This is a genomic window from Muricoccus vinaceus (assembly GCF_042433125.1).
In the GTDB taxonomy this organism is placed as follows: Bacteria; Pseudomonadota; Alphaproteobacteria; order Acetobacterales; family Acetobacteraceae; genus Roseomonas; species Roseomonas vinacea.
On record NZ_JBHLVZ010000069.1, the window covers coordinates 1 to 56,402 of the forward strand.

Below are 56,402 nucleotides of genomic sequence, written 5' to 3' on the forward strand. Positions count from 1 at the left end.
TCCTGCAACGCGCCCTGGCTTACGCCATCTGCCACGCAGACTGATGGCCAAAGTCGAGCTTAGTTCTGGAAAGGCAACCCGATGCGGTGTGGAGCTCCCGACAGAGGGCTTTGTGGAAGCGGTACGGCCGCACTGGGGGTAGGGCCCTCAACGCTCCGGAGCAGCTTTCTGACCTGGGTGGTTCGAAAGCAAGCTGCAAGCTGATTAAACAGCACCTCAAAATCCGGGACTGAGATGCCGTGACATGCTTCCAAACGCGGACAGCCTGTCATGGCGGAATGCCGGGGCGCTCCTTGCCACCATGCAACTTGCGGCCGGAGGGCTGGGGCTTGGCTTCTGTCCACTGGGCCTGCTAGGCGAAGAAGTGGCCGCTTCCCTGTTCCCGAGCAGCGGCCGTCTAGTGGCGGTAGGCACCTGCCTGGTCGGACGTCCAAGCATACGGGGGTGAGGCGCCGCAGTCGCCCTGCATCACCGAGAAGTCTGCCGAGCGGCCGACCGTCAGCTATCTTATTCATGGTAGCTTTACCTAGGAGCCGTGCATGTACCTGATCATTCGAACGCATTGGCTGGTGGTTTGCTAATGCTCCAGGGATGCTCTGGAGGAGAGCCAGAGGTAGTCCATGCCTAGTGATGCACACCGCTTTTCGCAGTCCCTGTTCGGGTGCGGCGTCCGCACTCGCCCGCTGGAATGGCCACAGACATCACAGGTGCTGCTCATTGCGCGGATGTCTGGGGCGGGCACATTGTACGGCTTCGACGCGCTCGTATCTGACAGCGGACGCTGCTATTTGCTTGAGGTGTCCTCGTCGACGGACATGCTCAACGAGCGGCTCAGCGCGGCGTGGCAGTCGAGGGCAGACGCGGAGCGTCACGACGGTGAGGCCGTCATCTCCCCGAATAGAGTTCTCCTTCCCCCTCCATTCCTTGCACAGATCTCTGACGCCCTGCACCGCGCTGGAGTGGTTAGAATTCCTCGAATGGATCAGCAGGAGGATGATTTGGCAGACACTGAAGTGCCATGCGCAGTCGCTGCTTGAGGCGCCTACTTTCACGCCGCAAAAAGTCGGGTTTCCCTTCCTTCAAACTGTAGAGATCCTTGAGCATATGGCAGACGACTGGGGCAATGCGCCGCATTACCTCATGGCTCCTACGCTTGCGTTCAAGGTAATTCGGAGCGCTGGAACCCATCGTCTCGACGAACAGGCGTCGGGGCTGAGCGCCCCGGGCAGCAAGTTCAATCTGGAAGTCAGGAATACATCTGTCATTGAGGTTGTTGCCAGCCTCTCCAGGAAGGTTGAAAAGCGGCTTGTGGATGGTAAAGGCCATCGAGCTACCCTTTACTTCCTCCTGAAGTTCCCGAAGCGTTACGAGGGTCTCGCCTTCGAGGCGGCTGTCGAGGGGAAACCTAGTCCACCTCTGGTACGAGGGAATAGCGAAGCCGCGACCGAAGCCGAGATCCCCGCTGCGGGCCGTTTCAGTGTAGGTCACAAGGGCAGAATACGGGGCCGAGTTCAGCGTCACGTTCCGGGACGAAGAGCGGAGTGCATCTTGGATAGGCCACCTCGCCTCCTCACTCTCCTGAATCGCCAGGCAATCGATCGTTCGCCCTTGCATACGCGTCAGGTAAAGGAGGGAAGGCCTGCCCGCGCCGCGCCACGCTAGATTTCGGTACTCACCTGGTAGATCGGAAACCTTGTCGGGCCCGAAGCGCAGGACGTCGGAGACCTTCAGGAGATCATTGATCGCAAAACGAGAGGCTGCCCGCCGCAGTGCGTCTACATCTCTCTCAATCCCACTGATGTACCCCTTAGGGGAAATCACGTTGATCTTCGCATCGTGCAGGAGCGCACAGAGAAGCGTTCCCAGAGTTGGTCGGGCATCCCGCACGACAGCGTTACGCCTGCTGATCGGTGTCTGCTCGCCGTCACCACTCGGAACAAGGTCGTTGGCTTCAACCCAAGATGGATGAAGATTGAAGACTGTGTTCGCCCTGGGTCGGTTGAACGACCTTACGACGACCGCCTGCTCCTCCAAGGTACGCACGAATGGACAGTCCGGAGCATGCGGATCTCGCTCGCCATGGGTGAGGCGTCTAAGGCCGGTCCGTCCATCCTGCGCCATGACAGCGGTGAGGAGCGGATGGCTCTCCAAGCCCGCGCAGTCACATCGTAGCCACCTGCGATCGCCCCCCACCAGCTCATTCACGACGTCCGATGCGAGCTTTTGATCGCCTGGAAGTGGATTGGATCGAAGTCCGAAGACACGTTTAAGAGCCATTGTCTCTGCGGGTCGAATTCGCCGGACGGTTCTAAGATTGAAGGTGCGGTCGACGATTTCCAAGGGCATGGACTTCCATGGTGATGCGGACGGAAACTGATCCGAACGAAGGCTTGTCTATCCGGTGTGGAATGCGATCATGTACCAAGGCGTGTCGGTTACCGAGACTTACTAGTTCGCCTTGTGTGTCGGTGGTAGTCAGCACCCGGGTAGCCTCGCTGCCCTTATCTTCGGAACAGAGAGCCAGGCATCCTGAAGGCGGGGAGAACCTGATACCGTCCGACCTCGATCTCTCGCTGCTCAACGTTCCCAAAGAGTAAACTTGAGGTGCCAAGCATCGCAGAACTCGGCACCCCAGGCGCGAGCACCCATCCGCCACGCATCCGGCTGCTCGCCGACTTCAAAAAAGTGAGGAGCCAGTGGACTTGGCACAACAGACGAATGCCTTTAGCCGCACGGCTGCCTGACCCTCAGGGAGGGACGCCCTTCTCAAGGATGTGGTCGGCCACCACCCGGCCGCAGTGGATCTCCGATACCCGAGCAGGGACGTCGAAGCCGATAGGCCGTTGCCACACGCTCGACAATACCGATCGAGCCCGGAGATTTCGAGTTTACCGCAGCTCTATCGGCCGCTGCTCCCTCAGGGGGCGAACACGCGCGCCATAGGTTCTGCAATGCCAGAAGCTTGGGAAGTAGGCGATTCGAAGCCGATATCCCTCAAAATCCACCTCCACCATCTCCTGATCCATCTCTGAACGGGCGGCGGTGATGCCCGCGCGGAGCGTGACCTGAGCGGTCGTGCGCACGCCGCGGAGGTGGGCATGATGGACTGCGAGGGCGGGCGAGGCGAACTCCACCCTTTCGGTGTCGCTGGGGTAGCAGCGTCCGGTATCGGGTGAGATCCGGTACCATCGCTGCAGGTACGCAATCTGCAGTTCGCGCGGACTGTAGCCAAGAGGTGGCGGCGCGACCCGGTTGTCTGTGGCCGGGTTTATAGGTGGCACGTTCGCCGGGGAACCCGCCACCGGCCCGTTATCCAGAGGGCTCTGAACTAGGGGAGTAGGTTTGCCTCCAGAAGCCCTCACCCCAGCCCCAAACTCGCGGCATCGTTGGAATGTCGGATAGTAGTGGATCAGTGTTCCCAAAGCCTGGATGGCCACCCATTGGTAGTCGAGATCACGAACAGGAAGGGTACCAGGGGTTATCGGCATCCCGGGCACTGTATTGGCGATGCCCTCCGCCTCCATTTTTGCGCTGAAGTCGTAAGGATTGGCGGCGAACACGTCGTAGTCTTGATCGGTGCGCACGCAGCGCCCACTCTGGTCGGAACGATGCCACAAGGGAGCGTTTGCCGCAGCCCGCTCCGCATCCGTGTAACTGCTTGCGCTTTCGGCCAAGGTCCGCCTCTGCACCTCGGCCGCACGATCGGCCTCCTCCCTGGCCGCCTCGGCGCGGGCTCGTTCGGTCGCCGCGGCACGGACGGCGGCTTCGGCCGATCGCTGCTGCGCTTCCTCTGATCTTGCTTGCCGAAGCAGAGACTGTAGACGCTGCTCGGTTTGCGCCTGCCGCGATGCCGCCAAACGGGCTTGGGTGGCTTCGAAAAGCTGCAGGGCCTGGGCACTCTGCGGACCAGGGCGCCCGTTCGGAGACAGACGGCGTAGAAAGTCCTGGCGTGCGTCCCCGGCTCTCTCAGCGGCGTCCCACTCCTCGCGGAGGATGCTTCGTGAGATCACCATGGCGCGCTCCTCGAACTGGGCATCGCTCTCGCCCCTTCGACGAGGAAGATCCCGGTGAAGTCGTGCTGCCATAGCATCCAACTGGTTCTTGTGAGCGCCGTCAGCCGCACTCAAGTTGGCGTCATCCTCGTCTCCCATGCTGTAGTCGTCAGCCTTGGGACTGAACACGAAATCCTCGTCTTGTTCTGGCATCTGTGCAGCGACGGCAGGAGCCGCGCAGAGGAGGCATACGGCTGCGATCAGGGCTCGGTAGAGCAAGAGGACATCCCCAGCGGAACAGAGCCTGATCTTAGCTCATGCCAGCCTAGGGCGTCGAACAGGCCACAACCTTACCATCTGGCTGCATCGTTTCTCGGAACCGGCGATACCTGGAAATCTTGTGTCGCTGGAGGTCCGAAGCGGATGATCGTATGGCGCCCCAAATTGGCGGGGTGCAGGAAGAAGGCATGTTCATGTGCGACGTTGGAGGAGCTGGACAAATAGCGCAGGACGGTCGGATGGAGCATGCCGATCCGACACCTATTAAACGGCACGGGGACGGCGACCGCGTCGAGGTGGCAGAGGTCGCGCGTCAGTTCTCTCGTGTCCCGGTGGAGCCGCTCGGCCGGATTCCCTAGAGGGCGCCGTTGTGATTCTCTGACATGGACGGCCGCCTTGCTGGAGTTCCGATGCCACAGACAATCCATCACTACGCGGACGGGCAGTTCCTGTCCCGCGAACTTCCTGGCCCGGATGCCGAAGCGCTTCCGGACGTTCCTTGGGGTCGGGTAGACGCCCTGATGACGCCAGCCTACTGGCTCGGACAGTGTTGGCAGGCCGAACTCCTGGGCCTCTACGGGGACTTCCGCCTCGGTTCCAACCTCCGTGAGGAGGTGGCCGCCTGCCTGCTCGGTGGGTGGGGCATGCCCGCGGAACTGGGACTGACAGCGTTCGCCCGGCTGCGTGACCGAGGCATGCTTACATCAGCGTCGAGCGCGACAGCATTAGAGCACGCGCTGTCCGAGCCATTCCGGATCGAGGGACGGGATCGCCGCTACCGCTTTCCACGACAGAGGTCTCGACACCTCGCCTGCTGTCTGGTGGCTCTAGATGACTTGGGGGAGCCGGAGGATGACAGGGATCTCCGGGATGCCCTGCGAATGTTGCCCGGACTGGGATGGAAGACGTCTTCCTGGGTGGTCCGCAATCACAGGGCGTCCGGCGCCGTCGCCATCATCGACGTCCACCTCGTACGAGCGGGACGGGTCGCTGGGTTCTTTGAGCCGTGCTGGGACCAGGCCCGCGACTACGCGACCATGGAAGAAGCTTTTCTCCGCTTCGCCGACGCTATCGGCGTTCGTGCCTCCCTGCTTGACGCCCTGATGTGGGATCAGATGCGGCGGTTTGGCGACCTTGCCATCCAAGCCGAAAGGAGAATCGTATCGCCGATCCCGCGTCCCCGGCGGACGCGGCAACTGGAGCTCATTTAGGCGGGCGGCGTCGGTCGCCCGACTACGCAGGCACCGACGGCCACGATCCTGTTGCCGCTTGGGAAAAGCGATCGGGCCACCTCGTGCCCGAGGAGACCCAAGAGGCAGGTTCCCAATCCAAGTCCGGCAGCAGTGATCTGGAGCGTGGCCAAAAGAGCACCTGCATCCCGCCACAGAAGGCTATCCGGCGAGCGATACGCTGCGGCCGTGAGTTGGCGATCTGCCAGCAGAACCAACATCGTTCCGCGCGCCTGGGGTAGGTACTGCGGCAGCCTGGTGAGCAGACGAGCAGCCCCACCAGGCTCCCGCTCCCGCAGAAGCTGCACGTGAGCGCCAACGGGATCGACACGGAGGGCAGTGGCCCGTGCCCTTCCACCACGTAGGACGACAATGCTGACCGGGTGGAGGGCTCCCGCGGATGGTGAAACCCGGCGCGACCGCGCGAATGGGTCTCCTGCCTTGACCAAGCGATTCATGGTGACCATCCCGACGAGGGCAAGCACTTCCCGAACCGAGGGAGCGGACAGACGGCGTATGGATCTCCGTTCAAGCAGGACGCGTCCGAGCGGGGCATCTAGCCTGGCCGCCTCCGGACAAGCGCCCAGCACCCGCTGCACCGGCCACGCAATCGGGGGCGGTGGAAAGCGGACTATTGGCCGTGGCTCCTCAGTAAGGAACGTCGCCGAGTTCCTTGAGGGTGACGTAGTGCTTTTGGCACCCACGGCACATGCCGCACGCAAAGTTCGAGACGTGGCAGGAGTGCGCCCAGGACAGCACATCGCGCGGCACGTCTGACCGCCGGAGCAACTCCGCCGCAGTCAGCTCCACAGCTGGCGCCTCGAGGCGCATGCTCCCCTCCTGCATGGCAAGGAGGGCGTCCGCCGCGACAACGAAGTCCGCCCTGCCGTCAGCGTGCGCCCCATCCGTCGAGAGGCAACCTATAAGGAGCCTGCCTACCCCGAGCGGCAGGAGGCGCATCGCGGCCAGCGTCACGAGCATCTGGTTTCGGAACGGCCACCATTCAGAAACCGGAGCCACCTCGCTCCTCTCGGTTCCGGCCATGTCGCCGCTGCCGAGCACCCGCAGGTCGGCTCGGATCACCACGTGCTCGATCCCGATCTCCCCGCAGACCGCTCCGGCGGCGCGTATCTCGGCTTCGGCCGGGAGTTGCCCGTAGTCCACGGTCACTCCGTAGTCCGGGCGCAGCCACCAGGCCAAGGCCGTGGAATCCATGCCACCCGAAAGTAGAAGTGCAGTCTTCATGCGCGCCAGTGCATGTGGTGTAGCGCGGTAACCAAGTCCTCGTAGACCTGGCAGCCACTCCCAGTAACCATCTTGAGATCCTCGCCCCGGGTCGATTGTGCCAATGCGTAGACTGGCTTCCCGATGGCCCGGGCATACCCGGCCTCGAAGACCGTCCCGCTGTCGAGGCCGTCCAGCAGCGCGAAAACGAGGTCACAATCCCGCAAGGCCCTGAGGTCCTCAGGCGCCACCTGCTCCGCCGGACCGTGGCCGACGTCATGGACTGGGGAGAAGACATCCATGCCCAGCTCCCGGAGACAGCGCCGGGCTTCATCCACCAGCCACCGCTGACCCAGGTTGAAGAAGGGTGCGGCGAGGTAGACCCTGGCGCCGTGCCCCACCACCTTGCGCCTCGTCTCGGGAACGTCCGGAAGCCGAGCATTGATTGGCAAGGCCATGGACGCGACGTAGTCAGCGGTCGCGCGCGAGGCCAAGTGGGCCGCCTCGGCGGGCGGGAGGCCCTTCTCTCCCCACCATGCGGTAAAGGCCGCGGCGAAGACATCGCCAGAGCCGACGGTCCAGACCCTTTCCGTCTGGTAGGCTGGGACAAGTTCCTCGCAGCCCGCCGTGACCACCAGAGCGCCGTCCGTTCCCGACTTCATCACCACGACCTCGGCGCCTGTGTCGGCCAGCAGGCGACGCGCCGCCGTCATAGCGTCGCCGTCGCGGCCTAGGCCGCGCACCTCGGACCTGTTGGCCACGATGGCCAAGCGCTGCGCCCGGCTCCCGTTCTCGACGAAGGGCTCCGGCCGGAAGGCAGACTGCGGATCGTAGACACAGGTCTGCGCATCCACCACGACGGTGCTCTCGATCATACCGAAGCGGAGCACGATCTCACTGCTCGCCTGGAGGGTAGGCTCCTGCTTGATCCGGGCCGGGTCCGGCCAGATGCGCGGAATGGACATGCTGTGCACGTAGTCGAATAGGATCGAATCCGTGGCGGGCGTCGGTCTGAACTCGACCTTGCTGATCCTGGCCTGTGGCGCGAACTCAGTCTCCACCGCGGGTGATGCACAGCTTACCAGCGTGACCGGCAGGCCGAAATCGGCGAGAGCGCAGGCCGCGCGCCCGGCCGACCCGAAGGTCTGCTGCCAGTTGGGCCATATGCATCGCTCGCGATAGACGCCCCCGGCAACAAGTATCCCGCTCACTTGGGGCGCACCTCAACGATGCAGGTCCCACCGTGGATGGAGATGACCTCGGCCACGTACTGGCGCCCGCCCTGCAGGCACTCGGTCAGCTGCGCGAGCATGGTGGACGTGATGCTGCCCGCGGTCTGACCCTGGCCGTTGCGAGCCTCCACCACGGTCGGGGGCCCCTTTACAAGGATGATCGAGAGCAGGTCACCCACCGACAAGGAGCGGATGACCGGCGGGTTTGGAGAAGCAAGCGGGGTGCGGTCGGTGAAATCGCATAGATCGACGGCAGTCACACCGGTACCGTCGCGGACCGGCCTCGCTGGTTCGCGCCAGTCGGAACTCTGGGGGCCACCGGACATGCAGTGCCTTTCCTTGAACATCGCCGACGGCCGACCCGCAACAGCTATAGGGATGCGCCAGAGTCAGCCCGACTCAGCACCAGAATTTAGACGCTCCCAGGCCGGAGAATAGCCCGGTATCGCTCTACTCCCAATAAGGTGGTCTGCCGCAATCCGGCTTCCTGCATGCGCGGGCCACTGTCGCCAGCTCATACCACTCCGGTCCACCGCGCCTTGCCAATCTCGTTCCGATGCCTTGCCCCATGATGCCTCCAATGGTTCAGGGTTGAATGGTTGGCGCGCAGCACTGCTTGGGGTTTGGCCGCCATGGCAGAAGCAGGAATCATCCCTGGTCGTCGTCTCGGCCGGTTCCAAAAGGACCGGCCCGTGGCTGTTCCCTGGCCTAAGCCAGTGCCAGATGCCATGTGGCTGACGGTGACCTCGGACCCTTCGTCGACGAGCCCCGGGAGGAGGAGCCCGCCCTCCTCTCCTCCCGGATCTGCGCCGCAACCGACGCCGCGGGAAGCGGCAGCCTGCGCTGGATGCCACGAGCCGATGCTCGCAACGGCAAGGACGGCGTCCCGGTCTCCGCCGCTGTATGGAAGCAGTGGAGCGCTTCGTCGACGGTAGCTTCACGGAGCAGGCGGCGATGCCCGTAGGAGCGCTTATCCGCCTGGACCAGCGCGGCGGCGCCGACCTCCTCAATTACCTCGGTCGCGAACCGCGCCAGCCTTGGTGACAGCACGGCTCCCCATAGCACTGCGGAGCGGATTGTCCGGACGCAGCTGCCAACCCGATTCGGATTCGGTTCGAGGTTGATATCCAGGAGTCGATCGTCAAGGTGGGCAAGATAGTCGTCACGGCAGATGACCTGCTTCCGGGTCATAGAGTACAGGACGGCATCCCAGTTGAAGAAGGTGGTATCCAGCAGGTCATCCACCGTGGACACCTGACTGTGACCCTCGACCCGTGCCCAGGTGCGCCCGAGAAGCCAGACGTCCGCCTTCCATTTGGTTGAGAGGGCATAGCCACCGAAGCGGTTCTGCACGGCTCCGTAATTGTAAAGTAGAGCTCGGAGCGCCGGGGAATCGGGGGCGTCAACGACCAGATCGACGTCGGAGGTAAAGCCCGCATACTCATCGTTAAGCAGCAGGTCGCGCAGCATCCCGCCGACGATGGCAACCTCGCCGTGATCTCCCAGACGCCTGGCTAGTTCTCCGACGGAGCTCCGCCCCTGGCGCGCATCGCTCATGAAGCAGCTGAGGCGCCGCCTCAGGAGGTCAAACCTGTCGCTGGCTGGCGCCGACATGGAACTCCCCTAGCCTGCGGTGGAGATAGACAGCATACGAGTCTGTCATGCCAGACACCATGTCCGTCAACAGCTGAAGTTCCCGGTAACGGATCGGGAGGGAGGAGCCGCCCTCGGGCGGCTGTTCAAACGCCTGCCGGTAGTTCTGCGAAATGTGGCTGTAAGCAAGGTCGGCGAACGGCGACGTGCGCTTGGAGGCGGGTTTGTCGTAGCTCTCGCGCTCGACGATGCCGCGCCACAGCATGGACATGAGCTCGTTCAATTTGTTGAAGCCGTCCACCTCAAGGCCAAGAACACTCGTGTGTCGGAACGCGTGCTCCTTGTCGAACCTCTTCAGGACTTCCACGAGCTTGGCTGCCGGGCCGACATCCAAAAGCGACTCATCCTGGTCGCCAGACACGATAGCATCGTAGCGGGCGCCCCAGGTCTGGATGAGGGCGGACACCAGGACATTGATGGCATGGACGCGGAACTTCTGCATGGAGACGTCGTTCAGCTCGCTTGGCGCAAGCTTGCCTTTGCGGGCCAAGACATGGTCCTCGGACGAGCGCTTGGCGACATACTGGACAGCCTCGTCCGCCGGGGCGGCCGCTTCGAGATAGGCTATGAGGTCGGGGAAGGACACCAAGCCTTTCTTCACCGTGTCCTCGGTGTCCAGGACCGAGTAGGCGATATCGTCGCAGGCTTCGAGGACATGGGCGAGCGGATGCCTCACACCAGAACCGAGGCCCACCTCCTCGCGTGCCTTGGAGATCAAGTCCGCTTCTGACGCGAAGTAGCCGACTTTTCTGGAGGCAACCGGCCCGCTCTTTTTCGCGGCGTCCGAGGGAACAACGTACTTCATCAAGGAGGCGAGCGTGCCACAGGTTAGGTTAAGCCCAAACCCATTAGACGACGACTGCAGGCGCATAACCAGGCGCATGGTTTGAGCGTTGCCCTCAAAGCGGAGAAAATCCTCCTTCAGAGCAGGGTTGGCTCGGCATGCCCTGCCCATGTCCAGCGCCCCTTCGAGTTCCACGCCTCCCAGCCCCCTAGGGGGCTTGCCTTCCCTGAAGTTGCCAAAGCAGAGCGCTTCGCGCTGCCGGAACCAGTGGCGTATCGCCTCCTCGCCCTGGTGTCCAAAGGGCGGGTTCCCGAGATCATGTGCTAGGCCGACCGCAGCCAGCATGGCGGGCAGCCTCCGCTCGTGGCCCTTGATGCCGCGCGCCGGGTGAAAGCTGTGTGCGATATGGGTTCCCACCGACCGGGCAATGGCCGAGACCTCTTCCGAGTGGGTAAGCCTGTTGCGGACGCTGTCGTTGCGCTCCAAGGGAAAAACCTGCGTTTTGTCAGCAAGGCGTCGGACCGGCGCAGCAAACCGGACCCTGTCATAGTCGCGCTCCGCCGCGGATCGGGTCTTCGCAAGCCAGGATGGCTCGGCAACCGCCGACGTCAGCCCCGGCGGAACTCCCACGATGTCGTCCAAGCGCTTCTCGCTGAGCAGTTTGTCCCAGTTCAGCAAAACGCGCTCCGTCTCTTCGGTTTCCGGTTAGGAATACCGGCTCCCGCAGCCGATTCCTAGACGGCCTCCCAGGGAGGGCGGGGCGACAATAGGCGAGACGCGTTTGGCGAGCCTACTGGGCGGTAATGCTGGCAACTCTGAGGGTCAGAGCAGAATCCGCCATAAAGTGTGATGAGCTCAACATCTGATTGTTCAGGCCGCCAGCACGCGCCCGGGTCCAAAAGCTCGTCCCGAAACTCCCTACCGATGAGATCAGAACGCAGCCCCACTCAGGTCCTACCCTGGATCATCCCGACGTCCGCCTTCTGCCCCCAGCGGGAGATAGGCATTGAGAAAGCGGGGCAAGAACTGGCGTACCTCTCAGGGCGTCCTCTCTGGTGGAGACTGTCGGCGATGGTGTGCGGCTTTGCACGTGGCCAGCCGTTCTCGGTCGCTTCCGCCGGTGACGGCCGAACTGTACCGGAATGCCGTCTCTAGAGAATCGGGTCTGAACAACCTCCAGAATATTGATCTGCTTGGGAGAGTTGCTGGTCTGGGCGCTCTGGAGTTGCAGGGTTCATTTGGAACCATGCGGTAATCCTGCGATTCTGCGGGCATGAAGCATCGTCCCCGCCCTCCAGAACAGGCCGACCTGCTACGGCCACGCCTGGTCGACATGATCGATGGACGGCACGAGCTGGTCCGGCTGGCCGCGTTGATCGACTGGCCGTGGTTCGAGCGGGAGTGGGCAGGCTTCTTCCCTGCCGGTGAGAGGCGACCCGCCACCCATCCGCGCCTGGTGGCGGGGCTGATGTACCTGCAGCACGCCCACGGCCTCTCCGACGAGGCGGTGCTCGCCCGCTGGGTGGAGAACCCGTACTTCCAGCACTTCAGCGGCGAGACCGTCTTCCAGCACCGCCCGCCCATTCACCCGTCCTCGCTCAGCCGTTGGCGCGGCCGCATCGGTGAGGAGGGGGTGGAGTGGCTGCTGACCAAGACCGTCGAGGCGGGGCGTGCCTGCGGGGCCGTGACGCCGCGCAGCCTGTCCGAGATCGCGGTGGACACCACCGTGATGGAGAAGGCCATCGCGCATCCGACCGATAGCAAGCTCTACGAGAGGGCTCGTTGCTCCCTGGTGGCGCTGGCTGGAAAGGCTGGGATCCGACTGCGGCAGAACTACAACCGCAAGGCTCCGCGCCTGGCAGCCCAGGCAGGGCGGCACGCCCATGCCCGGCAGTTCCGCCGCATGCGCAAGGCGCTGCGCACGCTCAAGGGCTACACGGGACGCGTCATGCGCGACATCGGCCGCAAGCTCGGCACCATCTCCGAGGGAGCGCTGGGGATGCGGATCGAGCAACGCATGACCCTCGTCACCCGTCTGCTGCGGCAGACACCCAAGAGCGCGGGCAAGCTCTACGCCCTACACGAGCCGGAGGTGGATTGCATCTCCAAGGGCAAGGCACGGGTGCGCTACGAGTTCGGCTGCAAGGTCAGCGTTGCCACCACGCTCACTGGTGGCTTCGTCGTCGGCATGCGCTCCATGCCCGGCAACCCCTACGACGGGCACACCCTCTCCGACACCCTCCAGCAGGTGAAAACCCTCACCGGGCAACTCCCCAGCCTTGCCGTGGTTGATCGCGGCTACCGTGGCCATGGCGCCCACGGCACGACGGTGCTCGTCAGCGGCACACGTCGCGGCCTCACGCCACGGCTGCGCAAGCTCCTGCGCCGCCGCAGCGCCATCGAGCCCGAGATCGGCCACATGAAATCCGATGGACGCCTCGCCCGATGCGCCCTCAAGGGCACCATCGGTGACGCCCTCTACACCGTGCTCTGCGGTTGCGGCCACAACATCCGCAAGATCCTCGCCTACCTCAGAGCCCTTTTGCTCGCCCTCCTTGGCGCCCTCATTCAGGAAATGGGTCAGCCGGACTACCAGCCGGTTACGATCCAGACGGCCTGAGGAGGTTATTCAAGGCCGACTAACCAGTTGGTGTCCGCCGCTGCCGAGTGGAAGCTGCTTTTTTGGTCACCGTACGCCTGGCGCGGCCTGGGCCTCCCGGATGGGCGGGATGAGACGCCATGACTCTGAGTATCGAGGCCGCCAATTCACGCCTGTGTGGTTCCATCGCCTTGAGCGCTGCTATGGCGCTGCTGAGGACCAAGTCTTCGGTAGGTTGATCCTCAGCCATGCCCAGGAGCGCGTCCGGTGTCGTCCGCAACACCCCGCAAATGCGCCGCAGGGTGGCAAGGTCAGGCTCCCGCTTGCCGTTCACGTATGCAGAATAGCGGGACTGCGACAGGCCTAGGCGGCGTGCCACCTCGGCGTCTGTAAGGCCTAACTCCCGAGCGCGCGCCTTCATGCGCGCTCCCCAACCCTCGTCTTCCATGAGCCCAAGGTCACAGCGTAGCGCTGTTTCGCATAACGACTAATTGCGCTTACTAAAAACAACGATATGTGCTTTTGCAGTTAACGAGGGCGGGCTTCGGAATAGCAGCCCTGCCACAAAAGTTTCGATAGGTGCGGCTTGTAACCTCGATACGTTGTTTGTATTAAGGTCGAAAGGTTGATGGCAGGAGCGATCTGATCTCAATGCCCGACGTCGTTGGTCTCGCCGGAAGATCCCACCAGATCGTACGTCACTGCACTTGATTGAACGACTTCCTCAACGCCGACTCTAGCAAGTCCGCGCGCGCGATCGAGAAATCAGATGCAAATCCTCCTACTCCTCATGTTTCTCGTGAACACCGCCGTCCTGGTAACGGTGACGCCGAGCAAATCCTCGGCTCAGCAACACCACACCGCGTCCGCGCCGCTGAAAGATCGGCTCGCGTCTCCTGCCGGGGAGGTCCGAGTGACTGAGCGGGTGCTGACGGTTGGAGGACGCACGGTTTTAGCCGCCGATGGCGGCTTCTGGGGGCCGGTTCCTAACCTCCAGGCTGCCGTACCCGCCGGGTCACCCGCCGTCGTGCTCGTTCAGTTTCCGGGTGGAACGGCTTGTGAAGCGACCTACCGCCTCCTCGATCTCACGAGTTCGCCCCCCACTGTAACCGCCGAGTTCGGCACCTGCTCTGATTTGGCCTCTCTCGCATGGACCGGACGCTTCGCAACAGTCTCGATGCCTGGTCGCCGCGGCCCGGGGCGCTGGACCTACCAACCGGGCACCAACGGTCGCCCGGGGTCTCTCACCGAGGAGCGCCGTCGATGACTCGCCACCGTCTGCTCTTGCCATTCGTGGCGGCATTCCTCGTCTCCCTCAGTGGTTATCCCACTCTGGCACAGGCTCAGCAGCGGCCCGCTGCCCCGGGCGTTCCTACTGGCCCAGGCGGAGCGGACCCAGCAATCTTCCGCTCACCGCCGCTCAGCCCCGTCGAGTTCGTGATGGCGTACCACCGCTTGACCGGGACCACGATCGACTTCGCGCCCTTTGCTCAGAACAGCACTGCTGTTCGCAACGCGACGACGTTCGACCGGCCCGATGTGCTGGCGCGTGAGATCGCTCGCCTTGAAGGTCAGTTTGCCGCTCTCGACCTCGGTCGCGTCTACCTCATGCGGGTCGGAACGCAACTCAGGCAGTACGATGGCCAACGCGGTGGCTATCCGATCAGCTTGAATCCCGAGGCGTACATCTCGATTAGCGATCCGGTGACCTCCCGCCCCTTCGGCCTCCAGTTCAGGAACGTCGAGGATATCGCCGTCGTGCCCGTTGGCGACACAACTGCCGCACGCAACTTCGCGCAACGCCATGGGCTCAACACGCAGTACGAGATCGCGGGGGACGTCGTGTTGGAGCTTGCCATCCGCCTGATCGAGGCGCCTCCCGCAATCGCCAGTGGCATCACCATCGTTCGTGCTGACATCGCCGCTGCCCGAATTTCGACCCGTAACAATCAGCCGATGTGGGATTTCGGTCTGACCTCGGCCGGTCGTGCCCCTGCTCCGACAGCTGCAGCCCCTGGTTCGATGCCGATTTTAAAGGCGGCCGACATTCAAGGTGTTCGGGTTGGCATGCCAGCCGCGGAGGCAGCGGGCATCGCATCACGCGCCTACCCAACCGAGCGCTATCGCAGCGACCAGGGTGGACGTTGGTACCGGAACATCACGCCCGGCGCAGACCGGGGAGGGTTCAACAACACGGATATCCGGTGTGGCCTTGATGCCGTTTCCGCCTATGACGCAGCGATGTCGTTTGCCCAGGGTGGCAGCCTCTCCGACATCCCTGTAGCCGATGTGTCCGAGGCATGCTTCGGCTACGATGCAGCCATGGGTGACGGCATTGTTCCTCGTGGCATGATTGCCCGTATCAGTTCCGGACAGCGTCTTCCCGGTGCGACGTTTGAGGTGGTTCGTCAGGCGCTCACCGAAAAATATGGCACTCCAACATACACGCGACAGGAAGGCCGCACCTTGCAGTGGATCGGGCGAGATCCGGGCCGTCAGGACGGCAGCCTGGTGGCGATCACCGCCCGCATTGAGGCCCGCCAAGGTGGTGGTGTCGTGCTCGGTGTTGATGCCGCGGCCTATGTCGATCCCATCCAGCGGCGAGCTCCCGTTCCTGCGTCTGCGCCGTCAGCCCCCCGCCTGTGAGCACGTCGCCGGGGCCAGGACCCGTTAACAGGCCTAGACCAGATGTCCGTCAGAGGCGGGGGTGGCCCGCCTCTGACGGACATCTGGTCTAGGTCGAGGCGGTCCACGCCGAGGATGGAGAGCTCGGGACGCAGCCCCGTCGCCACCACCATCTCGTAGACCTCCGCCAAGCTGCCCTCCGCGCTCGTGACCCGCAGGGAGCCGTCGGCACCGCACCGGATTTGGTCGGCAGAGAAGAGTGCGAGCAGCTCCACCGTGCGGGTCTCGACGAGGCGGCGCAGGCGCTGGGCGAGGGCGCCACGCTCGGGGAGCTGGTCGGCCGCGCCGCCGCCGTAGGCGTGGGTCAGGTCGGCGCTCCACGCCGCCCACAGGACGGAGGTGCCTGGCACCCGTTCGGCGAGGGAGGCGAGGTCGAGGAGGGTGCCGACGGCCGAGTGGCCGGAGCCGAAACCATGGTTCGGCGACCGGCGTAGCGGTCCCGGTCGTCCCCGAGGACGTTTGGCGTGCTGTGCCGGATCCGGTCGGCGGCCTCGCGCTCCCCGACGGCGGGCAAGCCCACGGCCTTCGAACACGACGAACTCCGAATCGTCCTGAACAACAAGGTATCAGTGCCGGTCAGATGACAGGTTTGGCGGGGGCAGTCCGCCCGGGCCCGTCTCTTCCTGCACGACGACAGCCCGCGCAGCCTCGGCAGGTTCGGACAGGACAAGTACGGAGGCGGCGAGCCGCTCGGCGCTTATCTGGTCCTCCTTATCCATCTTCAGCACCTGCTTCACGCAGTTGGCCGCGTCGTCCCGGAAGCCCGGAACTTCGGGCAGGAGCCCGTACCGTGCCAAGGTACCACCGCGACTAGATGATCCCTTCGTACTGGCTTCAACACCGTATCCCGGATACTATATCGGCGTGGCCGGGAGGGTTCTGTGACGCAGCGGGAGCGGACCGAGAGATACCGGACGGTTGGCGCGGGTTCCGGCATGGTTCGGGTCGAGGTGCTAGTACCGCGGGATGGCCGCGCGGCGATCCTGAAGGAGGCGTCCCGCCTTCGGCGGCGGGCGCGGGACGAAGCGGGGACGGAACTAGAGCAACTCTACGACGAGGCAGTCCGCCGCTTCGGGCCTCAATGCCTCTGGAACGCCTCCCCCTCCAGGACCCGCGATGGACTGCGCGTCGTGGCCGACCGGCTGCGGCGATACGGCGGGATGGACGCGTGGAAGCTGGCGGCGCGCATCCGGGAGGAGCTTGCCCGTGCCCCTTGACGACTTCCAGAAGTCGGTCCTCCGCACGCTGATGCCGTTGCGTTCTCCCGGAAGTGTCTTCGCTGGCGGAACGGTCATCCAGCAACACGGGTTCCGCCTTTCCGACGACCAGGACATCTTCCACGACGCTGGCGAGGACGTCATCGCCATCGCCGAGCGAGACGTCGCAGAGCTCAGGAAGCGGGGCTTCGATGTTTCCGTCGGGCGTGCCCACGAGGGGCTCGTGGAGGCGGTCGTCGCGCGCGGGAACGAAGGGCGCACGAAGCTCCAGTGGGTCGAGGCAGGCTCATGGCACTTCTTCTCGCCCGTTCCCGACCCGGAGTTCGGCTGGCGCCTGCACATGGCGGATCTCGCCGTGAACAAAGCGCTCGCAGCCGGTGGGCGCAAGCAGGTCCGGGACTACGTCGATCTCTTCATGATCCACCGGCATGTCATGCCCTTGTGGTCTGTCCTGTGGGCCGCCCCGGGCAAGGACGATGCTTGGTCGCCCTTGTCGCTGGCCGAGAAGATCGCGATGACGAACGGCTTCCGGCAGGCCGACATCGACGAGGCCGTACTGGCGACCGTCGACATCTCGGCAGCGGAGGTCGGAAGGACCGTGCGGGCGGCCATCGAGGAGGCCATGGAGGTCTTTCAGCGCCTGCCGGACGACACGGCAGGATGCCTGTTCGTCGACGAGGAGGGCGGCGTCGTCACCGACGCGACCGCTGTCTTGTCCGGAGTGCCCGGCATCCGCGGAATGGGCGCCGCGAAGGGTGGAGCCTGGCCTTCGGGCCCGGGCATCGACTACGCCCTCATCCAGCGGGTGATCGAAGCCTTCGGCTGGGAAGGATCCAATCCAAGACCCGGCCACGACCCTGGATCGCCAAGCGAACCGGGGCGCCGCTGACGGCCCGGCATGCACCGTTCTCATGTTCATGTCTTCCGAGGAGGCACCGGGCGGCTCCGCCGCTCAGGCCGTCGCCCAGCGGGCACCAGCGCAGTGAGGCTGCCGGGAAGATCTCCATCCACTCGGACGCAGGTGCCAAGACCTTTTCAGGCAAGCGGCCACGCACCTAGGGGAACTGTGGCGTGTTCGGGTCCAGACAATCGAGGCTGAGCTGGGATACCCCGACCACGCACGACCACGCAGTTCGAGCTGTCCCAGGTCTCATGCCGGATCGGGAAGCCAAGATGCACAGCGGCCGCGATGTTGGCCCCGTTGGCTACGTATCCGTTGACGCCGGTAGCCGCATCCCGCTCGGCATCCCACCACCGCTCGACCTGATGCTTCTGCCCGTAGCTCGTGGACCGGGAGTGCAGCCCCCTGATGCGGTTCGCTCGGGACAGTAACTCCAGGCACCTGACGAACTCCGCGAGGCCGCCCTTGTCCAGCAGCCTCAGACGGGCATCCCGCAGCTGCTCGATGCCCTCCGGGCTGGCGAGGATCTCGGCCTTTCGCCGCGGCGACCAGTGGCCCGTTTTCCAGACGCCGAACCTGGAGAGCAACATCCGTTCCGGTTCAGGTCAGGATACTTGGCGATGACGGCGCGCATCGAACGAGCGAGGATCGCGATCTCCAGTTCGGACAGGGCGCTGGTCCAGCGGACATCCTGCCGGAAGAGGTGACCTCGTTTAGACAGAGACTCCTCGAACCTCGCGCTGTCCGTGCGGACGTGGCGGCCCCCGGAGGCGAATGCCTCGCGTAGGGCGGCGTTGGAGCCGAAGCCCAGCCCCCGGGCGACTGCCTCGGCACGGTGGGAAGACTTCACGACAGGTAGGAAGCGCACGACCTCGCGCTTGATAGCCTCGACTTCGGCCTGGTCGATCTCGACGAACATGCTCGCCCTCTGATGGCTAAAGGACCGCGGTTCGCCGATTACGCCAGCGGCCCCGCCCATCGGGAGCAGTTGCCGAGAGGAAGCCTTTTCATAGCTGGATGCCGAGCGTCTGACCCGGCGACAGGTCGGTGGTGCCAGTAACCAAACGACAGGCCGCCCCGGCGAGCGGCAGGCACCAAGGGCGTTGTAGCATCAGTGACAGGTCGGGGGGCCTGCGGCTCGGCCAGTGACACTTACGGGTCCGTCGATGACGGATCACGGCGGGCCAGTTGGCGGCCCTGCCCCAGGCGCCGCTCGCGCGCCGCTTCGGGACGGACCTCCTTGCTCACGTGGACGCCGCCTCGGCCGTCGCTCCGAAGCGCCGGAGCCCCGGTTCCCGCCCGAGGTCACCCAGCGCAGGGTCGCCTCCGTCGAGCCGCTGCTGACAGCGACCGCGCTTGGCATCGCTGTCGACCACCTGCTCACCGTCGGCTGCCCCTCGATGGAGGCTGTGGAGATGGGTGGGCAACTCATATGCAAAAACCAGCCCTGCACCTCTCCAACTTATAGTATACCCCCCTATGTTATCGACGCAGGCGGAGAGCACAGCGTGGCGCACACCACTCGTGACAAGGCGAAGCTGACGGCGCGGGTAAAGCGCCTGCGTGGGCAGGTCGAGGCCATCGAACGCGGACTCGAGAACGAGGTCGGGTGCGCGGAGATCCTCCAGCTGGTGGCCTCGGTCCGGGGCGCCATCAACGGTCTCATGGGCGAGCTCATCGAGGCTCACATCCGCGAGCACGTCATCGATCCGGCGCGCGAGCCTGACCAAGCCAAGGCCGAGGGTACCCGTGAGCTGATCGAGGTCCTGCGGGCCTACCTGAAGTGAGAAAGCCATGAACACCCAGAACGATCGCGGCGGGACCCTGGCCGACCAGGCCCAGGACCGGACAACCGTCCCGGCAGCCGAAGTCAGACACGCCCACGTCGGCGGCGGACGCCAAGAGGGCCATGACCACGACGAAGAGCATAGCCAGGACCATGGTCTGGACTGGATCGAGGGTGGGCGCATCGCCCTGGTCGCCTTGGCGGCGGCTGCGGAGTGGTTCCAGGTCTGGAATCCGCTATCCCAGGTCAGCGTCATCGGCGTGATTGGCCTTCTGGTCGGCGGCTATCCCATCTTCAAGGAGGCCTTCGAAAACCTTCTCGAGCGCCGGATGACGATGGAGCTTTCGATGACGATCGCCATCGTCGCGGCGGCCGCCATCGGCGAGTTCTTCACATCGCTGGTCATCACCCTGTTCGTCCTCGTCGCGGAGGTGCTGGAGGGCCTGACGGTTGGACGGGGCCGCAAGGCCATCCGCGACCTCCTGGAGTTCCTGCCGCGCGAGGTCGCCGTGCGGCGCACCGGCTCCATCCAGACGGTCTCCGCCGAAGAGTTGTCCGTCGGCGACGTTATCCTCGTCTCGCCGGGCGGCCGCATCCCGGTGGACGGCGTGGTGGTGTCCGGCCATTCCTTCGCTGACGAATCCCGTATCACGGGCGAATCGCTACCCGTCGAGAAGGGCGAGGGTGCACGGGTCTTCGCGGGCGCCATCAACCAGTCAGGGGCGCTGGAGATCCGGGCCGAGCGCATCGGGCGCGACACGAGCTACGGCAAGATCATCGAGGCGGTGGAGCGCGCCGAACGGTCACGGGCGCCCGTCCAGCGGCTCGCCGACCAGCTCGCAGGGTACCTCGTGTACTTCGCCCTGGGCGCCGCGGCCCTGACCTACCTCATCACCCGGGATATCCGCGCGACCATCTCCGTCGTCATCGTCGTGGGTGCATGCGGCATCGCCGCGGGCACGCCCCTGGCCATCCTGGGCGGCATCGGGCGGTCCGCACGGCTCGGGGCCATCATCAAAGGTGGCGTGCATCTGGAGATGCTGGGCAAGGTCGACACAGTGGTGCTGGACAAGACCGGCACCCTGACCTTCGGCCGACCTGAGGTCCAGGCCGTCATCCCGGAGCCTGGCGTGACGGCGGAGGAATTGCTGGATGCGGCGGCCACGGCCGAGCTGCGCTCCGAGCACCCTCTGGGCAAGTCGATCCTGGTCCATGCGCGCTCGCTTGGCCGCACGGTGCAGGAGCCGCAGAGCTTCGAGTACACACCTGGGCGGGGCATCTCGGCCCGCGGCGCCGACGGCAACATCCTCGTCGGCAACTGGGCCTGGATGCGCGACAACGGTCTGGCCGCTCCCGAGGCAGGTGCGCAGGGGGCAGCTTCCGAGGTCCTCGTGGCCAGGGATGGCCGCCTGCTCGGCTCCATCGCGGTCGCCGACACCGTGAGGCCGGAGGCGAAGCGGGCTATTGCGGCGCTCCAAGCCATGGGCATCCGGACCATCCTGCTGACAGGCGACAACCACGCGGTCGCCAGCGCCGTCGGCCGGGAGCTCGGATTGCGCGAGATCGAGGCGGGGCTGCTGCCCGAGGAAAAGCTGTCCCGCATCCAGGCCCTTGTGGGACAGGGGCGCGTGGTCGCCATGGTGGGCGACGGCGTGAACGACGCGCCCGCCCTGGCCGAGGCGAACGTCGGCGTCGCGATGGGCTCCGGCACGGACGTCGCTCAGGAGAGCGCCGATATGGTGCTGCTGGGCAACGACCTGGAGCGCTTCGTCGAGACCGTGAGGGTGGCCCGCCGCACGCGGGGCATCATCTGGCAGAACTTCGCGGGCACCCTGGTGGTCGATCTGCTCGGCATCGGGCTCGCGGCCTTCGGCCTGCTCGGCCCGCTGCTCGCGGCCTTCATCCATGTAGCCTCGGAACTAGCCTTCATCCTGAACTCGGCACGTCTCCTGCCGCAGGCCAGCGGCAAGGCACTGCCTGTGCCTGCACCCACGGTGGCGCCGGGCGTCGTAACCGCATCCCGGTGAGGGTGCGACACGGAGCAGGGCTATCCCTGCTCCCCGTGCCCACCCCGACGCCGTTCCGCTGCCGCTCACCTGCCGAACACACGTCCCAGGTTCCCCAGCCTGCTCCGGCCCGTCGGCCGGGGCATCCCACCCGGAGTAGCCGCCATGGCCGTGAAGTCGCGCTGCATCGACATCTGCCGCTTCGATCCCGCGACAGGCTGGTGCGAGGGCTGCGGCCGCACCCGCGAGGAAACGGCGCAGTGGAGGAAGCTGACGCCATTCCGTCAGGGCGCTGCCGAGCGCGACCTGCCGCGGCGGATGCGGCAACTCGCCAGGAAGGCAGCGGTCGCACCGACCGCAGACGAACCCCGCCGATAGGGCAGCCCCGATGTTCCTGCATACGGCTGCAAGCACGCTGGCCCTCTTCGCCGCGGCGGACGCGTCCCCGTGGCGCTTCCACGCCGACCACGTCCTCGGGACGTCCCTCGACATGGAGGTGGTAGCCCGGCAGCCCTTGGCCGCCAGGCTTGCGCGGCAGGTCGTCCTAGCCGAGATCGGCAGGCTCGACGGCCTCCTCAGCGGCTGGCGCCGGGATAGCGGCCTGGCAGCCCTCAACGACGCCGACGGGCCGCTCACGGTGTCGCCAGAACTGTACGATGTCCTGGCGATGGCCACCCGTTTCCGGGCCGTCACCAAGGGCGCCTTCGACGAGCGCCTTGGGGAAGTAGTCCGCCTCTGGCAGGAACTGGGCAGCACCGCCGAACAGGGACCGGATCCCGCGACCCTGCAGGCGGCCCTCGTCCTGGCGCGACAGCCGGTGGCGCTGGACGGTGCGACGCGGCGTGTAACGAGACTGGCTGGCCTGACCTTCGCCCTGGATGGCTTGGCCAAGGGGTACGTCATCGATGCCGCGATGGCTGCCGCCCGCAGGGCAGTTCCCGGACTGCATGGATTGATGCTGGACATCGGGGGCGACCTGCGCTGCTGGGGGCAGGCGCCGACCGAGGCCGGGTGGCGGGTCGGCGTCAGCGATCCGGCCCGCCTACGGGAAGGCGGCGGCCTGCTCGACGTGGTTCGCGTGACTGACGGCGCCGTCGCGACCAGCGGCACCGGCGAGCGTGATCTGCCGGTCAGCGGGCGGAAGCTCTCCCACCTCCTGTCCCCCTTTACCGGCATTCCCTTGGAAGGTGTTTCGAGTGCCACCGTGGTTGCGGGAACCGCCGCCGAGGCGGACGCCCTCGCAACGGCCCTGGCCGTCATGCCCCCTACCCTGGGCATCGCGCTGGCCGACGGGCTGCCTCGGGTCGAGGCCAGCATCGTTGCCGCCCCCGGCGAGCGGCACGTTTCGACAGGCTGGAGGGGGATGGCGGTCCCGGGCCCGGATGGTGGCGGCGTAACCCTGGTCCAAGGTCGGGCTGCTCAGACAGGCCCGGGCTGGCCCAGCGGATTCGAACTGGAGATCCAGTACGAGGTTCCGGCAATCCGCGCCGCCCGCTACCGCAAGCCATACGTCGCAATCTGGATCGGGGACGAGCAGGGCCGCCTCGTGCGAACGCTCCTCCTTCTCGGTGGGCGTCCCTACTGGCAGGACAGCAACTACGTCTGGTGGCGGCGTCAGGGCGGTGATGCGGCCGCGACGGTGGAGGCGATTTCCCGCCCCACCCGGGCGCCTGGACGGTACACGGTGACCTGGGACGGCAAGGACGACGGCGACCGCCCGGTCAGGCCGGGCCGCTACACGGTGAACGTCGAGGCCGTGCGCCAGTTCGGCGGGCACGACCACGCCAGCACGCCCTTGATCCTGGGGGCCGAACCGACGGAGGCCTCCATACCCGCAGAGGGCGAGATCGGGGCCACTCGCCTTCGCTACGGGAGGCCACGTTGACTGACGATTCCAAGAACGCTGGCGTGGCGCCGCGGCGCCCGGGTGGGAACACGCGCGCCGAGTTCTACCGTCAGTGCCGCCGATGGCACGGCTACCTCTCGGCCTTCGCCTTCATCGCACTCATGTTCTTCTCGGCCACGGGTATCATGCTCAACCACCCCGAATGGTTCGAGGGGGTTCCGGGCGAGGCACGGCGCTCGGTCGTCACCTTGTCGCCTGAACGCCTCGCGACCGCGATGCAGGGCGAGGACGTCCCAGGCAGCTTGGCCGCCGCGGTGGCGGAACTGGCCGATGTCATCGGCGTCTTCTCGAGTGGCGAGGTGTCGGAGGACACCGCGACGCTGCGGCTGGAAGGGGTCCGGGGCAGCACCGACATCTCCGTCGACCTGCGCGGCGGCCAGTCCGAGGTCGAGGTCGTTCCCGCCTCCGCCAGCTCGGTGCTACAAGAGCTGCACCGAGGGACCGGCGCCGGGGCCGCGTGGCGACTACTCCTCGACGTCACGGCGGCTCTGGTCCTCGGCCTTTCGTTGGTGGGCTACGTGCTGTTCTTCAGCCTCCGCTTCCGGCTGCGGACGAGCTTGGCCCTCACGGTGGGGAGCCTCGTCTCCATACTGGCCGTCTTCGTGGCACTGGTGCCATGAGACAGCCATAGCCTTGGCTTCGGCCCACCCACTGCCACGGCGACGAGGCGGTGCTGCTGGGCGACCTGCTGGGATGGCTGTCGCACTTCGGCCTGACGGTCCGGGCCGCCACCGCCGAGACGACCGGGGCTGCCCACGCGATGGCTTGGCATGGAAAGGGCGACCGGGATGTCGTCGCGCCTCGGGGCGGGAGGCGTCCCGGCTCGTGGGCCTGCCCCTGACCGCGCTCCGGATCCCGCCGGACGCGTCCGCGGACTGGCCGTGCTCGGCCTGGAGACGGTGGCCAGCTGGCCACCGTCGCCAGGGCACCGCTCGCCTGCCGCTTCGGGACGGAGGTCCTCGCGCGCCTGGACGCCTCCCTCGGTTACCGCTTTCGAGCCGCGCAGAGCCCTAGTTCCGCCTGCTTGCCGTCGTCTACCCCACGATGGAGGCCGCAGGCATGGGAGCCCGCACGCTGGACGTCCTGTTCGAGCGGGTGGACGCCACCGTGCAGGGGTGACGCTGTTCCCGAACACGAGCAGGCCACATAGACGCGGCGTGGCGAGGTAAATGCGGATGCCACGGGTCGTGCGGTCGTAGATGCCGCGCGGCTCGGCAGGCTTGAGACCGAGCAAGACTACCGACACCACGAGGGCTGCGGAGACGAGGAAGCCGACCACGGTGGCAGCAAACAGCACGTAGAAGCCGATCACGGTCAGCAGCGCGGCCGCGAGCATCGGGCTGATCACGCTTTCCTTGTCATAGGCCAGCTGGGAAAGGGAGAGGGCACGGGTGTACTCGGCCTCGTCCGGAAGGATATCGGGGATCGTGGCCTGGAAGGTCGGCGTGAAGGCGGCCGGGGCTGACTGCAGCACGAAGATCAGCACGTAGACGTGCCAGATCTCGGAGACGAACGGCAGGAGCAAGGCGACGGCGGCACGCACCAGGTCGAGAGCCACCAGCATCGTCCGGCGGGGCAGCCGATGGGCGAAGGCGCTGGCGACCGGGGCGACGGCCACGTACGCGACCATCTTGATGGCAAGCGCGGTCCCGAGCACCAGCCCGGCATCCGCTTCGGCCAGATCGTAGGCAAGCAGGCCCAGCGCGACCGTCGCGAGGCCTGTACCGACCAGTCGACGACCTGCGCGAGGAACAGGTGCCTGTAAGTCCGGTGCGCGACGATGGCCAGCATGGTCGAGCGGTTCCTTCGCGGCGCGCCCCGGCGACCGCACTCCATGGCGGTGGACAGGAATGCTACTGGCTCAGGCATTTCCCCCCTTGGAGGATAGGATCAACCCGGCGCAGCGAGACCTGTCCCCTCGTCGGGCGGCTGTCGTTCTTTCTCAAGCCAGGTGCAGGGTCGCCACTGTCAGAACGATGTACCGCCCCGCTTTGCCGAGGAAGACGAGCAGCAGGAACTGGCCGAGAGGGACACGCAACATGCCTGCTGCGAGCGTAATGGGATCCCCCACGAAAGGGAGCCAGGAGAGGAGGAGCGACCAGACGCCGAACCGCCGGAACCGGTCCTGTGCCCGCGAAAGGGCCTTAGGCGAGACCGGAAACCACCATCGGTCGCGCAACCGTTCCACAGACCGTCCGATGAGCCAGTTCAGTGCGGAGCCACCCACGTTGCCCACCGTCGCGACCGCCACCAGCAGGGAGGCGGACTGCTTGCCCCCGAGGACCAGCCCAAGGAGGACGGCTTCGGACTGGGCAGGCAGCAGCGTCGCGGCGAGGAAGGAGGCCGCGAGCAGGCCAGCGTAGGCGGCGAGGTCGTTCATTGGGGCTGTTGCATCCCCGGCGAGACCCGGAAGGACCACCGGTAGGGGGAGGATGCGGACATCGGACATGGCCCGACATCCGTCGCCTGCGTTAGAGGTACTTGGTAATGGCCTTGAACTCGTCGATGGGGCCGCGCTCGGCCTGCGGCACCGCTCCCACGACATGGTCGAGACAGTGGTCGAGATGGTCGTGGATCAGGGTCCGCTTGGCGTTGGCGATGGCCGTCTCCACCGCCTGGAGCTGCTGGGCGATGTCGAGGCAGGGGCGCCCGCCCTCGATCATCTCTATGACGGCGCGGAGGTGCCCCTCGGCCCTGCGGAGGCGCTTGATCACGTCTGGATGCGAGCCGTGGACATGCGGTTTGGACATGCAGCGTGCTATCCCCCTGGTAGGGATACGGTCAAGGTGGTAGATGGCCGGGGGGCGGCATGCCAGGGAGGCGTGCCTTCTGGGGAGAGCAGGGTTGCGACCGTGGTCGGGCATCCTCGTGGTCACACGCTTCCTGGCCGCGATCCTCCTCGTCCTGAACCTGCTTGTGCCCGTGGTCGGTATTCCATCGACGCCCGACGGTGCGGTCATGGTCGCCCACGGTTCCCTGGGATGGGCATCCACGACACCCGACCATCATGCCGGTCATGACCACAACGACCCGGACACCGACCATGCGCAGGGCGACCACGTCCATGAGGCTGTGCTGATCTCGCGCGTGCTCCGGGTGCCTCCATACGGCTCCGGCGTCCGCCGGGCGGTACGCGAGCGGGATGCCCTGCCTCCGGGACGCCTGACAGAGATCGAGAAGCCGCCGAGAGCCTGAGGCGTCCCCGACGAGGCCCGACTTCTCCCACTTCGATCAATCCTGATAGGTAGCATCATGACATCGACCACGCATGCTGCGGGACGGACGTCCCGGGCGGCATGGCTGCTTGCCGCGTTCCTCGCGGTGCTGGCGGCCACGGCCTTCGACGCATCTGCCCACGCCGTTGCCGAGGGCGACAAGGGATACATCCAGGAGGTCACGGGCATTCAGTTGCTGCCCTTCGTGTATCTCGGCGCCAAGCACATGGTCACCGGCTACGACCACATCCTCTTCCTCTTCGGCGTCATCTTCTTCCTGTACCGGCTGAAGGACATCGGCATCTACGTCAGCCTCTTCGCCCTCGGCCACTCCACGACCATGCTGCTAGGCGTCTACTTCGGCATCGGGATGAACGCCTTCGTCATCGACGCCATCATCGGGTTGTCCGTGGTCTACAAGGCGCTCGACAACCTCGGTGCTTTCCAGAGCTGGTTCGGCGTCCAGCCGAATACCAAGACCGCCACGCTGGTCTTCGGGTTTTTCCATGGCTTCGGGTTATCTACGAAGATCCTGGAATACAACATCTCGCCCGAAGGTCTGGTGCCGAACCTCCTTGCCTTCAATGTCGGGGTGGAGGTCGGACAGCTGCTGGCCCTCGCCGCCATCCTAATCGCCATGGGCTTTTGGCGCCGCAGCCCGAGCTTCGTGCGCCACGCGTACACCGCCAACGTAGCCATAATGACCGCCGGGTTCGTGCTGATTGGTTACCAGCTCACCGGCCTCTTCGTCTCCTGAAAGGTTCAGCCATGTACAACACCGATCTTCCAACTCGCGCCGAGCTGCCTACCTCCAAGCAGCTCCTCCGTTCGACGGCAGTTGCCGCCACTGTGGCGGTGGGTCTGCTGGTAGCCGTGGTGCTACCTTCCGAGTACGGCATCGATCCCACCGGGATCGGAAGTGTGCTCAATCTAACCGAAATGGGCCAGATCAAGGCCCAGCTCGCGGCCGAAGCCGAAGCGGACGCCCGGGCCACAGCGCCTGCCGCTCCTCCTCCAGCGAGCGCTGACCAGCGTTCGGGGTTAGTTGGGGCGTTCGGCAGCTTCGCTACGCGCCTGCTTGTCAGTCCAGCCATGGCGCAACCCACCCTCCAGGCCGGACGCAGCGACACCACCGCCGTGACCCTACGACCTAACCAGGGCGTTGAGGTCAAGCTTACTATGCAAGAAGGAGCACGGGCAGCTTATGAGTGGAGTTCCACCGGACCGGTAAACTACGATCTGCACGGCGAGCCACCAGGCGGAACTGGGCGGAGCTACAAGACCGGTCGTTCAGTGATGGGAGACCGAGGCGATTTGGTCGCAAGCTTCACAGGCTCGCACGGCTGGTTCTGGCGCAACCGCTCAAGCGGCGATGTAACCGTCACGCTGCGGACTAACGGCGCTTACACCGCCATGACCCGCCCATAGCGACGGGATCGTCGAGGGCATGCGGAGGAGCATGATGGACAGCTCCTTTGGCCTGCCCTCGACGTACACAATCGACAAGGAAACAGGCTTACCGGGTTCTTTGCTTTTGGCCTTGTCGCGCTCCTCAACCTCGTCGTCGGGGAGTTGCTCGCCGAGGCGCACGAGGGTGGGCCAGAACTGCCCTGGGTAACTACCACCTTCTTTGCCGGATTTCTCCTGCTTCTCCTCTTGGAGGAGAGCACGGGGTAGTGGCCATGAGCTTGCCAAAGGGCGTCCCATGCCAGTCGCATCGTCGGAGAATGACTGGGATTACCCGGGCCTCACCAGTTCCATGCCTTTCTAGAGCCCGTTTCTTCTCCTAATCGTAGCAGTAATCCGAGTTGATGAAATTCGCGCTGATCAGCAGCAAGATGATGTCCGCGGCTTCTAACTCGCGGCTGATCGTGTGGTCCACATGGCTCCCTGCTTCGATGCGTCGGTCATGCCAGGTTTCAATGATGCCCTGGCGCTTCAAACCTGAGAGCTGGACTTCGAGCTTGTCCCGGAGGGCCTCGTCAGCATGAGCGTAGGAAAAGAAGACACTGGCCACTGTTTGCGCGCCCCAGCAGCAAAATCTAGCACTAGATATCGATGCGAGTCCCGACAGTCTCAAGTTCGTAGGGGAAGGGAGGTTTCAAGGGTGAGCCATTACCATGGATTTGGGGCTGCCAGCTCCTTGGCCTGGGAATGCTCGCTGGCAGAGGGCGCATATCGGCCGCTCGGTGGTATTGTCCGGTATCCTATGGAGGAGAAGCAGCTGTCCAGCATGTTGAAGGAGTATCAATCCGGCTCCCCCTCCTTCAGCAGGATTGCCCCGTCATCCCTCGACAGGGCATGTCACCTAGGCCCCGGAACGCACCTTCGCGACGACCTCTCGCATCCCGGCGAAGTCCATTCCGCCCGGGACGAGGTATCGGCCAATGACAAAGCCCGGCGTGCCCTGGAGCCGAAGCCGACGGGCTTGCACGAGGGCCTCGCCGAGCGCGACATCGATCTCCTCCGAACGTTGCCGCTGATCACGTTCGATTGCGACCAGGTCGATACCCGATCCTTCTGCCGCTGTCCGGACACGGTTATCGTCCAGTCTCCCCGGCAGCCGCATCAGGGCTTCGTGCAGGGGTTCGTAGCGTCCCTCCTGCCAACGTGCGGCCAGCGCCATCCGCGCCGCATAGGTGGACGTCGGCGTCAGCATCGGCCAGTGCTTATGGACAAGTCGGACCTTAGAATCCTCCTCCAGCAACGCGCGTACGTTCGGTTGGACTTGGCGGCAGACCGGACACTGGTAGTCGAAGAACTCGACCATCGTGACGTCACCCATAGGGTTTCCCAGGATGACCGCGCTCGGACCGCGAGCCAGCTCCTCCAAGAGGCCGCCACCATTACCCTGGCTAGCTGAGGCCGCTCCGGCCGACGACGGTGCGCTCCGGCCGATTGTCCAAAGGGCAGTGGCGCCGAGTGCGGCAGCCCCTCCGAGAGCCGTGGTGGCGATCGTGCGACGCTTCATGGACTACTCCTATCAATTGGGAAAAGAGGCTGGCTCAGGACACGCGCCCCAGTGCTGCATCAAGCGCCTGGAGAACCCTATCCCTGGTCAGCAGCTCGGGCAGGACGATGCCGTCCAGCGCGGCGGGACCGTAGACAACATTGAAGGGGATGCCGTAGCGGCCGAACGCCTGCAGGTAGGTCGATATAGCAGGGTCGGGTCGGGTCCAGTCCGCGAGCATCGGCGTAACGCCTGGCCTGTTCAGCCTACGGGTCACATCGGGATCGGCGAGCACCATGCGCTCGTTGACCTTGCAGGTAATGCACCAGTCGGCGGTAACGTCAACGAACACCACCTCGCCAGCCCTCACGCGTTCCGCGATCTCCGAGGCCTGGAAGTGGGACCAGTTCACCTCAGTTGCCGTGCGCGCGGGCGCGTCGCTAACCGTCTGTGGGACGGTCACGGCCAGTGGGGCCAGGACGGCCGCGGCAACAAGTGACAGGGCTGCCACTGCCGCCGTAGTCGAGCGCCGGGAGCTACCCTGGTCGATCCCGGAGAGGACCGATCCGAGAGCGACCATCAGCAGGGTGATGAGCGCGGCGACGATGACGCCGGTTTGGATGGACAGGATGGAAAGAAGCCAGACAGCGGTCAGGACGAGCGGTACGGCAAGAAGGCGCCGCAGGGTCAGCATCCATCGCCCCGGCCGGGGCAACCGCGCGGCGATCGAGGGCAGCGCGGCCACCAGCAGGTAGGGCAGCGCAAGGCCGAGGCCGAGGGCGGCGAAGACCAGGTAGATCTCAAGCGCTCCGCGGGCCAGGGCGAAGCCGACTGCTGTGCCGAGGAATGGCGCCGAGCAGGGTGTCGCCAGCAGCGTCGCAAAGGCGCCAGTCGCGAAGTGCCCGGCCAGCGATCCTTCCTTCCCGCCGCTTCCCCCGAACTTGTCTGCCAGCAGGCGCGGCAACGGGATCTCGAACAGGCCGAGCAGGTTGGCAGAGAAGAGCGTCAGGAGGACGACCAGCAGGACAAGGAAGAGTGGCTGCTGGAACTGGATGCCCCAGCCGATAGTGGCTCCTGCCAGCTTGAGGCCGACCATCGCCGTGGCGAGCACCAGGAAGGAGAAGAGGATGCCTGCCGCCGAAGCCAGGAAGCCTGCGCGCACGGACCGGGGGGTGCCACCGCCGTGCCGGGCGGCCGAGAGGAGCTTCAGGGACAAGACCGGAAGCACACAGGGCATGAGGTTCAGGATCAGGCCGCCGAGCAACGCGGTGGCAAGGATTCCCATGAGCCGCACGACGTCTCCATGGCCGTCGACCTGCCAGTCCTCCCCCACTCCGCCAGGGGGTGGCGCAGCCGTGGCCTGGACATGCGCCTCAACGGCCCTAGAGCCGTCGAGCAGGGTCAGCCTGAGCGGCGTCGCTGTCCCGTCCGTCCCCTCAGGAAGGGGCAGCGTGAGGGGAGCGGTGATCTCGACCCGGCGGCGGTCATCGGCGAAGCGCAGGCGCGGCGTGCCGAATGCCAGCGGAGCGTCGGCCTCTACGAGAAGATCCGGTTCCCCGAACGGGGTCCTCGCGGTCGCGACGACACGCAATTCCGGTCCGCCGGATGCCTGTATGATCTCGGCTCCACCAAGGGTGATACCTTCCTGCTCGGCCGTCCTGGGTACCAGGGCGCGGAAGGTCTCGATCCGTGCTGCATCGGCATCGCGACCGACGATCCCGGGACCGATATCGGCAGCAAAGGCGATCTCCACCCGGGTGCAGATGTCGCTGCAGACGTAGACCGCTCCCCTTACGTCGATACGGGCGGGGGCGCCGGGATCGGTCAGGCGGACATCAAGGGGGAAAACGACATCACCGTCGTAGCCGATCGTCTCGAGGCCCATGAAGGCTTGGCGGTGGGGGGCGGGCCATCCTACCCCGACCTCCGCCACGTTCGACGACGCTGATGTGTCGATCTCGGGCGGGAAGCCGCCATCGCCAGGCGAGCGCCAGTATGTCTTCCAACCCGGCCGCAGATCGATCTCGAGACCGAGCCTGGCCTGGCCGGAGATGTCCGTTCCTCCTTGCAGGAGGCGGACCGTTGCTCCGGGGGAAACGATGTCAGCGGAAAAGGTAGGACCAGCCGGAGGGACCCCCACGCAGAGAGCCATGGCAAGCGACGTCGCCAATCTGGTCGAGAACAGAGACCGTGCCGCAGCGGTAAGCCTCGTTCGAATGGGGTGACGATCCCGCATATGTCTGAAGCGCATCATGATCCTTGCCGACCATCTTTCCTTGTCGCCGCCGCCGGTACTGTCGCAACGTGGCGTACCCCCGCTGCCGGGACGACAACCCCGGCACGCAGGCCGCCTTGCGGGCGGTTGACGAGACTGAGTTCGGCGTCACAGCGTCGAAGGGCTAGTTCCGCGATGGACAGGCCAAGACCGGTTCCGGTCCCGCTACGGTAGCGTCCGCGGAAGAAGCGGCGGGTGACGACGTCGATCTCGTCCACCGGGATACCTGGTCCCTCGTCGTCGATCGCGATGACGTCCCGCTCGCCCGAGGTGTCGCACCAGACGAGCACCTCTCCGCCGGAGCGGGAGTGCTGGACCGCATTCTCAACCAGGTTTCTCAGGGCGGTGAAGAGGAGCCGCTCCGGCATATGGACACGGACCTTCTCCAGCCCGTCCCCCGCCCTGAGGACTACGTCGCGCGCCCGGCAGAGAGGTGCGAGTTCCTGTTCGAGGAGGGCGAACATGGCTCGGAGCTCAATAGTCTCAGACCGCAGTGCCTCGCCGTCCGCTTCCAACTGGGACAGATCCAGCAGCTGACGGACCAGCCGGGACGTTCGGTCGACCGAGACGAGGATCTGTCGGAGAGCCTGGTGGCGCATTGCCTCGTCCCGAGCCGCCAGCGCGACCTGCGCCTGGGTACGCAGACCCGCCAGCGGCGTACGCAGCTCATGAGAGGCGAAGGACGTAAACTGCCGCTCGCGCTCGCGGGCATCCGCGACACGTGCCAGGAGGCCGTTCAGGGCCTCGGCCACGGGCCGGATCTCCGAAGCTCCCTGGTCGATCAGGACGGGCGCTACGTCGTCGGCCCGGCGGCGTCCCAGCACCGACGCCAGACGGCTCAAGGGCGCCAGGCCACGGCCCACGCAGAGCCAAATCAGGACGGCCAGCAGCGGGAGAACCAGCGCCACAGGCACGATCAGCCCTAGGATCACGTCCCGCACCAAGCGGTCTCGGACCTTGACGTTGTCCCCGACCAGGATCCTGACCTGGCGCACAGGGTCCTCGACGGCGTAGACGCGCCAGTGCTCCCCGTCGACGACCGTCTCGGAGATGCCTCCGCCGCTGTCCGCGAGCGCCACGCTCGGTGCCCCGGACGACCGTCCTAGGAGGCGCCCGTCGAGAGACCAGATCTGGCACGAGAGCTGGCGCCCGTAACCTACCTCGGGAAGAACTGGAACAGGGAGCGTTCCCCCACCATTGATGGGTTGCCCCGCGATGAGCGAGGATACCATGCGTCCGGCTTCGACCAGGCGCGCGTCCAGCGCCCGTCCTAGCTCTCGTTGGGTGCTGATCCAGATCCAGCCCGCCGCCAGCAGCCAGATCAGCGCGGTGGCCCCGGTAAGGAGCAGGAAGAGGCGGGTTCGGATGGAGTTCATCAGGTGGCCGCATCGAGGCGGTACCCCGATCCCCGGACGGTCTGGATGACGTCCCGCCCGATCTTGGTGCGGAGGTTGTGGATATGGACCTCGACCGCGTTGCTCTCCACCTCCTCCTGCCAGCCATAGAGCCGCTCCTGAAGGCTGTCCTTGGAGAGGACGATCCCGGGGCGCTCCATCAGGGCTTCAAGGATGGCGAACTCCCGGCGAGAGAGTGGGACGGGATGGCCGTCGCGCATGAGGGAACGGCGAGCTTGGTCCAGGATCAATCCGCGGCATTCGAGGAGAGGTGACGACCGCCCCTGTGCGCGGCGGACGATGGCTCTCAGGCGTGCGGCAACCTCTTCAAGGTCGAAAGGCTTGCCCAGATAGTCGTCCGCCCCGCCATCCAGGCCCGCTACTCGATCCTCCACCGCATCCCTGGCAGTCAGCAGGAGGACCGGCGTCCGATCGCCACGGCCCCGAAGCTCCTTCAAGACGGAAAGACCAGAACCGTCCGGCAGCATGAGGTCGAGGACCACTGCACCGAAGGAATTTGCACGTAGAGCGGCGTGCGCATCCTCGCAGGTTCCCACGGCATCGGCATGGATGCCGTGCAGCGACAACCCGGCCTTGATGCCGTCCAGCAGTACCTCGTCGTCCTCAACCAGCAGGATTCGCACGGTCACTCTCTCTCGGGGATGCCCGCATGAAGGGCGATCCTTAAAGCTACCTTAATGTTCTCTTCGTACCCGCCCGGTCACCGAAGAAAGCCGGTGCAGTCCGGCCGCGAACCAGGTGCAGCACATGCCTTATGTCCATCCGACGAACCAAAGCCCTGCATGGGAAGTCACGAGTTGTCCTCGCTTGAGCGACTTCGCTAACCCGATCGGACGTTAATTCATGGGTGCGGTGTCTCTTGGACCTCTCGTCATGGCCACTGATCGGCTGTCCGCAATTCTCGGCATCGGTGCGTTCTGGCTCGCTGCCTCGATGTTATCCGATCGGAAGGATGCCCGGATCGCGCCATGGGCCGCGATCGTCATTCCGATCGGCGTCGTGGCCGCCAGGCTAGGGCACGTGATCGAGCACGCCGGGACCTTCGCGCAGGAGCCCCTCAGAGCCGTCGCGTTCTGGCAGGGCGGCTTCTCCTTCCTATGGGCGATCCCCCCTGTCCTCCTCATCACATTGTACCGTCTGCGGGGCACCAGGGTGCTCCTATGGTCGGCCACTCCGGCGGCCATCGGCCTACTCGTCTGGGCTGGCACGTTCCAGCTTGCCGCACTCGCCGACGTTGATTCTAGGCCGCTGCCGTCGATCACCCTGCAGCAGGTCCGTGGCAATCCTGTTGATCTTGCCGCCACGAACGGCCGCCCGCGGGTTCTTAACCTCTGGGCCACCTGGTGTCCGCCTTGCCGTCGGGAGATGCCTCTCCTAGCGGAGGTGGCGCGGGCTACCCCGGAAATCGACTTTCTATTCGTCAATCAGGGGGAGGGAGGCGCTAGAATTGTGGATTACCTTTCGAAGGAACGACTGGAACTGACGCACGTCCTGCTCGACTCCACGTCAGAGGTCACCAAGCACTTCGGCATTAGAGGTATCCCGGTGACACTCTTCTTCGGCGCGGATGGAAGGATGCGGCACCTTCATGTCGGCGAGGTATCCCGCGAAGCGCTCGCTGAATACCTTGGCTCCATTCGAGAAGGTTCCTGAGAACTCCGTCGAAGTGAACGACGCCAACCAGCTTCAGGAACAAGCGCCTTGCCGCTTGTTCCTGACTGAAACGGTGTCGACGAGGAGCGGGGATGTCTGGCCATTCTCCCCTCCAGGCCAGACTGGATTCCCTGGATCAGCGCTCCGCGGGCAGTCTGGCGTGCTGCCATGCCGTCCAGGAGCCGGGGGTATTGTAGACCTGCGCGAACCTCGCTGCGGCCAGCACGGATGCTCCAATGGAGGCGCGGTAGCCCGTGCCGCAGTAGGTAACGACGGGACGATCGGGATCGAGTTCGCCCGACCGCTCGGGCAGGTGAGGTACGTAGATGTTTCGTGCCCCGGGAACGTGTCCTGCTTCGAACTCTTCTAGGCTGCGAACGTCGAGGATCTGCAGATCGGGATCGGTCCGGCGGTCATCCAGCGCCTGGACCGTCCACTGATCTACGTGCCGCAGGGGTCTAGCGGCGTTCTGCCAGGCCGTCATGCCCCGACCAAGCCACCCGAGCACCGTGTCGTAGCCCAAGCGGAAGGCATGGGTCGCAGCCTCCAGGGCCTGCTCCGGTCCCTCGGCGACGAGCACGATCGACGTCCCATGCTCGACCATCCATCCCAGCCAGGCCGGGAACTCCTTCCCGATCCCGATGTTGAGGGCGCCTGGGACATGCCCACCGCCGAAGGCCAACATGGGCCGGGTGTCGATTGCCACCGCTCCCTCCCGCATGGCCTTCTCGAATGCGTCGGGGCTCATGGGCGGCGGAACCGGGACCGCACCCCGCACGGGTGCCCCGACCGCGTTGATCCGCTTCAGGCGGGCGTAATGGCGGGGCAGCTCCGGCATCCCCTCGAGCAGCCATGACGTGAATGCCTCACGTCCACGGGGCTCCAGGGCCGTATTGACGGCTCGCTCATGCCCGACGGTAGTAGACAGCAGGTCGCCAAGCGACTTGCCACAGGCTGACCCAGCGCCGTGTCCTGGCCAGACGGCGGTGCCGTCTCCTAACGGCAGGACCTTCTCGAACAAGCTGTTGTGCAACTCCCGGCCAAGCGCTGCTCGAGGTCGTTCCCAAGGAGATCCGGACGCCCGACGTCAAGGTTGAACAACGTGTCCCCGGTAAAGTCGCCGAAGGGTGCCGCTCCCTGCTTCCCGGCTGACAGGGCTAGGGTGACATGCTCGGGCGTGTGGCCCGGCGTGTGGATGGCGTGCAGGGTCAGCTCCCCAGGGCGGAGCTCCTCCCCGTCCCGCAGGCGTCGCAGGGCGAAGCCGTAGTCGCCTTCCCCACCCACGATCTCGGCACCAGTCCGGGCAGCAAGCTCATGGCTGCCAGAGGCGAAGTCTGCATGGATGTGGGTCTCGATCGCATAGACGAGGCGCAGGCCGCGCGCTGCGGCTTCCTCGACATAGATATCGATGTCCCGTCGAGGATCGATGACGGCCGCCATTCCAGCCGCATCGTCACCGACAAGGTAGGAGAGTTGGGCAATGCCGTCCGTGTAGAAGCTCTTGAAGACCATGGCCATGAGAGTGCTTCCTGAGCTGAGTGTGGAAGTCGATCGGCCGCTACCCGGCGCCACCGACGTGGCGTTTGAAGCCATACCGCTCGAAGATCCGCAGTCCTTGATCGGAGGTGATGAAATCCAGCCACAGGCGTGCGGCCTCGGGATTGGCGGCGTCCTTGCGGATTGCTCCCGCGTAGGTGCCCGTCGTGTTCACCTCGTCCGGGATGTCCACATGTCCAATGGGATTGCCGACCTGCTCCTGGAACACAGCCTCTGACTGCCAGATCACCCCGGCTTGGGCACGCCCCTGCATCAGGAAGACGGGCGTCTGCCGATGGTGCATGGTGGTGAGCACGCACGTGCCATCCCGAACCTTCGAGCCGTATACGGCTTCAGCCAATGCCTCGCCGCCTGCCTTTACGAGGGATGCCCGGATTTGCTCAGCCACTCCCTCAAACTCAGGGTTCGGCATCGCGAGGCGAATGTCCGCACGACCCAGATCGGCCAGGGTCCGGACACCAGCCGGGTTGTCCCTGGGAATCATGATGGTCAGGGTATTCGTGACGTAGGAGACCGCTGGCGGGATCAGGAGGCCGCGGTCGATCAAGCGACGCACGGCACCCAGCCCCGCGAAGTAGGCGTCCGCCTGGACTGTCCAGGTCATGTTGCCCACCGTGACGGTGCCACCCGCCTCCATCTGCCGCACCAGCAGCCCCGGCGGGATCGTCTCCCAATAAATCTTACCCTTGTACGCCGGGTGGGCAGCCGCAAAGGCCTGGACCAGCGGGGCCATAGCGAAGAAGTAGTTGCCCCCGACATACAGGGTGAGCAGTGGGTTCATGGGGTTGCCGTGAAAGTCGGCGAGGTTGTCGGCCTCTGGCACCGTGAACTCGAGGCCGCGGTGCTCGACGTCGTTGTTGGCACCGCCTTGCCAGGGCGGGAACACGCCAGGGCTGCTTTGGGCCTTTGCGCTGCTGGAGGCCATGGCCACGCCTGCTCCTAGAATGACACGGCGGGTGGTGGACGGCATGGCGTCCCTCACTTCGCGTACTGGAACCCGGCCTGCTGCAGTTCAGGCAGCGTGCCGACGGCGCCAGGTGTCAGGACGACGCCCGGCGCCAGATGGTTCGTGAGATCGGCGGTCAGGGTCGGCGCATCCGCGTTGTCGGGGTTTACCCCTGCTGCAATCAGCTTCTCCGCCGTCTCCCAGAGCGCGTTATGACAAGCCAAGAACACAACACCACGCCGTTGGAGCGTAGGGACGGAGTTGTAGTGGCTGGAGAATGGACCCAGCGCATCCTGGGGGTTGTGGGCGTCCGGGGTAGTTGCCTGACGCTCAACGAGGAGCGTGTTTGTCCGGAACCGCTCTCCCGCGAGCTTTGCCAACTGGTATTTGTCCCACACTGCCTGATCAAGGAGGGCAAGGTTCGCTGTCCCGTGGGTCGCGGACGCAGCCAGGAAGTCGGGATGCTGGAAGGACCAGATCTGCGCGTTGAGAGAATTCCGCATCAGGTTCAACCAAGTGCCGCCGATATCGGTGTTGTCCCAGACCTGCTTGGGCCCACCCTGGTAAGACAAGACGGCTTGAAGGGCTGCTTGGTCCCACTGGGAGGGGGCGTTCAGCACCATGGGAACGGTCTTGAAGTCGCGGCGCCGCGGTGCAGCCGCAAGGCTGTTCATCAGCGAGTGGAGCTTGTCCGCTCCCCCCGGAAGCCAATCCTGCACGGCCGCTTGAGCGCGGGTTCCGAACGGTCTCCCCGCAGCAAAGAGGCCGGTGCTCGCCAGAACGTTGCGCCGTGTCTGCTCGATGTTCATCGCGATCCTCCTACAGAAGCCCGGCGGGCCTCCACTGCCTTCAAACAGGGACGACGCTCTGCGGGGAGCTCTGGGAGATGACCATGCGGGTGGCGATGTAGCGGCGCAGTGCCTCTACGGCCCGCATGCTCACGTCGTGTCGTCCCCGCCCGTACTTCTCCGGTACGCCCTGGGCCGTCACATAGGCCGCCTGATAGGTCCGGGTGGGATCAACCTCCTCCCTACCGACGAAGAGGTGTTCCACCCGCTGCCCGGCAGGGTTCTCCAGCTTGGCGTGGAGACGCAGGCCACGGGAGCGCTTTACGTAACCACCCATCTGCTCGTAGGGGTCCGATGCAAAGGTTCGCTGAAGACTCTCCTCCATCATCGAGAGGAGCTCTGCGCCCGTCAGCTCCACAACGGAGACAAGAGGATTGGGCGGGATAATGTTCCAGAGATCTCCAACCGTCACGGCCCCTGGCGGAACAGGCGCGCCGTAGCGCCAACCGTTTGAGAACGCCAGGGTTGTACCCGTTGCTTCAGCAATGGCATCGAGTAGTAAATCGTCCATGGGCGTTTGCAACATCGTGTTGCGATGAAGCGCCCGCTCTGTCTGACCAACTACCTCCCCCAGCATCGCCCGATGCGGCGCCAGCGCGGCGTCCACGAGCGCCTTCATTTCTGAATCCTCTGGATAGCTATCGTCCAAGGCGATCAACTGATGTTCGACACCCACGACTCTCCGATCGACGACATCGAGATCCAGACGCCCGACGAATGCGCCATGACATCCGGATTGGATGATCGGCGTCCCGTTCACCCATGCTGGACGTTCCATACGGTTATGGGTGTGGCCGCTCAGTAGGACGTCGATCCCTGGCACCGCGGCGGTCAGTTTCATGTCTTGTGGGAAGCCAAGGTGTGACAGGACAACAACGAGGTCCACGCCCTCCTGTTGACGCAGATGGGCGATGTGACCCGGCAGTTCGTCTTGACCCAAGGTGAGGCGGACGTCGGTGCTGAAGTGCGGCGGCATAGTCTTGTCGATGATGGTTGCCGCGATGCCGATGATGCCGACTTTTAACCCACCGCGCTCGACCATGCGCGTTGGTGGGAACGCCAGTTCACCGGTCGTCTTGTCGAAGCAGTTGATTGCGAGCAGGGGATAGGAAAGCTGCTCCGAGAGCGATCGAAGGTGTGCCGGGCCATAAGCAAAATCCCAGTGGCCAGTCATCCCATCGAGCTCGAGGGCATTCAGGATAGGGATGAGAGCCTGCCCCTTGCTGCTGACAACAGGATAGGTGCCATGGAAGGTATCGCCGTTATCAAGAGCAATCACGGCCCCTCCCCGTTCCCGGCGCAAGCGCTTCAGCAGGGTCGCAATGCGGGCATAGCCCCCGAGACGGGGAAAGGTCGCTTCCTCTCCGCGCCAGACCAGTTCGGGATGCGGCTCCAGGTAACCGTGGACGTCGTTGATTTGAAGAAGAGTGATTCGTTTGGGTGACATAGTCTTCTCTACGATCATGCTCGTTCGGGTTCAGTCCCAGGGTGCGTTCCCGAGAGCATCCAGTGGGATCTTCAGATAGCGGCGGCCATCACCTTCCGCCTCCGGCAGCCTGCCTCCAGCGATGTTCACCTGGAGAGAGGGTAGAATGAGCTTGGGCATTGGCAGCGCCCGGTCACGCTCGGTCCGGAGCTTTACAAAGCTCTCCTCATCCTGCCCTTTTACGTGCGCGTTCTCGGCCTTCTGGCGCGCGACGGTGCTTTCCCATTCCACCTTCCGGCCTCCCGGCTGGTAATCATGTCCTGTGAACAGACGCGTCCCATCAGGCAGGGCAAGAATTCGCTGGATGCTGCGCCAAAGAGCGTGGGCGTCGCCACCAGGGAAATCGGCCCGCGCACTGCCGCTGTCCGGCATGAACAGGGTGTCATGGATGAAGGCAGCATCCCCCACAACGAAGGTAATGGAAGTCATCGTATGCCCGGGACAGAAGATGACTGAGGCATCCAGGTTCCCGATGCGGAACCGATCGCCATCCGCAAACAGGCGGTCCCACTGAGACCCATCGGTCCGGAAGTTATCAGGGAGGTTGTAGAGGCCCTTCCAGAGCTTCTGAACCCTGGTGATGTTCTCGCCAGTCGCCTTGGGCGCGCCCGTCCTGTCCTGGAGGTACCCCGCAGCCGAGAAGTGGTCGGCATGAGGGTGGGTGTCGAGGATCCAATCCAGCGACAGTTGGCGCTTTTCAATGAAGGCCAGGATCGCATCCGCCGAACGGGTTGCAGTCGCCCCCGATTTCTCGTCGAAGTCGAGGACTGGATCAATGACAGCACATGCCCCAGTCAGGGGATCCCAAACGACGTATTGCAGGCTGGAGGTCCGTTTGTCGAAAAACGCCTCTACCTCCGGGGATCCGGTCATCGACAGCGCAGTCGAGCCAGTAGAATTGGTCAGGACGTCGTTCATGTCTGATAGTCCTGGGCGAACTCTCGCTCCCGATGCGCGACATCGAACTCACTGCCGCGGAGCATCATCTTCCAATACATGAAGGGCAGGATCTTTGTCTTTAGGAACCAGGCGCTACGGCGTGGCTTGCGAGGGTCCAACGGAAAGGTCGGTGTGACCTTGCCTCCATAGGTAAACTCCGCCAGCACCACCTTGCCGTAGGCGGTGGTGAGCGGGCACGATCCGTAGCCGTCGTAGGTCGCGTCGAGCGGCTTGCCGTCTATGGTCGAGAGGAGATTCCTTACCACCACTGGAGCCTGCAGCCGTACGGCAGCGGCTGTCTTCGCATTGGTTGTTCCGGCCACGTCACCGAGCGAGAACACGTTGGCGTACCCCGTGTGCTGAAGTGTTGAGGGATCGACCTCGATCCATCCCGCTGCATTGGCCAGAGGGCTGCTCCGCACGAAATCTGGCGCGATCTGCGGCGGCGTGACGTGCATCAAGTCAAAGCGCCTCTCGACCTCCGACATCCTGCCCTCCTCGTCGGCGACCGTGAAGAATGCGGTGCGGCTGGCTCCGTGTACCGCCTTGAGGTTGTGCTTATAGCGCAGCGTTATGCCGTAATCGTCGACGGCCTGCTGTAAGGGAGGAACGAAGAAGGGAACGCCGAACAGGGTGTCGCCCGCTAAGCAGAACTCCACATCCGCTGGCTGCTCCAGGCCCCGTTTCCGCCAGTGATCGGCGGCCAGATACATGATCTTCTGCGGTGCGCCCGCGCACTTGATGGGCATCGCTGGCTGGGTGAACAGCGCCTTTCCACCAACAAATTCCTGCAGACACTGCCAAGTGTACTCCGCGGTCTCGGCCGAGTAGTTGCTACACACCCCGTTGCTACCCAGTGCTTCCCGCAAGCCTGCGACCCTGTCCCAGTCGAGCTTCAGACCGGGGCAGATAACGAGATGACGGTAGCGAACACGGCGGCCATCCGTCAGCTCCACCAAGTTCTCGTCGGGCAGGAGGGTGCTCACCGCCTCTTTGATCCAGGTGACACCCCCAGGGAGCAACGTCTCCATGGGTCGTACCGTCTCGGAAAGGGTGAAGACGCCCGCACCGACAAGCGTCCATCCCGGTTGATAGGAATGGGTATCCGACGGCTCGATGATGGTAACCGGCAAGTCGGGACGATGGCGTCGCAGTTCTGCGGCGACCGTGATCCCGGCGGCACCGCCGCCGATCACGAGCACTGAGGCACGCTCATCCGGCATCATGGTGCGACATGCACTGACATCGGGAGCGGCGCCTCGTCCGGGATTGGTGTCCATCGTCACCTCTTAAAGTTCAGGCTGGCCCTCCGGGTCAGCCCCTCACCTCAATAGTTAAGAACTTACTACTTGCGATCTAGGTTAAGTAACGTAATATCAGGTCTCCGACGATCCCATTCCCGTGAGGCATCGAGATGCTGGAACTCGCAAGTGCTGGGACTGCGGCCTGCTGCGAGCTTCTGGATGTCGCCATCCCTCCTGATGCTTGGGATAGATGGCGCAGGGTGATCAGGGGGCGGGCGTCCGCCCTGACTGGCCCGCTCCATGGCACTGCAAGGATGGGATATGAGCGACACAAACACGCGGCACGTTGGACCGCCGCTGCTTCACGACCCAGCGCCAGACTTCCAGGCTCGCACGACGATGGGCGACCGCTCGTTAGCGGACTACCGAGGGCGATGGCTGCTCCTCTTCTCCCACCCAGCCGACTTCACTCCGGTTTGCACCAGCGAGTTCATCGCCTTCTCCAAAACGGCAGACCGGTTCGAGGAGCTGGGTTGCTCACTGCTGGCTCTCTCGGTCGACAGCCTGTTCTCGCACTTTGCCTGGATCCGGAGCATCTACTCCCAATTTGGGGTCAAGGTGACCTTCCCGATCATCGAGGATCCGTCGATGGCGATCGCGGCGGCCTACGGCATGATTGCGCCTCACGCGCCCGACGCCTCCATGGTCCGGGCGGCATTTGTGATCGATCCCGAGGGAATGATCCGAGCAATCAGCTGGTACCCCATGACGACTGGCCGCAACGTCGAGGAACTCCTACGCCTCGTGACGGCGCTCCAAACAGCAGACGCTCACGACGTGTCCACACCAGAGGGCTGGCGTCCAGGGGACGACGTGATCCTTCCGCCTCCTCTGACCACAGAGGCGGCTTACGCGGAGCACGGACAAGGTGCCGACTGGTACTTCCGGACTGGTCCCCTGCCGAAGAAGCCAAAGGGGCGAGGGCGTTGAGGCTCGATTCGGTCGAGGTAGCCGAGGGGGCAGCTCTTCTACGGGTTCTCGCCAATCCTGCGCGACTGGGGATTGCCCTCCATCTGCTCAATGGCGAGTGCTCCGTCGGGCAGATCGAGGAGGAGCTTGGCGTCAAACAGCCAAATCTGTCTCAGCACCTCGCCGAGATGCGGGATGCGGGCCTGCTCGTCTCCCGGCGAGAATCCAGGATGGTGTTCTACCGGGTTACACCTGGAAAGGCCGAGCAGCTGCTCCTGTGCCTGCGTCAAGGCCTCGGCGGTGAAGTGCCCGCGGCTCTCCCTGCTGTGCAACGCAAGCCAGTCCGCAACGCGCCTGCGTCCACCTTCGCCGTGGTCAGGAAGGGATAGCTGTGCTGCTGCAATCCGCCATGGCCGTCCTGTCCGGAGGGTTGGTCGGCTTTACCCTGGGCCTCATCGGCGGAGGTGGGTCTATCCTGGCCACGCCGCTGCTCCTCTACGTGGTGGGATTGCAGCCGCACGTCGCCATTGGAACGGGTGCGCTCGCCGTGTCCGCCAATGCTTTCGCGAACTTCGCGGGGCATGCTCGCGTCGGGAACGTCAAGTGGCTCGACGCCACGATCTTCGCCGCAGTGGGAACGGCAGGAGCAGCGATCGGATCCTGGTTCGGCAAGAGCTTCGACGGCCAGCGTCTGCTGTTCTTATTCGCCATCCTGATGGTCGCTGTGGGCGTTCTGATGCTCCGGCGCAAGGACGCCAAGGCACGCGTTGCCCCTGAAGAAGACCGTCGATCGAACGGCCGTCTGATCCTGGTCGCCGCTTGCGCTCTCGGCGTCGGTCTTCTCTCCGGTTTCTTCGGGATCGGAGGAGGATTTCTGATCGTGCCTGGGCTGCTGTTCTCGACAGGCATGCCGATGATCTTCGCCGTGGGCTCCTCTCTCCTTGCGGTAGGCGCCTTTGGCCTGACGACGGCTGTCAGCTACGCGGCATCCGGCCTTGTCGATTGGGTTGTGGCCATCGAGTACATCGTCGGCGGTCTGGCCGGGGGGTACGTCGGCATGCAACTCGCCTGCCGCCTCGGCCATCACAAGGCCGCTCTCAACCAGATCTTCGCGGGCCTCGTCTTCATCGTTGCCTTCTACATGCTCTACCAGAACGCGGCTGCCTTCGGCTTCGGTGGCTGACACTCAACTTCCCGATCACTGGGAACCAGGAACGAGAACATGCTGAACAAGTGCCTTTCCGTCCTGGTTCTATGCCTTGCCATAGGCGGAACAGCTTCGGCTGAGACCCTTAGAGTGTACGGCCCGGGTGGGCCGTTGCCCGCCATGCGGGAAGCCGCCGAGGCATTCAGGCGCATTCGAGGCGTGGAGGTCCAGGTCACCGGCGGGCCCACGGGAAGCTGGATCGAGCGCGCCAGGAGCGACGCCGACGTGGTCTTCAGCGGATCGGAAACCATGATGACGGACTTCATCGCTGCCATGGGTGACAGCGTCGAGCCATCCAGTGTCCGTCCGCTCTACCTCAGGCCTTCGGCCATCCTCGTGCGGCCCGGGAATCCAGGCCGCATCGCAGGCCTGCAGGATGTGATGCGGCCTGGTCGTCGTGTCCTCGTGGTCAATGGGGCCGGGCAGAACGGCCTGTGGGAGGATATGGCAGGTCGGACCGGAGACATCGGCAAAGTCCGCGCATTGCGATCCAACATCGTCCGCTTCGCGGCGAACAGCGCCGAGGCTCGTCAGGCCTGGATCGACGATCCATCAATTGAGGCCTGGATCATCTGGTCGATCTGGGGGGTGGCAAATCCCACTCTCGCGGACATCGTGGAGGTCGAGCCGGAGTTCCGGATCTACCGGGATACAGGGGTGGCACTGACCAGGTTGGGTTCCACGAAGGAAGCTGCGCGGGGATTCATGGACTTCCTTTCATCGGAAGCGGGAGCCGCGATTTTCGGCAAATGGGGCTGGTCGACACCTTCTCCCTGACTTCCAAAGAAGGAGCAGCCGAGAAAAATAGCACAGGAGGAACACAAGATGCGTATGCCTTCCCTGATGACGACTGCCTACGGTGCTGTCGCGGCTAGTGCACTCGTGCTGTTCCTTTCTCCAAGACGACCGGAACAGGCGGCCTCCAGACCTCCGGCTCCTCGGCAGCAGGCTGCTTCAGCAACGGCCCCTCTTCCAACACCCGCCAGTTCTGCGTCGGCAGCGCCCGCAGCACCGCAGACGGGTGCAGGACAGGCGGGTGCGCCACCGATCAGGCTTGCATCGGCCTGGGACATCCCCGACCCCGACACGCTGCCCGCCGGAGACATCTTCGCCGAGACGGTGCGTCGAGGCCGTGACCTGATCTCCAAGACCTCCTCTCTCATTGGGCCCGACGCCCACGATCCGGCGATGCGCTTCGCCGGGAATGGGCTCACCTGCCAGTCCTGCCATCTGCAGGCAGGCACCCAGCGCTATGGCCTGCCCCTGGCAGGGATCTGGGGCGTCTTCCCGCAGTACATCGGACGCGAGAACGAAGTCCGCACGCTAGAGGAGCGCGTCAACGGCTGCATGGAGCGCAGCATGAATGGCCAGGCGTTACCCGTGGACGGGGACGAAATGAAGGCCATCCTTGCCTACATTCGCTACATCAGTGGCCCCCAACAGGTCGGCAAGTCGCTAGAGGGACGCGGGGCGCCGCCGATCCCACTGCCGACCCGTGCGGCCGACCCGGAACGCGGGCGTCAGGTCTATGCATCTGCCTGCTCAACATGCCATGGGGCAGATGGGCAAGGGCAACGACTGGAAGCAGCCGAAGCGGCGGAGCAGGGCAAGCGGTACCAGTTTCCGCCGCTCTGGGGGCCGGACAGCTACAACAATGGGGCTGGCATGGCGCGGACCATCACGGCTGCTCGGTTCGTCCACGCTAACATGCCGCTCGGCACCACCTTCGAGGAGCCGCAGATCTCCGCGGATGACGCTTACGACGTCATGGCCTTTGTAAACTCGCAACCCAGGCCGCAGCGCGCAAATCTGGACGCGGATTACCCTGACCTCTCCAAGAAGCCAGTCGATGCCGGTTACGGACCGTTCGTCGGTCCATTCTCACCCGAGCAGCACCGTTATGGTCCATGGCAGCCGATCCAAGATTGGCTACGGTCCAACTCAGCCGAAGTTCGTGCCTCCCAGCGTTGAAGCCAGTCAAGGGGCGACCCAGTAAGCCTAACTGCGTTGGAAGACGATCGGTTCTGAACCGAATTGGTCGTCCACCAAGGCGTTTCACAAAACCAAATTCTGTTAGGAGGCGCCGTAAGGCCGGAGTGAGTACGGCCCCTTTAAGCTTGGTTACCTCGCTAGACCGCCGTCGCCTGCTTTGCTTTCGCGCACAGCTCCAAGCTGTTCGGGGCATCCTGATCCGGTTCGCAATCATTCGCCCCGACCAGCTGCAATCCATCCAGATGCTACGGTTGTCCTCACGCCGGTTTGGACTGGCTGGGTAGGTGATGGTCGACTACCGAGAAGGCAGCCATGCCGATCAGCATGGTCACCAAAAACACGACCACGGGGGTGCCAGCCAGTAGGAACGAGGCCAGCACCGGTCCTGGACAGAAGCCAGCCAAGCCCCACCCAGCGCCGAACATGATTGAACCCACAACCAAGCGGCCATCAACACCTGTTTTGGTCGGTCCAGAATATGACGCAGCGTAGAAGGGGGTTTTCCGGCGCTTTGCCAGTGCGAACCCCAGAGCCGCGACAGGGATCGCAGCCCCCATAACGTAGGCAAGGCTAGGATCCCAGTTTCCCATGATGTCGAGGAAGGCGAGAACCTTCTGCGGATTCACCATCTGCGAGATGACGAGACCGAGTCCAAAGAGGATACCTGAGACAAGGGAGGTGATTGTGCGGGTCATGGCGATCAGCCTCCGGCGGCGTGACGTACGAGGAAGACAGTCACGGCCGCGGCAAGCATGAATGCTCCAGTGGCCGTGATCGAGCGCCGCGACAGCCGTGCAAGCCCAGACACGCCGTGACCACTGGTACAGCCGCCACCCAGGCGCGTGCCGAAGCCGACCAATAGACCAGCGACAACAAGCGTGGTGTAGTCAGCCTCAACGGAGATCGCTGGTGCACCCTGAACAACCGAATAGGCAAGGGGGGTACCGATCAGCCCTGTGAGGAATGCCAAGCGCCAAGCTACTTCCCCACCCTTTGGCTTGATGATGCCGCCGATAATGCCGCTTATTCCGGCAACGCGACCGTTGGCTATCCACAGCAAGGCAGTGGATAGACCAATCAGTGCACCACCGAGTGCAGATGAAACAGGGGTGAAGTTCTCCATGGGAAAGCTCAGTTCTTGGGCTTGCGAATGACCGCACAGCCGGTCTCGTGAAAATAGTTGAGGGGAACCTTTAGATAGGAGACACCGTTGGCCTCTGGCTCTGGAAGGCGGCCACCTCGGATGTTTACCTGAAGTGCATCCAGCAGCAGGTCAGGGAAGGACAACGTCCGGTCACGGTCTTCACGCGCCTGGACAAAGGCATCCTCTGTCACGCCGCTTCGCAGGTGCGTGTTGTTCTCTTGCTGTTCGGCGACTGTGGACTCCCATTTCGGATCTCGCCCACCCGGCTGGTAATCGTGGCCGGTGAAGACGCGGGTCCCTGGCGGGAGTTCCAGGATGCGCTGAATGCTGCGGTAGAGCGCACGGGCATCGCCGCCAGGGAAGTCGGCCCGCGCCGTCCCGCCGTCTGGCATGAACAGGGTATCGTGGACGAACGCCGCGTCACCGATGACGTAGGTGATCGAGGCCGCGGTGTGGCCGGGAGAGAAGATAACGTCCACATCCAGATCGCCAACTTGGAAGCGCTCTCCGTCCTTGAACAAGCGGTCCCACTGCGAACCGTCGGTTGGAAAGTCTGCGAGGTTGTAGATCTTCTTCCAGATTTCCTGGACGCGGATGACCCTTTCGCCAATGGCAGTCGGAGCGCTGAACACCTCCTTGAGGTAGGGGGCGGCAGAGAAGTGGTCGGCATGCGGGTGAGTGTCGAGGATCCATCGGACCGTGAGGCCCTGCTCTCGAACGAAGTTCACCATGCGGTCGGCAAACGTCGTGTGAGTACCACGACAGGCACGGTCAAAGTCGAGAACGGGGTCAATGATGGCGCAGCTCTTGGTTGCTGGATCGGCAGCCACGTAAGCGATGCTGTTGGTGTCGTCGTGGTAGAAGCCCGTCACGACCGGCTGTTTGTTCGACATCTGGTTTCCCTCCATAGGACAAAGCGATGGGGACCATGGGTGATGCGGCCCGCCCTATCAGCCCTCTCGTGCAGCAGGCTCAGGCGGGGATGCGGCTGCGCCCCCAGCGCAGAACAGTTCATAGAGAAGGCCAATCACCCGCTGGGCGGGCTCGCTGCCCAGACGGTAGTAGATGGTCCGGGAGACACGGCGGGTCTTGACCAGACCATCCTCCCGAAGTCGGGTCAGGTGCTGGGATAGGTGGGGCTGCCGCATCTCGAGCAGCGCCTCCAGTTCACCAACCGATTTCTCTCCCTGGGTGAGTGAGCAGAGGATCAGTAGCCGGTGCTCGTTCCCCAGAGACTTCAAGAAGCGTTCCGCCTCGCCAGCCCTGTCGCGCATCTCCGTCATATTCATGGTTGATAATCTAAGAAGAAGGAATACATCTTCAACCCTATCGCGGCGAGGAAAATTCATATGGCCCACAAGATCAGGATCAACGATCGGCTTAGTGTTGCCCCGGCTCCGCCTACCCGAGCCGAACTTGCGGAGATCGCCAGGGAGGGCTTCCGGTCTGTTGTGAACCTGCGGACGTCAGGCGAGCCGAACCAGCCTCTCCTGCCCGATGCGGAGGGTGCGGCCGCCCGCGAGGTGGGGCTGGGCTATGCTCACATCCCTGTCTCCCCCACTGGTCCTCAACCCGAGCAGGTGGACCAGTTCTGCCAGAGGCTGTCGGAGTTGCCAGGCCCAGTTCTCATCCACTGCGCCTCTGGGAAACGGGCAAGCATCTTCGGCATCTTGGGATCAGCCAAAGAGGAAGGCTTGTCCGGTGAGGATGCCCTTTCTCGGGCGCGGGATCTTGGCTTCGACTGGGGCAGCCCGGAACTCGAGGTGTTCGTCAGGCGGTACCTGGATCAGAGCGCGTAAATAGAGGCTACCGAACAGCCGCTGGAACCTAGTGTCCTAGGGAGCGGCTGTTCATGCGAGACCGGGATCCATACCGTCGGACAAGGTTGCAGCTCTCAAGTGAGCAGCAAGGTGCGCAGCATTGGAATGCCCATCCGGTCCCGATGGAAACTCGTGGTGTGGCCTGGGGCATGGTCACGGGATCGGTCCTGCCCAGAGAAGGCAGACTGAGCCTCGCTGTCAGGTAGTCGCTTCGCAATGATGAACGAGTGGTCCAGAGATCCGTCATGGCTATCTCAGCAGGGAGAGATGGCAGAACGCATCCGCACCCATGATTGGGCAGCCACCCCGGTGGGCTCCATCGAGGGTTGGCCGCAAAGTATGCACGTCGCAGTTCGCCTGATTCTCGGCAGCCGTCAGCCCATGTTTTTGTGGTGGGGTCCGGCTTGGACGCGCATCTATAACGACGCTTGCATTGCCATCCTTGGGCCTGAACGACACCCGCATGTTCTCGGGTCAAGTGCTCAGGGTGAGAAGAGCACCCTTTGGGCTGTTATCGGCCCGCAGATTGAGCAGGTTCTCGCGGGTGGGAAGGCGACTTGGCATGAGAACGGGATAGTACCCGTATTCCGGGATGGTCGTTGGCAGGATGCGCGCTGGGACTACGGCTTCAGCCCAATCGATGAACCTACGGCACCGAACGGAGTGGGTGGCGTGCTGGCCATCTGCCGAGAAGTCACCCAGGAGCACGCGCAGAGGGAAGCATTAAGAGAAAGCCAAGCCTGCCTACAGGCTGCTGTCGAACTGGTGGGCCTCTGCCCCTACTCTGTGGACATGGCGACCGGCACCCGCATCTGGGACAACAGGCTCAGGAAAATCTGGGGCCTTCCACCCGGTGCCCATGTGGACCGACAGGTGTTTCTGTCTGCCATCCACCCCAGCGATCGGCCGCGTGTGGAGGCCGCCTTGGAGGCGGGAAGCAACCCAAGGAGCGACGGTGTCTACCACCTTGAATACCGAGTGATTGGGATTGGAGATGGTGTCGAGCGATGGGTGTCGGCCCATGGTCAAACCGCTTTCAAGGAAGGGCGGCCGGTTACCTTCGTCGGCGCTGCGTTGGATATCACTGATCGCAAGAGGGCGGACGCACGGCTTCGCGCGAGCGAGGAGCGCCTTACCTTGCTGGTGGCCGAGTTGCAGCACCGCACCCGGAACCTGCTTGCGGTCGTGAAATCCCTGTCAAGCCGATCGCTCTCGCAGAGCAAATCACTCGACGACTTCGCGGAGCGCTTTGAGGCAAGGCTGGACGCGTTAAGCCGGGCAAATGGGCTACTCTCCCGCCTGCACAAAGACGATCGTATTACCTTTGATGCATTGGTCCGGATGGAGCTCTCTGCACATGGTGCGTTTGACGCCGAGGGACTCTGCCATCAGATACAACTGTCAGGGCCGGAAGGGGTGCAGCTAAGATCCTCCACGGTGCAAACCCTTGCTCTGGGCCTGCATGAGCTTGCCACCAATGCTCTGAAGCATGGTGCCTTGTCTCAACCGCAAGGACGGCTTCGAGTGGATTGGCGGCTGCTGAACAGGGAAGGTCGTGAGCCCCTCCTCGTGATCGAATGGGAAGAGAGCGGTGTTTCCATTAAGACGGGTCCGGGCTCGCAACCAGATCGCCGCGGATATGGACGAGAACTGATTGAATGCGCGCTGCCATATCAACTCCAGGCTGAGGTCTCCTACAACCTTCGTCCCGGGGGTTTGCGTTGCGCCATCACCTTGCCTGCTACATCAGGCGCCGATTAGACAGGTCGGCTCGACGCTCCATGGATCACGCGCTGGTCGATCGTCTTCGTAGGCATTCTCCCGGAGGGCGATCTACCGTTCACCCGTTCTTATTACAACCAGAGCATCAATTTCGAAGAGGGCAGGTCTCCATGGCTGCCGCTCCCGGCTGTGGCCGTCGCGCCCTGGGGCCCTTTGTCAACGGCAAGGCCTAATAACGCCGTGCCCGGCAGGACAATCTCTCATGCTCAAGGGTGAACCTCCTCAAGCGGGGCGACTATACTGTCGAGGGTCGTATTTCCATTGTGGTCAGCTGCGCCCGGACTGCGGGTTCGACGTGCGAGAGCCAACAAGGCGAGCAGCGAGAGCGCTGTCAGGGTGCCAGATAGGAAGAGTGCGGCGTGCGGTCCGAGCGCGTCTAGCACCAGGGCAAAGAGGAGCGGCGCCCCGGCCTGGAGCAGGCGTGCCGGTGCCGCTAGCAACCCTGTCCGCAGGCCATAGCCCGCAGGCCCGAACAGAGCGAGCGGCAGAGTCCCCCTCGCAATGGTCAGCAATCCGTTCCCGGCGCCGTGCAGCAGCACGAAAGGTATGGCCACTACTGGCCCTAGGAAGGCCAGCAGCGCCGCCCCGACAGGGTGCAGGCCCGTGGCGAGCTGGGCCGTGAGCAGAGGCGACGCCTTCCGGAGCAGAGCGAACTCCGCCACCCGGGCGGCCACCTGTGCCGGACCCACCAGTGACGCTGCGAAGATTGCGGCGGCGGGCGCCGCGCCTAGGGCCTCGATGATGCGCGGCAGGTGGGTGGCCAGGGCGGTGGAGACGAAGGCCGTGGCGGCGAAGACGGCGGCCAGGATGACCATGGTCCAGGGCACGCCGCTCGGCGCCGCATCGGCCGGGGCCGCAGCAGGCGCGGGCGGAGGTGCCTGGGCGACGAGAAAGCGGTTCAGCGAGCAGTGCCACGACCAGATGGAGGACGGCCCAGGCGAGGCAGGCGCCGCGCCATCCCAGGGCGTCGATCATGAGAGCGCTGGCTGGCCATCCGACCGTGCTGGCAAATCCTGCGAACAGGGTAATCCCTGTAATCGCGTTGCGGGCCTCACGCCCATAGAGGCCAGTCACCGTGGCGAAGGCGGCCTCGTACAGCCCGAACCCCATACCGATTCCAATCGCCGCCCAGGCCAGTGCCAGCGTGACCGGTCCGGACGCCCAGGCCAGCAGCGCCAGCCCGACCGCGAAGACCAGGTTGGAGGCGGCAAGGACGTCGCGGCCGCCATAGGTGTCGATGAGCCGTCCCGCATGACCGTGAGGTGGACGGCGGCGTACGCCAGGCAGGCACCCCGCCAGCCATAGTAATCGGCGAGGAGGGCCGTCAGCGGCCAGCACACCGTGCTGGCAAGACCACCGAACAAGGTCACGCCAGTGATCCCTGAGCGCGCTTCGTCGCCGTAGAGCCGTCCCCGGGCGGAGAATGCCGGACCATAGAGACCGGCTCCCATGCCGAGGCCGATGACCACCCAGGCCACGATGAACACTGGCAGGGTGGGAGCGATGCCGAGGCCAAGCAGGCCGATGGACATCAGGATGGCACTGGTCGCCAGCACGGGGCGGCCACCATGGCGTTCGATCAGGCTGCCAATCCGAGGTGAGACCAAGCCCGAGACCAAGAGCCCTACCGACAAGGCACCTACCACCCAGGACAGCGGCCATCCGGTGTCGGTCGCGATAGACCCGGCCAGGACTGCAGGCAGGTAGTAGGTGGACCCCCAGGCAAAAACCTGCGCCACCCCAACCGCGGACACCACAACGAGCTTGGAGTGCTCGGCGGCCGGGTCCACCGACGTTGTGACTTCAGTGGCGGTGACTTGGCTCATTCCACCGGCTCGACCTGGGCGATCTCCGGGTTGGCAGGGCAGCAGGGTGCATGCTCCACCAGATCCGCTTTGGGCGGACAACAGGGGCCCTGGGACGTCTCGGGGGTGCAGCACGGCCCAGCCGCCGCCACTGCCTCTGGCAGCACCCTGGAGGCGCTACAGACGCCGGTCTGCGGCAGATCCAGCTCCACCCGCCGCGCGGCCTCGACGTCGCCTGCCAGGAAGGCGGCGATGGAGCGCACCTGCTCATAGCCCGTCGCGAGCAGGAAGGTCGGCGCCCGGCCATAGCTGGCCATCCCGGCCATGAAGAGGCCCGGGTCGGTCTGCGCCAACTCCTCGGCACCGTGCGGACGGACAGTGCCGCAGGAGTGTAGGTTGGGATCGATCAGGGGTGCCAGCACACGTGGGCATTCGAGGGCGGGATCCAGGTCGAGGCGCACCTCGCCAAGGATGCTGAGGTCCGGACGAAGGCCCGTGGCGACCACCATCTCGTCGGCATCAACCGCCCCGCCCTCGGCGCTCAGCACCCTCAGGGATGCCGCGGCCTCCCTGCGGACCTCATCGACGGAGAAGGGCGCCAGGAGCTCGATGGCGCCGCTCTCGACGAGGTGGCGAAGGCGCTGCCCCAGGGCACCGCGCTCGACCAGCTGATCGGCTGCTCCGCCGCCGTAGGCGCGTGTGAGGTCCGTGCTGCGGGTGGCCCAGAGGATCGTCGTGCCCGGAGCCTGTTCAGCGAGGTCGTGGAGCGCGATCAGGGTGCCAATGGCCGAATGGCCAGAGCCGACAACCAGAACCCTTCTTCCCGCATAGCGGTCCCGATCGGCACCAAGGACATCGGGCATGCCGTAGCGGATCCGATCGGCAGCCTCGCTTTCCCCGATCGCTGGGAGGCCGGACGCCCCCGCTGGGCTGGGATTGCCCCATGTGCCGGTGGCGACGATGACGGCACGGGCGAGAAGGCGGCCCTGCGTTCCCTGGGCGTCCTGGAACCGCAGTTCAAAGGGCTGCTGCTCACGTCCGGCGGTCCGGACCTTGCCCAATCGCAGGCGTGCAACACCGGTGACCCGCGTGTTTAGGCGTAGGTGATCAGCAAGCTCGGGCGTGGCGGCGAGGGGCGCCAAGTAGGCCTCTACGAGCTCGCTACCGGTGGGGAAGATCTCGGGGTCAGGTGGGGTCCAGCCGTGCCGCTGGAGAAGCGCCCGTGCAGCCCGGTCGATGTTGTAGCGCCAGGGCGAGAACATGGGGACGTGCCCCCAATTCAGGGTCGCTGCACCGACGGTTGGCCCAGCCTCGAGGATGACGGGCCGGAGTCCGCGTTCGAGCAGGTGGGCTGCAGCGGCGAGGCCGACCGGGCCGCCACCAATGATGGCCACCGGCAGGGAGGCAGTGTCCAGGTGAGCAGCGGCCGTGATGTCGGGGCGCTGAGTAGTGGAGCAGCACGATGCCATTGTCGTCATCTTTCTCGATGCATCGATCGGCGATGTATTATGGCAAACAAGGACTCAGCACTTGCAGTCCTCCCCTACGCCACTGCGCACCTTTGCGGCGCGGCCGGTTTCGGTCAGGGCTGTAGTGGCGTCCATCCAAGCGCCCAGGCCGACCTGGAAGGCTTCGCGGCCCTTGTCGGTTAGGGTGTAAACGCGGCGCTCGCGGCCAGAGACCACCTCCGTTTCCGAGATGACGTATCCCCCCTGCTCGAAGTCCCGGAGCGTGGGGTAGAGAGCGCCTTCGGAAGGGGAGCAGCACCCATTGGTGGTGCGCTCAACCGCTCGAGCGATGTCATAGCCATGGGCTGGGCCATCATGCAGGACCTGGAGCACGAAGAATCGGGAAAGGGCCATTTTTATGGTTCCTGCCCAATAGGCGCGGTCCGTGAAGTCCGGCGTAGGCCGGGAAACTGCACGGAGGGGCTGAGACTTCGACATATCGATATGCTATGCCTCGGCATCCGATGCGTAAACGGGAATCGTGTTTGCGCCTGGGTTTGTGGCAGGCCACGTTGCGCCTCACCTTACGTCGCGGCTCAAGGTTCTAAGCATATCTGGGGTGACTGCGGGGGTAGATCTCCTGACAAGCTCACCTGCGACCCTATGTTCCTGTTTGGTTCTGCAGGATGGCGATGTGGCGCGGCACACGGTTCGGCTGGCTATGCCGCCAAAGATAGCGGATCACGACCGTCGGGTGCTCGCAGAGGTGCTGCGCGAGGCATGGAACGATCGTGGGCACTATCCGCCTGGGTCAGTTGAACGCCTGCACGTCCATACCGTGGTCCGTGACATTGTCGATTGGCTCCGTCGCCTGCCCGGTGGGAAGGTCGACGGTAGAGGCTGACATCCTCTAGGCCTGGACCGCTGGCACTCGGGCCTTCCTGCAGGTGGCACCGCGCGGGCAAGGGATGCCGACTAGAGAAGGAGGCTCCCTGCGGCAAGAACCCAACACCGAGGCGATGTCCGGAGCAATTCGGCAGCCTACGAGCGACATACGGTTTACACAACCGCAAGTAGAAATGACCACAACTCAAAGTAGAAATTTCTGCCTGCTTTTTGGGCGTTTACCTGTGGATGAAATCAGACTTGTAGTGAACTTCGAACAAAGTGTAGTTGAAATACTCGTTTTTTCGTTTTTTTTCAATGGCCTGCAAGCCCCGAATCTATTGAATAATAGTAGGGAAAAAGAGCCTTCGGCTGCCTGCGGCGAAAAAGGGGGGGCTGGAACGGGTCATCTGCCCTCCAAAAGCAGCTGTGGAGGGTGGGTTCTGGTGGGAGGCTCGTGGCAAGATCTGAGCGCTCGACCCCTGGGCTGCTCTGCTACAATCACTTCTCCCTCGGCTCCGCCTGACCTGTCCTCAGCAAGCGCTCAGCAGGCAAACTCCTACCCCTAAACGCCGCAATGAGGTTCAGCCTTTTCACCAGATCGTCTGGAGAACTCGCCATCTCCACATCCACCCGCTCGGCCCACATGACCCAGTCGCCAGAGTTTGAGGCGGGTTGAGCCGGAACTTCCAAGGACATGCTCAGTGCGGCAGCACGTCCATGCTTCCCCGGGGATGAACGGGATCACTGCAGTGGCCGTGCTCGAAGTCGGCCAGGGTCTCGATGATGCGGCACTGCCCCACCACTCCACCGGCGCACGTGGTGGCCATCCGTTCCAGCTCTGCCCGAAGCACCTCGAGACGGCGCATGCGGGTGTCCACCTCGGCGATCTGGGCCGTGGCAATGGCATGTGCGGTTGAGCAGTCATCGCCGGGACGATCGGCCAAGTCGAGCAACGACCGAATGGAGTTCATGGGAAAGCCGAGTTCGCGGGCGTGGCGAATAAAGCCGAGGCGCCGGACATGTCCCTGGTTATAGGACCGATGCCCACCCTCCGTCCTGGCCGGTGCAGGGAGCCATCCTTCCGCCTCGTACCAGCGGATTGTTGTGGCCTTAACGCCCGTGATCCGCGACAGGTCGCCGATGGTCATCTGCTGGTTTGGCCGTTCCATCCCTTCAACATAGGCGCAGGACGGCCAATTCCATACCACACCGGCCGAAACGGAGGGGCCCCGACCGGCGCCACAACTCCAGGCCAGAGCCGCAATCGTCCGGCGCCGTTGGGCAGATCTCACAGCGGAAATCCTCGCTTGCTTCTGGTGGAGCCAG

The 56,402-nt window shown here is 64.4% G+C and carries 54 protein-coding genes and 2 pseudogenes; 21 read left to right on the top strand and 35 right to left on the bottom strand.

Features of this window, described 5'->3' with window-relative positions:
- Positions 1-963: 963 nt before the first annotated feature.
- Entirely contained in the window at positions 964-2,340 is a 1,377-nt protein-coding gene (locus ACFFIC_RS19045) for a hypothetical protein (RefSeq protein WP_377053252.1), read from the bottom strand.
- A 548-nt stretch (positions 2,341-2,888) separates the two neighbouring features.
- On the bottom strand, positions 2,889-4,271 hold the full coding sequence (locus tag ACFFIC_RS19050; protein ID WP_377053254.1) for a hypothetical protein: 1,383 nt from the start codon (positions 4,269-4,271) through the stop codon (positions 2,889-2,891).
- A gap of 410 nt (positions 4,272-4,681) precedes the next feature.
- Here ACFFIC_RS19050 and ACFFIC_RS19055 point away from each other — a divergent pair, with 410 nt between their 5' ends.
- A complete protein-coding gene (locus tag ACFFIC_RS19055; protein WP_377053256.1) occupies positions 4,682-5,482 on the top strand; it encodes an 8-oxoguanine DNA glycosylase in 801 nt (266 codons plus the stop codon).
- Here ACFFIC_RS19055 and ACFFIC_RS19060 read toward each other — a convergent pair.
- The 6 genes from ACFFIC_RS19060 to dgt all read right to left on the bottom strand — a co-directional run bounded on the left by ACFFIC_RS19060 (position 5,479) and on the right by dgt (position 11,071).
- Positions 5,479-6,261 carry a nitroreductase family protein gene (locus ACFFIC_RS19060; protein WP_377053258.1) on the bottom strand — a complete coding sequence of 261 codons (783 nt, stop codon included), beginning with the start codon at positions 6,259-6,261 and terminating at the stop codon, positions 5,479-5,481. The genes ACFFIC_RS19055 and ACFFIC_RS19060 overlap by 4 nt on opposite strands.
- Positions 6,149-6,745, bottom strand: a complete 597-nt coding sequence (locus ACFFIC_RS19065; protein ID WP_377053260.1) for a 7-cyano-7-deazaguanine synthase — start codon at positions 6,743-6,745, stop codon at positions 6,149-6,151. The genes ACFFIC_RS19060 and ACFFIC_RS19065 overlap by 113 nt, the downstream gene beginning before the upstream one ends.
- Positions 6,742-7,935 carry a PfkB family carbohydrate kinase gene (locus ACFFIC_RS19070; protein WP_377053262.1) on the bottom strand — a complete coding sequence of 398 codons (1,194 nt, stop codon included), beginning with the start codon at positions 7,933-7,935 and terminating at the stop codon, positions 6,742-6,744. The genes ACFFIC_RS19065 and ACFFIC_RS19070 overlap by 4 nt, the downstream gene beginning before the upstream one ends.
- Positions 7,932-8,282: a hypothetical protein gene (locus tag ACFFIC_RS19075; protein ID WP_377053264.1), complete on the bottom strand. Its 351-nt coding sequence runs from the start codon at positions 8,280-8,282 to the stop codon at positions 7,932-7,934. The genes ACFFIC_RS19070 and ACFFIC_RS19075 overlap by 4 nt, the downstream gene beginning before the upstream one ends.
- Positions 8,283-8,664: 382 nt before the next feature.
- The gene (locus ACFFIC_RS19080) at positions 8,665-9,513 is read right to left on the bottom strand and encodes a nucleotidyltransferase family protein (RefSeq protein WP_377053266.1); all 849 of its coding nucleotides are present in this window, start codon (positions 9,511-9,513) and stop codon (positions 8,665-8,667) included.
- 28 nt (positions 9,514-9,541) lie between these two features.
- Positions 9,542-11,071 carry a dGTP triphosphohydrolase gene (dgt, locus tag ACFFIC_RS19085; RefSeq protein ID WP_377053268.1) on the bottom strand — a complete coding sequence of 510 codons (1,530 nt, stop codon included), beginning with the start codon at positions 11,069-11,071 and terminating at the stop codon, positions 9,542-9,544.
- A gap of 595 nt (positions 11,072-11,666) precedes the next feature.
- On the opposite strand from dgt, the gene ACFFIC_RS19090 reads away from it, so the two are divergent.
- Positions 11,667-13,013 (top strand): IS5 family transposase, encoded by a 1,347-nt coding sequence (locus ACFFIC_RS19090; RefSeq protein ID WP_377053270.1) that lies wholly within the window; start codon positions 11,667-11,669, stop codon positions 13,011-13,013.
- A 19-nt stretch (positions 13,014-13,032) separates the two neighbouring features.
- Here ACFFIC_RS19090 and ACFFIC_RS19095 read toward each other — a convergent pair whose 3' ends face one another.
- Positions 13,033-13,440: a helix-turn-helix domain-containing protein gene (locus ACFFIC_RS19095; protein WP_377053272.1), complete on the bottom strand. Its 408-nt coding sequence runs from the start codon at positions 13,438-13,440 to the stop codon at positions 13,033-13,035.
- A gap of 1,007 nt (positions 13,441-14,447) precedes the next feature.
- Here ACFFIC_RS19095 and ACFFIC_RS19100 point away from each other — a divergent pair.
- The 3 genes from ACFFIC_RS19100 to ACFFIC_RS19110 all read left to right on the top strand — a co-directional run bounded on the left by ACFFIC_RS19100 (position 14,448) and on the right by ACFFIC_RS19110 (position 17,783).
- Positions 14,448-15,638, top strand: a complete 1,191-nt coding sequence (locus tag ACFFIC_RS19100) for a hypothetical protein (protein ID WP_377053274.1) — start codon at positions 14,448-14,450, stop codon at positions 15,636-15,638.
- A 974-nt stretch (positions 15,639-16,612) separates the two neighbouring features.
- On the top strand, positions 16,613-16,894 hold the full coding sequence (locus ACFFIC_RS19105; protein ID WP_377053276.1) for a hypothetical protein: 282 nt from the start codon (positions 16,613-16,615) through the stop codon (positions 16,892-16,894).
- Positions 16,884-17,783: a hypothetical protein gene (locus tag ACFFIC_RS19110; RefSeq protein ID WP_377053278.1), complete on the top strand. Its 900-nt coding sequence runs from the start codon at positions 16,884-16,886 to the stop codon at positions 17,781-17,783. The genes ACFFIC_RS19105 and ACFFIC_RS19110 overlap by 11 nt, the downstream gene beginning before the upstream one ends.
- A gap of 490 nt (positions 17,784-18,273) precedes the next feature.
- Here ACFFIC_RS19110 and ACFFIC_RS19115 read toward each other — a convergent pair whose 3' ends face one another.
- Complete coding sequence (locus tag ACFFIC_RS19115) at positions 18,274-18,714, bottom strand: hypothetical protein (RefSeq protein WP_377053280.1); 441 nt, start codon at positions 18,712-18,714, stop codon at positions 18,274-18,276.
- Between the two features lie 589 nt (positions 18,715-19,303).
- Here ACFFIC_RS19115 and ACFFIC_RS19120 point away from each other — a divergent pair.
- From ACFFIC_RS19120 to ACFFIC_RS19140, 5 genes are all read left to right on the top strand, one after another.
- On the top strand, positions 19,304-19,582 hold the full coding sequence (locus ACFFIC_RS19120) for a metal/formaldehyde-sensitive transcriptional repressor (protein ID WP_377053282.1): 279 nt from the start codon (positions 19,304-19,306) through the stop codon (positions 19,580-19,582).
- 7 nt (positions 19,583-19,589) lie between these two features.
- The gene (locus ACFFIC_RS19125; protein ID WP_377053284.1) at positions 19,590-21,608 is read left to right on the top strand and encodes a heavy metal translocating P-type ATPase; all 2,019 of its coding nucleotides are present in this window, start codon (positions 19,590-19,592) and stop codon (positions 21,606-21,608) included.
- Between the two features lie 144 nt (positions 21,609-21,752).
- Positions 21,753-21,965 carry a DUF1289 domain-containing protein gene (locus ACFFIC_RS19130; RefSeq protein WP_377053286.1) on the top strand — a complete coding sequence of 71 codons (213 nt, stop codon included), beginning with the start codon at positions 21,753-21,755 and terminating at the stop codon, positions 21,963-21,965.
- 10 nt (positions 21,966-21,975) lie between these two features.
- Entirely contained in the window at positions 21,976-23,472 is a 1,497-nt protein-coding gene (locus ACFFIC_RS19135) for a DUF2271 domain-containing protein (RefSeq protein WP_377053288.1), read from the top strand.
- Positions 23,469-24,113, top strand: coding sequence for a PepSY-associated TM helix domain-containing protein (locus ACFFIC_RS19140; protein WP_377053290.1), 645 nt, complete (start codon positions 23,469-23,471; stop codon positions 24,111-24,113). Before ACFFIC_RS19135 ends, ACFFIC_RS19140 begins: the two co-directional genes overlap by 4 nt.
- On the opposite strand, the gene ACFFIC_RS30085 is transcribed toward ACFFIC_RS19140, so the two are convergent.
- From ACFFIC_RS30085 to ACFFIC_RS19155, 3 genes are all read right to left on the bottom strand, one after another.
- Positions 24,008-25,324 carry an MFS transporter gene (locus ACFFIC_RS30085; protein ID WP_456306949.1) on the bottom strand — a complete coding sequence of 439 codons (1,317 nt, stop codon included), beginning with the start codon at positions 25,322-25,324 and terminating at the stop codon, positions 24,008-24,010. The genes ACFFIC_RS19140 and ACFFIC_RS30085 overlap by 106 nt on opposite strands.
- A 111-nt stretch (positions 25,325-25,435) precedes the next feature.
- Entirely contained in the window at positions 25,436-25,873 is a 438-nt protein-coding gene (locus ACFFIC_RS19150; RefSeq protein ID WP_377053292.1) for a YqaA family protein, read from the bottom strand.
- A gap of 91 nt (positions 25,874-25,964) precedes the next feature.
- Complete coding sequence (locus tag ACFFIC_RS19155; RefSeq protein WP_377053294.1) at positions 25,965-26,243, bottom strand: metal-sensing transcriptional repressor; 279 nt, start codon at positions 26,241-26,243, stop codon at positions 25,965-25,967.
- A 94-nt stretch (positions 26,244-26,337) separates the two neighbouring features.
- Here ACFFIC_RS19155 and ACFFIC_RS19160 point away from each other — a divergent pair, with 94 nt between their 5' ends.
- The 3 genes from ACFFIC_RS19160 to ACFFIC_RS19170 are packed head-to-tail and all read left to right on the top strand — an operon-like array spanning position 26,338 to position 28,136.
- Positions 26,338-26,688 (top strand): hypothetical protein, encoded by a 351-nt coding sequence (locus ACFFIC_RS19160; protein ID WP_377053296.1) that lies wholly within the window; start codon positions 26,338-26,340, stop codon positions 26,686-26,688.
- Positions 26,689-26,745: 57 nt separating this feature from the next.
- The gene (locus tag ACFFIC_RS19165) at positions 26,746-27,465 is read left to right on the top strand and encodes a HupE/UreJ family protein (protein WP_377053298.1); all 720 of its coding nucleotides are present in this window, start codon (positions 26,746-26,748) and stop codon (positions 27,463-27,465) included.
- 11 nt (positions 27,466-27,476) lie between these two features.
- Positions 27,477-28,136, top strand: coding sequence for a hypothetical protein (locus tag ACFFIC_RS19170; protein ID WP_377053300.1), 660 nt, complete (start codon positions 27,477-27,479; stop codon positions 28,134-28,136).
- Between the two features lie 358 nt (positions 28,137-28,494).
- Here ACFFIC_RS19170 and ACFFIC_RS19175 read toward each other — a convergent pair whose 3' ends face one another.
- The 5 genes from ACFFIC_RS19175 to ACFFIC_RS19195 all read right to left on the bottom strand — a co-directional run bounded on the left by ACFFIC_RS19175 (position 28,495) and on the right by ACFFIC_RS19195 (position 33,977).
- Complete coding sequence (locus ACFFIC_RS19175) at positions 28,495-28,725, bottom strand: toll/interleukin-1 receptor domain-containing protein (RefSeq protein WP_377053302.1); 231 nt, start codon at positions 28,723-28,725, stop codon at positions 28,495-28,497.
- A gap of 291 nt (positions 28,726-29,016) precedes the next feature.
- On the bottom strand, positions 29,017-29,679 hold the full coding sequence (locus ACFFIC_RS19180) for a DsbA family protein (protein WP_377053304.1): 663 nt from the start codon (positions 29,677-29,679) through the stop codon (positions 29,017-29,019).
- A 34-nt stretch (positions 29,680-29,713) separates the two neighbouring features.
- Positions 29,714-31,912, bottom strand: a complete 2,199-nt coding sequence (locus tag ACFFIC_RS19185; RefSeq protein WP_377053306.1) for a protein-disulfide reductase DsbD family protein — start codon at positions 31,910-31,912, stop codon at positions 29,714-29,716.
- Entirely contained in the window at positions 31,909-33,309 is a 1,401-nt protein-coding gene (locus ACFFIC_RS19190) for an ATP-binding protein (protein ID WP_377053308.1), read from the bottom strand. The genes ACFFIC_RS19185 and ACFFIC_RS19190 overlap by 4 nt, the downstream gene beginning before the upstream one ends.
- Complete coding sequence (locus ACFFIC_RS19195) at positions 33,309-33,977, bottom strand: winged helix-turn-helix domain-containing protein (RefSeq protein WP_377053310.1); 669 nt, start codon at positions 33,975-33,977, stop codon at positions 33,309-33,311. Before ACFFIC_RS19195 ends, ACFFIC_RS19190 begins: the two co-directional genes overlap by 1 nt.
- A gap of 244 nt (positions 33,978-34,221) precedes the next feature.
- Between ACFFIC_RS19195 and ACFFIC_RS19200 the strand changes: the two genes are divergently transcribed.
- Positions 34,222-35,001 (top strand): prolipoprotein diacylglyceryl transferase family protein, encoded by a 780-nt coding sequence (locus ACFFIC_RS19200; RefSeq protein WP_377053312.1) that lies wholly within the window; start codon positions 34,222-34,224, stop codon positions 34,999-35,001.
- Between the two features lie 136 nt (positions 35,002-35,137).
- Here the strand turns inward: ACFFIC_RS19200 and ACFFIC_RS19205 are convergent, their stop codons facing one another.
- The 7 genes from ACFFIC_RS19205 to ACFFIC_RS19235 are packed head-to-tail and all read right to left on the bottom strand — an operon-like array spanning position 35,138 to position 42,057.
- Positions 35,138-36,022, bottom strand: coding sequence for a rhodanese-like domain-containing protein (locus tag ACFFIC_RS19205; RefSeq protein ID WP_377053314.1), 885 nt, complete (start codon positions 36,020-36,022; stop codon positions 35,138-35,140).
- Positions 35,998-36,519, bottom strand: a complete 522-nt coding sequence (locus ACFFIC_RS19210) for an MBL fold metallo-hydrolase (RefSeq protein ID WP_377053316.1) — start codon at positions 36,517-36,519, stop codon at positions 35,998-36,000. Before ACFFIC_RS19210 ends, ACFFIC_RS19205 begins: the two co-directional genes overlap by 25 nt.
- Before the next feature lie 40 nt (positions 36,520-36,559).
- On the bottom strand, positions 36,560-37,528 hold the full coding sequence (locus ACFFIC_RS19215; protein ID WP_377053318.1) for a substrate-binding domain-containing protein: 969 nt from the start codon (positions 37,526-37,528) through the stop codon (positions 36,560-36,562).
- Between the two features lie 8 nt (positions 37,529-37,536).
- Positions 37,537-38,313, bottom strand: a complete 777-nt coding sequence (gene tetH / locus ACFFIC_RS19220; protein WP_377053320.1) for a thiosulfate dehydrogenase — start codon at positions 38,311-38,313, stop codon at positions 37,537-37,539.
- 40 nt (positions 38,314-38,353) lie between these two features.
- Positions 38,354-39,817 carry a bifunctional metallophosphatase/5'-nucleotidase gene (locus ACFFIC_RS19225; protein WP_377053322.1) on the bottom strand — a complete coding sequence of 488 codons (1,464 nt, stop codon included), beginning with the start codon at positions 39,815-39,817 and terminating at the stop codon, positions 38,354-38,356.
- A 12-nt stretch (positions 39,818-39,829) separates the two neighbouring features.
- A complete protein-coding gene (locus ACFFIC_RS19230) occupies positions 39,830-40,756 on the bottom strand; it encodes an MBL fold metallo-hydrolase (protein WP_377053324.1) in 927 nt (308 codons plus the stop codon).
- Complete coding sequence (locus tag ACFFIC_RS19235) at positions 40,753-42,057, bottom strand: NAD(P)/FAD-dependent oxidoreductase (protein ID WP_377053326.1); 1,305 nt, start codon at positions 42,055-42,057, stop codon at positions 40,753-40,755. Before ACFFIC_RS19235 ends, ACFFIC_RS19230 begins: the two co-directional genes overlap by 4 nt.
- Positions 42,058-42,342: 285 nt before the next feature.
- Here ACFFIC_RS19235 and ACFFIC_RS19240 point away from each other — a divergent pair, with 285 nt between their 5' ends.
- From ACFFIC_RS19240 to ACFFIC_RS19260, 5 genes are read left to right on the top strand one after another with little or no spacing between them, the layout of a single operon-like run.
- On the top strand, positions 42,343-43,011 hold the full coding sequence (locus tag ACFFIC_RS19240) for a peroxiredoxin (protein WP_377053328.1): 669 nt from the start codon (positions 42,343-42,345) through the stop codon (positions 43,009-43,011).
- Entirely contained in the window at positions 43,008-43,379 is a 372-nt protein-coding gene (locus ACFFIC_RS19245; protein ID WP_377053330.1) for an ArsR/SmtB family transcription factor, read from the top strand. The genes ACFFIC_RS19240 and ACFFIC_RS19245 overlap by 4 nt, the downstream gene beginning before the upstream one ends.
- 20 nt (positions 43,380-43,399) lie before the next feature.
- The gene (locus tag ACFFIC_RS19250; RefSeq protein WP_377053659.1) at positions 43,400-44,173 is read left to right on the top strand and encodes a sulfite exporter TauE/SafE family protein; all 774 of its coding nucleotides are present in this window, start codon (positions 43,400-43,402) and stop codon (positions 44,171-44,173) included.
- 39 nt (positions 44,174-44,212) lie between these two features.
- Entirely contained in the window at positions 44,213-44,974 is a 762-nt protein-coding gene (locus ACFFIC_RS19255) for a substrate-binding domain-containing protein (RefSeq protein WP_377053332.1), read from the top strand.
- A 48-nt stretch (positions 44,975-45,022) separates the two neighbouring features.
- Positions 45,023-46,168 carry a c-type cytochrome gene (locus ACFFIC_RS19260; RefSeq protein ID WP_377053334.1) on the top strand — a complete coding sequence of 382 codons (1,146 nt, stop codon included), beginning with the start codon at positions 45,023-45,025 and terminating at the stop codon, positions 46,166-46,168.
- A 278-nt stretch (positions 46,169-46,446) separates the two neighbouring features.
- Here ACFFIC_RS19260 and ACFFIC_RS19265 read toward each other — a convergent pair whose 3' ends face one another.
- The 4 genes from ACFFIC_RS19265 to ACFFIC_RS19280 are packed head-to-tail and all read right to left on the bottom strand — an operon-like array spanning position 46,447 to position 48,607.
- Positions 46,447-46,884 (bottom strand): DUF6691 family protein, encoded by a 438-nt coding sequence (locus ACFFIC_RS19265; RefSeq protein WP_377053336.1) that lies wholly within the window; start codon positions 46,882-46,884, stop codon positions 46,447-46,449.
- Between the two features lie 5 nt (positions 46,885-46,889).
- Complete coding sequence (locus ACFFIC_RS19270) at positions 46,890-47,312, bottom strand: YeeE/YedE family protein (RefSeq protein ID WP_377053338.1); 423 nt, start codon at positions 47,310-47,312, stop codon at positions 46,890-46,892.
- 8 nt (positions 47,313-47,320) lie between these two features.
- Positions 47,321-48,226 (bottom strand): MBL fold metallo-hydrolase, encoded by a 906-nt coding sequence (locus ACFFIC_RS19275; protein WP_377053340.1) that lies wholly within the window; start codon positions 48,224-48,226, stop codon positions 47,321-47,323.
- A 57-nt stretch (positions 48,227-48,283) separates the two neighbouring features.
- Entirely contained in the window at positions 48,284-48,607 is a 324-nt protein-coding gene (locus tag ACFFIC_RS19280; RefSeq protein ID WP_377053342.1) for a metalloregulator ArsR/SmtB family transcription factor, read from the bottom strand.
- Positions 48,608-48,682: 75 nt separating this feature from the next.
- Here ACFFIC_RS19280 and ACFFIC_RS19285 point away from each other — a divergent pair, with 75 nt between their 5' ends.
- Positions 48,683-49,132, top strand: a complete 450-nt coding sequence (locus tag ACFFIC_RS19285; RefSeq protein ID WP_377053344.1) for a beta-lactamase hydrolase domain-containing protein — start codon at positions 48,683-48,685, stop codon at positions 49,130-49,132.
- Positions 49,133-49,420: 288 nt separating this feature from the next.
- Positions 49,421-50,914 (top strand): sensor histidine kinase, encoded by a 1,494-nt coding sequence (locus ACFFIC_RS19290; protein ID WP_377053346.1) that lies wholly within the window; start codon positions 49,421-49,423, stop codon positions 50,912-50,914.
- Positions 50,915-51,141: 227 nt separating this feature from the next.
- On the opposite strand, the gene ACFFIC_RS19295 is transcribed toward ACFFIC_RS19290, so the two are convergent.
- From ACFFIC_RS19295 to ACFFIC_RS19320, 6 genes and pseudogenes are all read right to left on the bottom strand, one after another.
- On the bottom strand, positions 51,142-51,762 hold the full coding sequence (locus ACFFIC_RS19295; protein WP_377053348.1) for an MFS transporter: 621 nt from the start codon (positions 51,760-51,762) through the stop codon (positions 51,142-51,144).
- A gap of 121 nt (positions 51,763-51,883) precedes the next feature.
- Positions 51,884-52,273 (bottom strand): annotated as a pseudogene (locus tag ACFFIC_RS19300) (MFS transporter); the annotation flags it as partial.
- A pseudogene (locus ACFFIC_RS19305) lies at positions 52,201-52,761 on the bottom strand (MFS transporter); the annotation flags it as partial. The pseudogenes ACFFIC_RS19300 and ACFFIC_RS19305, both read right to left, overlap by 73 nt.
- Entirely contained in the window at positions 52,758-54,218 is a 1,461-nt protein-coding gene (locus ACFFIC_RS19310) for an FAD-dependent oxidoreductase (protein ID WP_377053350.1), read from the bottom strand. The gene ACFFIC_RS19310 and the pseudogene ACFFIC_RS19305, both read right to left, overlap by 4 nt.
- Before the next feature lie 45 nt (positions 54,219-54,263).
- Entirely contained in the window at positions 54,264-54,602 is a 339-nt protein-coding gene (locus tag ACFFIC_RS19315; protein ID WP_377053352.1) for a PadR family transcriptional regulator, read from the bottom strand.
- 1,172 nt (positions 54,603-55,774) lie between these two features.
- Entirely contained in the window at positions 55,775-56,224 is a 450-nt protein-coding gene (locus tag ACFFIC_RS19320; RefSeq protein WP_377053354.1) for a MerR family transcriptional regulator, read from the bottom strand.
- Between the last annotated feature and the right edge of the window lie 178 nt (positions 56,225-56,402).

Coding starts and splice junctions, on each gene's coding strand:
- ACFFIC_RS19055 (WP_377053256.1), top strand. CDS start 4,682: ATGCCACAGACAATCCATCACTACGCGGACGGGCAGTTCCTGTCCCGC.
- ACFFIC_RS19060 (WP_377053258.1), bottom strand. CDS start 6,261: ATGTGCTGTCCTGGGCGCACTCCTGCCACGTCTCGAACTTTGCGTGCG.
- ACFFIC_RS19065 (WP_377053260.1), bottom strand. CDS start 6,745: ATGAAGACTGCACTTCTACTTTCGGGTGGCATGGATTCCACGGCCTTG.
- ACFFIC_RS19075 (WP_377053264.1), bottom strand. CDS start 8,282: ATGTCCGGTGGCCCCCAGAGTTCCGACTGGCGCGAACCAGCGAGGCCG.
- ACFFIC_RS19080 (WP_377053266.1), bottom strand. CDS start 9,513: ATGAGCGATGCGCGCCAGGGGCGGAGCTCCGTCGGAGAACTAGCCAGG.
- ACFFIC_RS19090 (WP_377053270.1), top strand. CDS start 11,667: ATGAAGCATCGTCCCCGCCCTCCAGAACAGGCCGACCTGCTACGGCCA.
- ACFFIC_RS19095 (WP_377053272.1), bottom strand. CDS start 13,440: ATGGAAGACGAGGGTTGGGGAGCGCGCATGAAGGCGCGCGCTCGGGAG.
- ACFFIC_RS19105 (WP_377053276.1), top strand. CDS start 16,613: ATGGTTCGGGTCGAGGTGCTAGTACCGCGGGATGGCCGCGCGGCGATC.
- ACFFIC_RS19115 (WP_377053280.1), bottom strand. CDS start 18,714: ATGTTCGTCGAGATCGACCAGGCCGAAGTCGAGGCTATCAAGCGCGAG.
- ACFFIC_RS19125 (WP_377053284.1), top strand. CDS start 19,590: ATGAACACCCAGAACGATCGCGGCGGGACCCTGGCCGACCAGGCCCAG.
- ACFFIC_RS19130 (WP_377053286.1), top strand. CDS start 21,753: ATGGCCGTGAAGTCGCGCTGCATCGACATCTGCCGCTTCGATCCCGCG.
- ACFFIC_RS19135 (WP_377053288.1), top strand. CDS start 21,976: ATGTTCCTGCATACGGCTGCAAGCACGCTGGCCCTCTTCGCCGCGGCG.
- ACFFIC_RS19150 (WP_377053292.1), bottom strand. CDS start 25,873: ATGAACGACCTCGCCGCCTACGCTGGCCTGCTCGCGGCCTCCTTCCTC.
- ACFFIC_RS19155 (WP_377053294.1), bottom strand. CDS start 26,243: ATGTCCAAACCGCATGTCCACGGCTCGCATCCAGACGTGATCAAGCGC.
- ACFFIC_RS19165 (WP_377053298.1), top strand. CDS start 26,746: ATGACATCGACCACGCATGCTGCGGGACGGACGTCCCGGGCGGCATGG.
- ACFFIC_RS19170 (WP_377053300.1), top strand. CDS start 27,477: ATGTACAACACCGATCTTCCAACTCGCGCCGAGCTGCCTACCTCCAAG.
- ACFFIC_RS19180 (WP_377053304.1), bottom strand. CDS start 29,679: ATGAAGCGTCGCACGATCGCCACCACGGCTCTCGGAGGGGCTGCCGCA.
- ACFFIC_RS19185 (WP_377053306.1), bottom strand. CDS start 31,912: ATGATGCGCTTCAGACATATGCGGGATCGTCACCCCATTCGAACGAGG.
- ACFFIC_RS19190 (WP_377053308.1), bottom strand. CDS start 33,309: ATGAACTCCATCCGAACCCGCCTCTTCCTGCTCCTTACCGGGGCCACC.
- ACFFIC_RS19200 (WP_377053312.1), top strand. CDS start 34,222: ATGGCCACTGATCGGCTGTCCGCAATTCTCGGCATCGGTGCGTTCTGG.
- ACFFIC_RS19210 (WP_377053316.1), bottom strand. CDS start 36,519: ATGGCCATGGTCTTCAAGAGCTTCTACACGGACGGCATTGCCCAACTC.
- ACFFIC_RS19215 (WP_377053318.1), bottom strand. CDS start 37,528: ATGCCGTCCACCACCCGCCGTGTCATTCTAGGAGCAGGCGTGGCCATG.
- tetH (WP_377053320.1), bottom strand. CDS start 38,313: ATGAACATCGAGCAGACACGGCGCAACGTTCTGGCGAGCACCGGCCTC.
- ACFFIC_RS19225 (WP_377053322.1), bottom strand. CDS start 39,817: ATGATCGTAGAGAAGACTATGTCACCCAAACGAATCACTCTTCTTCAA.
- ACFFIC_RS19230 (WP_377053324.1), bottom strand. CDS start 40,756: ATGAACGACGTCCTGACCAATTCTACTGGCTCGACTGCGCTGTCGATG.
- ACFFIC_RS19235 (WP_377053326.1), bottom strand. CDS start 42,057: ATGGACACCAATCCCGGACGAGGCGCCGCTCCCGATGTCAGTGCATGT.
- ACFFIC_RS19240 (WP_377053328.1), top strand. CDS start 42,343: ATGAGCGACACAAACACGCGGCACGTTGGACCGCCGCTGCTTCACGAC.
- ACFFIC_RS19250 (WP_377053659.1), top strand. CDS start 43,400: ATGGCCGTCCTGTCCGGAGGGTTGGTCGGCTTTACCCTGGGCCTCATC.
- ACFFIC_RS19255 (WP_377053332.1), top strand. CDS start 44,213: ATGCTGAACAAGTGCCTTTCCGTCCTGGTTCTATGCCTTGCCATAGGC.
- ACFFIC_RS19260 (WP_377053334.1), top strand. CDS start 45,023: ATGCGTATGCCTTCCCTGATGACGACTGCCTACGGTGCTGTCGCGGCT.
- ACFFIC_RS19265 (WP_377053336.1), bottom strand. CDS start 46,884: ATGACCCGCACAATCACCTCCCTTGTCTCAGGTATCCTCTTTGGACTC.
- ACFFIC_RS19270 (WP_377053338.1), bottom strand. CDS start 47,312: ATGGAGAACTTCACCCCTGTTTCATCTGCACTCGGTGGTGCACTGATT.
- ACFFIC_RS19275 (WP_377053340.1), bottom strand. CDS start 48,226: ATGTCGAACAAACAGCCGGTCGTGACGGGCTTCTACCACGACGACACC.
- ACFFIC_RS19280 (WP_377053342.1), bottom strand. CDS start 48,607: ATGCGCGACAGGGCTGGCGAGGCGGAACGCTTCTTGAAGTCTCTGGGG.
- ACFFIC_RS19285 (WP_377053344.1), top strand. CDS start 48,683: ATGGCCCACAAGATCAGGATCAACGATCGGCTTAGTGTTGCCCCGGCT.
- ACFFIC_RS19290 (WP_377053346.1), top strand. CDS start 49,421: ATGGCAGAACGCATCCGCACCCATGATTGGGCAGCCACCCCGGTGGGC.
- ACFFIC_RS19310 (WP_377053350.1), bottom strand. CDS start 54,218: ATGACGACAATGGCATCGTGCTGCTCCACTACTCAGCGCCCCGACATC.
- ACFFIC_RS19315 (WP_377053352.1), bottom strand. CDS start 54,602: ATGGCCCTTTCCCGATTCTTCGTGCTCCAGGTCCTGCATGATGGCCCA.
- ACFFIC_RS19320 (WP_377053354.1), bottom strand. CDS start 56,224: ATGACCATCGGCGACCTGTCGCGGATCACGGGCGTTAAGGCCACAACA.